The sequence below is a fragment of the Poseidonibacter ostreae genome (assembly GCF_009208075.1).
Classification (GTDB): domain Bacteria; phylum Campylobacterota; class Campylobacteria; order Campylobacterales; family Arcobacteraceae; genus Poseidonibacter; species Poseidonibacter ostreae.
Genome location: NZ_WFKJ01000004.1, coordinates 57,672 through 104,700, shown reverse-complemented (window position 1 = coordinate 104,700; position 47,029 = coordinate 57,672). Strand labels below are relative to the sequence as shown.

Sequence of the window (47,029 nt, the reverse complement as noted above, 5' to 3'; positions counted from 1 at the left end):
ATAACAGGTTATACAAGAGAAGATATATTATCAAAAAGACCATCAATTTTAAAATCAGGAAAACAAAATAAAGATTTTTATAAAAAGATGTGGAATGATATCTCTAAAAATGGACTGTGGAAAGGTGAAATCTGGAATAAAAAGAAAGATGGTACTGTTTATCCAGAATGGCTAGCAATATCTACTATTTATGATGAAAATAATAAACCTTTACAATATGTAGCAATCTTTTCAGATTTTTCTGAAATAAAAAAACATCAAATGCAACTTCAAGAGTTAGCTCATTATGATACTCTAACTAGTTTACCAAATAGATTATTACTTCATCAAGAATTGTCTTTTATGATTAAAGCAGCAAAAAGACAAAAAACAAAACTTGCTGTACTTTTTATGGATCTTGATAGATTTAAAAATATAAATGATACTTTTGGTCATGGAATAGGTGATAGTGTTTTAAAAGAGACTTCAAAACGTCTAAAACAATTAGTTAGAGCATCCGATATAGTTGCAAGAATTGTTGGAGATGAATTTGTTATAGTCCTTTATGATATTAAATCAATAAATGATATAGAACAAATATCTGAATCAATTTTAAGAGAACTTAGAAAACCATTCAAAATAGATAATAAAGAACATTTTATAAGTGGAAGTATAGGTTCAAGTGTTTATCCTGATGATTCAATAAGTATTGATTCTTTATTACAATATTCTGATATAGCTATGTATGAATCTAAAAGTTTAGGGAAAAATAGTTTTAGTCTTTTTTCAATGGATATGCTACATAAAGCTAATAGTATTTCAACTTTACACAATGATTTAAGTAAGGCTTTAGAGAATAATGAATTTTATTTAGAGTACCAACCTCAATATGAAATGATTAATAATATAATATACGGTTTTGAAGCTTTAATACGATGGAACCATCCTACATTAGGAAAATTAAGTCCTGATAAATTTATAAAATATGCAGAAGAATCTATGCTTATAATACCAATTGGTAAGTGGATTTTAGAACAAGTTATAAAAGATTGGAAGATTATAAAAGAAGCTTATCCTAATACTGTTTCAATATCTGTAAACGCTTCTCATAAACAACTTAATCAAGATTTTGTAAATCATCTTGAAAATTTAACAAAGATTCATCAAGACTTTTCTAAGATGATTAAAATAGAAATTACAGAAACATCAGCTATGAAAAATGCACTTTTAACAAAAAATATTTTAAGACAAATTAAAGACTTAGGATTTAGTATCTCTTTAGATGATTTTGGAACAGGATACTCTTCTTTAAGTGCAATAAAAACACTTAGTGTTGATGAGATAAAAATTGATAGGTCTTTTATAAAAGATGTTCCAGGTGATGAAGATGATGAGGAATTAGTAACAACTATAATTGCAATGGCAAAAGTTATGAAAAAACATGTTATTGCAGAGGGTGTTGAAAGAGAATGCAATAATATACAAGGGTATTTGATTTCTAAACCCATGACAATTGAAAGCTTAGTAAAAAACAATTGATTTTTATTACTTATATGATAAAATAATTAAATTAAAAAATATATAAATAACTTTTTAATATATTTTTACTATTAAGGGATTATTTATGAAAAAACTTATTAAAGCTTTTCTATTAGTCATTTTTATGAATCAAATATTTTTATTTGCAGAAAGTAAACTTGATATAATTAATAAAAATAATGAATTAAAAGTTTGTATATGGCCACAATATTATGGAATATCATATGTAGATCCACGTACTCAAAAGCTTGTAGGAATTGATAGCGATTTAGCTATTGAATTAGCTAAAGATTTAGGTGTTAAATTAAAACTTATAAAAAGCTCTTTTCCTACATTAATTAATGATGTAACAAGCAATAAATGTAATATCGCAATGTTTGCTATTGGTAATACCAAATCAAGACGTGCAAAAATGAGATTTACAACTCCCCATTTACAAAGTGATATTTACGCAATTACAACTAAAACTAATACAAATATTAAATCATGGGATGATATAGATAAAAAAGGTATTATTGTTGCTGTTGCAAAAGGTACATATCACGAACCTATTATGAAAAAAAAGTTAAAAAATGCAGAACTTGTTGTTATAAAAGGTTTCAAACAAAGAGAAGATGAAGTTCAGTCGGGACGTGTTGATGTATTTATGACTGATTATCCGTATAGTAAAAAAATGTTAGAAAAGACAGATTGGGCTAAATTAATTAGTCCTAAGGAAACATACCATCTTACACCTTATGCTTGGACAATGGCATATGGTGATGATAAATTTTATGAAAGAGTTGAAAAGTTTATAAGAGATATTAATCGTGATGGGCGATTATTAAAAATTGCAAAGAAAAATGCATTGGAACCAATTATAAAGGTAAAGTAGTTAAATGTTATTAAAGCTAATTAAAAAAGATATAAATCTTTTATTTATTGGTTCTCTTGTTATATTATTTTTTATTACTGCTGGAATAATAGCATCTTCTAGTATTTTAAAAGAAGAAACAATTGATAATCAATTAACAATCTCTAAATTAAAAGCAGAGTTCTTAGCAGAAGAGTTAAATCAAAGTATAAATACAATAGAAGTAGTAATAAATAATATTACATCAATAGTTAATTTAGATGATTCAAAAGTCATTATTAACAATAAATTAAGTGAGATTCTTCGTACTTTTCCACAAATTAGATCTCTTAATATCTTAGATAAAAATAGTATAACTTACAGCTCAAATAAAAGTAATATAGGATATTTAATAAATGATAATGAATTTTATCCAAAACCCTTATTTAATAATAGTATATTAAGAGTAGCATACCCTTTACTTGGTCGTGATTTTTTTACTTCTAAAAACATTTTAGATGCTCAAACTTATGAAAAACCTAAGTCCTTAATTATTCCAATTATGAAAGAAACTTATATAAAAGATAAAGAGTTTGTTATTTTAATTGCATTAAATGCAGACTATTTATTAAATACATTTAGAAAAAGAAATGAAGATAATAAGTACCAAATAGAGTTATTACGAGCAGATAGAGTTTTACTACTTTCAAATGTAAAAGAAAAGGTTTTTGGAAAAAAAGAAGAAATAAATTTTTTTATTGAAAAAGCATTAGAAAAAAATAATTATTCAGGTGTTCATTTTATTAATAATGAAAAGTTTATTAGTTCGTATTCTCTTACTAAGGATTATCCACTTCTTTTAGGTGTGCATGTAAATTATAAGAAAAGCCTTTTAAGTTGGAATCAAAAGAGTTATAAGTTTTTTGTAATATCTATTGGTATTGTAGTTGTTTCTATTCTTATCGTTCTTATTTTGTTTTTACTTTATAGAAAAGGTAAAAGTAAAGAAATTCTTGCTCATAAAAAACAATTAAATGCAAATAATAAATTTAAATTATTATTTGAAAATAGTCATTTTTTATCTGCTGTAATTAATCCTGATGGAAAAATTGATGATATTAATAAAAAAGGTTTAGAGTTTCTTGGAAAAGATATTGCTAGTTTACGTAATAAAAGTTTTTGGGATTTAGAGTGTTGGCAAAATGATGAAAAAATACGAATAAAAAAGTTACTTTCAAATTATAAATCTTTTTTAAATATAGATTATGAAGTAAGTGCTATGGATAGTGAGAAAAAATATAGAGTCTTAGAGTTTGTAATGTCAGCAATTTCTTCTAATGATAAAGGTCAACTAATTTTAGTTGGGATTGATATTACTCAAAGAAAAGAGAAGGAAAAAAAATTACAGCAAGCATATACTGTTTTTAATAATACTAAAGATGGTATTGTAATTACTGACAAATATACAAATATTATTGATGTAAATAACTCTTTTGAAAAAATCACAGCTTACTCAAAACTGGAAGTAGTGAATAAACGTATAAATCTTTTAAAATCAAATTTACATGATAAAAACTTTTATAAAAAAATGTGGAAAGATTTAAAAGTAAATGGCTTTTGGGAGGGTGAAATTATAAATTTAAAAAAAGATAGAACCTTATATACTCAATGGCTTACAATTAGTACAATTTATAGTCAAACTCATGAAGTATTAAATTATATAGGTATTTTTAGTGATATTACTGAGCGAAAAAATAAAGATAAATTATTAAAAGAAAAAGAAGCATTACTTTTCCAACAGTCAAAAATGGCATCAATGGGTGAAATGATAGAAAATATTGCACATCAATGGAGACAGCCTTTATCTGTAATTTCAACTACTGCTACAGGAATTAAAATGCAAAAAGAGTTGGGTATACTTAAAGAAAAAGATGAGTTTGAAAATTTAGATATGATTAATACATCTGCTCAATATTTATCTCAAACAATAGAAGATTTTAAAGACTTTTTAAGAACAGATAAAAAACTTGAGATGTTTAAGTTAGAAAATACTCTTAATTCTGCAATAAAACTAATTAGTTCAAAGTTTAAAAATCGTAACATCACAATAGTTATAGATAATCAAGACATAGAAATTTATGGTTTGAAAAATGAATTTGTACAAGTTATTATGAATATATTAAGTAATGCAAAAGATGCTTTAGAAAATATAGACTTAGAGAATAAATACGTGTTTATTAACTCTTTTATTGATAAAGAACATATTTTTATCCAAATAAAAGATAATGCAGGAGGAATTCCTCTTGATATTATAAATAAAATTTGTGAACCATATTTTACAACAAAACACCAAAGTAAAGGCACTGGCATAGGCCTTTATATGTCTGAAGAGATTATAAAGAACCATATGAAAGGTTCTTTACATATACGAAATGAAGAGTTTGAATATAAAAATGAAAAATATAAAGGTGCATGTTTTGAAATAAAAATACCTAAATAGAATAGTTAATAAATATGTTCATACTCATAATAAAGTTATTATTTTAATAAATAAATCTAAATATTATTTTAATTAAGATAAAATACTTTAAAATATAAATTGATGGAAAATGGCTAAGGAAAACTTTTTTAATATAAAAAATATTACTACTGCTTTATTATTGTCTTTTGCATATATCCTTCTTGGTATATTAAGTATGAATTATGCGAGTATGGTTTCAGGTATTGCAATTGCATGGCTTCCAAACTCATTACTCTTAGCATTCTTTTTACTAAAAAATAGTAAAGAGTGGAAATACTATATACCTTTTTTTATTGTTGCAGAAATAATAGCTGATTACCCATCTTTTACTTTTATTCAATCTTTACAGTTTGCTTTTATAAATATTTTTGAAACTACAGTTGCTGCATTTTTAATAAAAAAAATCACTGATTACAAGAAAAATTTCACAAATACAAAATATGTAATAGCTTTCTTTTTAATAGCTTTAAATATTATGCCCTCAATAAGTGGTATTTTAGGAGCAACTGTATATTCAACTCAAATAGTTGAAAACTCTACTTTCTTTGAGTTTTGGAGAATTTGGTATTTTGGCGATGCTGTGGGAATTTTACTTTTAACTCCTATTCTTGTTATGACTTATGAAAACTATAAAACATTTAAAAATTATTCTTTAAATATTCAAAATACTTCAACTGTAATTTTTACTATAATCTTAGCAGTGGTATTGTTTTCTTTTAATAATGATATGACTGTGTTACCAACAACACCTTTGATCTTTATTTTAATACTTTTATGGATTGTATATAAGCAAGGAATACTTCCCTCATTAATAATTTCATTGTTAATTACTATTATTGCTATATACTTTACAACAAATTCTATTGGTCCTTTTGCAATATTTTCTGAAAAAGAGACGACTATTTTTTTACAAGAGTTTATTTCTTTACTTGTAATAATTCCTCTTTTTGTTGGAATACTTCTTCGTGAGATAACTGATTCTAATAAAAAACTAATAGAATTAAATAGTAAGTTAGAAGAAAAAGTGAAAGAAAAAACTAAGTCATTAATAGAATCAAATGAAAAGTTAACTCTATTAGCATCAAAAGATCCTCTAACAAATATTTATAATAGACGTATGCTTAATGAATACATTTTACAAGAAACAGTAAAAGCTAAAAGACATAAAACTGATGTATCATTAATTTTACTAGATATTGATCACTTTAAAGATACAAATGATAAGTTTGGACATCAAGTTGGTGATGAAGTTTTAATTGAAATATCTAGTATTATTTCTAAAAATATTAGAGAATCAGATATTTTTGGAAGATGGGGTGGGGAGGAGTTTATTATTATACTTCCTCAAACTAGTATAAAAAATGCCTATGAAGTTGCTGAAAGCTTAAGAAAGAAAGTAGAAAATCACAGTTTTGAGAAAGTAGGTAAAAAGACGATTAGTTTGGGTGTTTCTATGTATAATACAAAGCAAGATATTTTAGAGTTTATAGAAAATACAGATAGAGCAATGTATAAAGCAAAATATAGTGGTAGAAATAAAGTTGAATATTTTGAATATTAATATTTTAAATAAATACTTTAGCTAACCATCTTTTTAAAAAATCATCTCGTGAATATTTAACAGCTCCTAAGTCAAACTTATATTCCATATAAGGATGTCCTAAATTCCAAAAGGCATAGTTTTCTTTTTCTAAGTATTTTGCTAAAAGCACAAGCTGTAATTTTCCATAGTTATTATACTTTTTCTCTTTTGAGCTAAAACCTGTAAGTGAAGTATATGTATCATAAATTTTATAACCAATTTCTGCAGCAATTAGCTCCTTTGTTTCTTTATCTATAATTTCTACACTCATAATTGAGAAATCAGGAAGTGAATCATCTTTTTGTTTTAGTTCAAGCAGTAATTTATGATAATCACCAATTAACCAATTTGGATTATGATACTCATCTATTTTTTCTAATACTTCTTCAAATCTTGTATTAATTTTAAAAATATAATTATCTTTTCTTATTAATTTTTCTACTTTTTTACTAATATGTAAATTTTCAAAATCTAAAAGTGCATATTCAAACTGCAGTTCAGGAAGTAAGTAAAGTTTCTCTTCATATATTGTTGTAGTAGAGATAAAACCACACCTTGCAAGATGTATATAAAACTCTTTTGAGAAGTCATCACTAAAATAGTAGTTTGTATTTTCATTTGAATAAATATCATTAAAAAGTATATTAGTATCTATAATATTTTCATAAGTTAAATAGTATATTGTATTATCAAGGCTCATAAAAAGGATTTTAGCATATATTACGTTTCATTTAATTATAATTATCAACAATTGCAAAAATGTAAGGCTTTTTTTGAACACACTAATTACAAACAATCAAACTACAAATTTTTATAATCATTTAGAAGAAGTGTTACTTAAGTGTAATAGCTTTATATTTAATGTAGCTTTTATAAACTTTTCAGGACTTCAATTACTCCTTGATACTTTAAAAACTTTAGAGCAAAAGGGTGTAAAAGGAAGAGTTCTAAGTTCTACGTATTTAAACTTTACAGAAGTAAAAGCCTTAAAGAAAATAAAAGAGTTTAAAAATATCGAAGTAAAAATTTATGATAGTAATAAAACAAATATAGGCTTTCATGCAAAGTCATATATCTTTGAACTTGATGATACTTATGAATTACTTTTAGGTTCTTCAAATATAACGGCAAGTGCTTTTAAAACAAATATTGAGTGGAATATAAAAACTATATCAAAAAAAGATGATTTGTTTTTAAATGAAGTATTAAACGAGTTTGAGTCTTTATGGAAAAATTCATACATAGTAAATAAACAGTTTTTAGAAGAGTATGAAGAGTTTAAAAAAACTTTTGAAAAAAGAGACTTTAATAGCAGTTTTAAATTAGAAAAGTTAAATACTAACTATATGCAAGAAGAGGCTCTTTTTAATTTAGAAAGTTTAAGGAAGAGTGGCGAAAATAAAGCTTTAGTAATAGCAGCAACGGGTTCAGGAAAAACATATCTTTGCGCATTTGATGTAAAAAAAGCAAGACCCAAAAGAGTACTATTTTTAGTTCATCGAGAAAATATCTTGATAAAAGCAAAGCAGAGTTTTGAAAGTATTGTTGATTCTTCTTTTACTTGTGGCTTATATACAGGAAATAAAAAAGAGTTAAATAAGAAGTATTTATTCTCTACAATCCAGACGATGAGTTTAGATTTTAAGAACTTTAAAAAAGATGAGTTTAATTATATAGTAGTTGATGAAGCACATCATATAGTTTCCCCTTCATATAAGCGTGTTCTAGAGTATTTTAAGACAAAATTCTTACTTGGCCTTACTGCAACATCAAATCGAATGGATGGAAGCTCTATTTACAAAGTATTTGATAATAATATTGCTTGTGATATTAGACTAAATGATGCTTTAGAAAATAAGCTTGTGGTACCTTTTCACTATTACGGAATTACGGATATTGAAAGTATTGATTATTCAAGTATTGATATGACAAAAATTGAAGAGCTAACAAAAGTTTTAAAAGTAAATAAAAGAGTTGAATATATAATCGAAAAGATGAACCTTTATTCACACTGTGGGTATAAAAGAAAAGTTATAGCTTTTTGTGTTTCAAAAGAGCATTGTATTTATATGAGTGAGCAGTTCAATAAAAGAGGAATAAATTCAACATATCTAATAAGTAATAATACAATAAGTCAAAGAGAAGATGCTATTAAAAATCTTGAAGATGATACAAACTGCTTAGAAGTAATATTTACAGTTGATATTTTTAATGAAGGTGTTGATATTCCTTCAATAAATACAGTTTTAATGCTTCGTCCTACTAATTCACCTATAGTATTTACGCAACAATTAGGTCGTGGCTTACGTAAACATAAAGGCAAAGAGTTTTTAACAGTTTTAGATTTTATTGGTAACCATAATAAAGCATATCTAATAGCACTTGCGCTTATTGGAAATAAAGCAATCGATAAAGAGAGTATTAAAATATCACTAAAAAACAATTTTGCAAATATGCAAAATGTATTTATCAAAATGGATGAGATTTCAAAACAAAGAATATTAGAACAAATTGACAAAGAAAACTTCAATCATTTAAAATATTTAAAAGAGCAGTATTTTGAATTTAAAGCAATTTTAGGAAATAGAAGACCTTTATTAGTTGATTACTTACAGTATGAAGATTTGATATCACCTTTAAGTTTTATAAGTGATTCAAAATCGTATATTGAGTTTTTAGCTAAGGTTGAAAAAGATGAAGAGATTAAAAGCAATTGTACAGATGAGGTCTTTATAAAAGCTATTAGATTTATTGAATACTTGCTTCCTGTAAAAAGAGTTTATGAATTTGTTGTATTAAAGTATTTATTGAATAATGATTATATTGATGAAGAAATCGCATCTTTACATTTAAAAAAATATTTAAATAAAATCAATAGCGATACGATTCTTCATAGTTTTAACTTTTTAAATCAAGATTACTTTGATAAAGCACAAGTTAAAAGATATTTAAAACTAGTTGAGTTTAAAAATACAAAATTAGTAAAATCTAAAGAGTTTGAACTTTTATTACAAAGTGATGAGTATAAAAAGTTATTTGAAGATAGTATAAATTATGGAATACTTCATTATGAAAAAGAGTTTGGAAGAGAAGATTATTCCTTACCATTTTTAAAACTATATTCAAAATACAATATGTTAAATATCGCACAGCTTTGTAATTTTAATAAAATACACTCTTCTTTTAGAGGAAGTGGATTTTTAAAATATAAAGATGATTTTTTCTTATTTATAAATCTAGAAAAAGAGAAGTTTTCAAAGTCTTCATATTATGATAATACTTTTTTATCAAAAGATACATTTACTTATCAAAGTAAACCAAGTACTTCTCAAGATAGTGTTGATGGAGTTAAGCTAATCAATAATAAAAAATTAAATGTAAAACTTCATATTTTTGTACGAAAATTTGTGCTTGTAGATAAAAAAACTCAAGGCTTTATTTATCTAGGATTAGCAAATACTATAAAATATGAAGGAAATAAACCTATATCTGTTCATTTAAAACTAGAAAAGCCTTTAGATAATAAACTTTATGAAGAGTTTACTAAGATAGTCTAAGTAAAATATAGGGAACTTTATAAGAAAACGCCATTCACAAAATAAAATCTAAGAGTATAAAAAGTACAAATAAGAACAAACAAGGTATTAAAAATTAGTGAATACATCAAAGTATAATCAAGGCTTTTATTTATAAGTAGTTTTAAAACAGAATAGGCAAAAGCAAAAAATACACCTAAAAATAAAGAACCCCAAATAAAATAGCCAATATAAAAATACTCATGTTGTAACATACAAAATGGGCATTGATGGGTTGGAAGTTGATATACATAAGTTCCAAAAAAGTATGTAACTGCATAGTAAGAAATATAAATAAACAGAATATTTACAAGAATATTTAAATATGGATTTTTTTGAATATTTACAAAAATACTTAGAAAATACAGCAGATAAAAAAGAACTAAAAGCATAGGAATATTCAGATTAAAAGGTATTTGACTTCCTGTTGAACTTGCCCCAAAAATCACAGAACAACAAAGCACGGGTTCTTGTGTAGAGATATTTGTTAAGTATAAAATATCAAGTACCGTTTCAATAATCACAAGTAGAAAAATTAAAATAAAGAAGTAAAATTTTTTCTTTGTATATGGATAAGTTTTTTCTTTTAAATCAAGAGTATTTAAAATCATCCAAATACCAATAAAAAATAGAAGTATAACTTTAAAACTTAGTAAAGGTTGACCATAATCATTTGCTCCAATAACTCCAGCTGCACACATAGCACCTGGAACTATATGCGATAAAATATCAATACTATAAGTAAAATAAGGCATTAGAAATATTTTTATTATCATTGTAAAACTAATGATTAGAATTACTAAATATGAACGTTTTTCAAGTTTATATTGCTCTTGTGTAGTTTTTGAATAATCCCAATTTTTTATAATTGAAAGTGAATAAAAAAATGAGATAGTAAGAAGTGTTAAAAGTATTATTTGAGTAAACAAAAATACGATTATTTCATTTGATAAAAGTACATTATTCACAAATACATCCATCTTTTATATTTATAGTATTATCAACAAAATCTAAGTTATCAAAAATTGGATCATGTGTTGCTATGATAATTGTTTTATTAAGCTCTTTTAACTTTTTTATGACTTCAATAAATTTTAATGAGTTTGCATTATCTAGATTGGCCGTAGGTTCATCACAAAGAATGATATCAGGATTATTTACTAACGCTCTTGCAATTGCAGTTCTTTGCTTCTCTCCTCCTGATAGGTTTGATACGGTTTCATCTTTTTTATGTTCAATATTTGCTAAGTTTAAAGCTGTTTGTACTTTTTGATTTATCTCTTTTTGAGAAAAACCTAAAGGAACTAAAGGAATTGAAATATTTTCTTCAACATTTAATTCATTAAATAGATTATAAGATTGAAAAATGAAGCCAAGATTCTTCGCACGAAATAGTGAACTATGTAAATCAGGAAGTTTTGCAATACTGTCATTATTTATAATTACATCACCAGAACTTGGTTTTGATAAAGCTCCAAGAATTGAAAGTAAAGTTGATTTCCCACTTCCACTAACACCTTTTAATATCACACAAGATGAAGTTTGAATTTGGATATTTATATCTTTTAAAGCGTGAAACTCTTTTTTTGTATTTTCATTAAATATTTTATTTAGATTATTTACTTTTATCATTTCATACTCTCACTTGGTTCAATTACTGCAATTTTCCATGTAGGAATTAAAACAGCAGAAATAAAAGGAATTACAAAAAATAAAAATAGCGTTGTAATAGTTGAAAAATCAATATTTGGTATAAAAGAGACACTATTTTCTAAGTTTTTAAAACCTAAAAAGATATTACTTAATATTGGAGCATTTAAAAAGAATACAAATATATAAGCAATAATAATACCAATTAAAAATGAAATAAATGCAATAATAAATGTTTCAAATATTTTTAATTTTATAACATCTTTTATACTCCAGCCAACAGCTCTTAAAATACCAATCTCTTTTTTATCACTTGAACTAATCATTGTATATCTTTGAAATAAAATTAGTACAAAAGTAATCATCACAATAATAAATAAAATTAAGAAAATACCACCTTTATAATTGTAAAGATTTTCATAGGCTTTTTTAATATCTGATTTTTGGATAACTCTAATATCCAAGTGCTTTAAAATAAGCTCTATTTTAATATTTGATTGTTCCAATTCATTTGGCACATTTAAAACTATATCCGTAGATTCATCTTCCCCTATATTTAAAATTTCTTTTGCAAGGGAAATATCCATGATGATTAAATCATTTGCAATTATATTCGTATCTTTTGGCAAAGCTTTAAATATAGATACTTTTTTTAGCTCTCTATTTTGTAGTTTAAAAGAGTAGTCTTCAAAGTAGTGAAACTTTTTAAATACTTCATTTACACCATTTCCAATTATCATAGAATCTTTTTCTAAAAATTCTTGAATATTTAGTATTTTTAAAAGCTCTTTTATTTTTTTATTAGTTGACTCTTCAAATAAATCAACACCTATAATAGTAAAATATTTTTGTGATGGTTCAAAAAAGTATTGTCCATAAACTCTTTGTTGAATATTTTCAATTCCATTTATATTTCTAAAATCATCAATCCAAAAATTAGGGGTATTTACTATTTTTCCTGAATTCATCTTTTGTACTACAAAGTCACTTTGGGCATCTAAAGTATTAAATACTTCTTTTTGAATAGATGAAGATATAAATAGAACGGAAGAGATTAAAAATACAATTAAAATTGATATTAAAGAGATAGCGATATGTTTTGATTTGTGTTTATAAATTAGTAAAAATAAAAAGTTCAAAAAAGTACTAGTTTTCATATACAAAATCCATATAACTTAATTTTTTTTGTTCAGGATAAATAACAGTTGAAAAATCTTTATATAATCTAATTCTTGGCTCATAAGGCGATGTAGAAAAAGAAATAGCAGGAATTTTTGTAATACTTGAAATACTCTTTGTAAATAAACTACTTTGCTTTGTGTAATTAGCATGAATAAAAATCAAAAAGAATGATATGGTAAATAATGCTAAGATTACGAATAAAAAGTTTTTACTTAAAGTAGTGATTTGAAGCTCCTGTGCCTTAATTATGTATTTTATCTTTATTAGATTAATAAAGTGTTAAATTTCTTAATTTTACTTAGAATTAACAGCATAATAATTCTATTTGAAAGTACCTAAAAATAGTACTTTTACAAGCTCTTATATTATATATATAATAAAAAGTATATAATTATATATATAACTAAGGAGAATTTTAATGCCCAATAGACTACAGATTGATGAATTAAAAGATATATTAATCGAAAGACAAAAAGTCATTTTAAATAATATAAATGGAAGTAGATTAAACATCGATCAATTAAAAGACCAAGAAATTAAAGACGATTTAGATTATGCTGAAGTAATAAGTGATTCTTTTACAGAGGGTATGATTGCAAATCATCAATTAGCTGAATTAAATCAAATAGTAGAAGCAATTAAAAAAATTGATGATGGAACATACGGAGATTGTGCAATGTGTGGTGTTACTATTCCTATTGGAAGATTGAAAGCAAAGCCATTTGCAAAGTTTTGTACAGAATGTAGAGAAGTTTATGAAAAAGAAGAAGCTAAGAAACATTAGTAATTTCTAGTTAAAACTAAATGCTATTAGATTTTTACTAATAGCATTTTTTATGATAGTTTATGGAAGTGTTATCTCTCTTGAATCAGTATAGATTTTATTTTCAATAACAATTAATCTCTCTTCATTATCAAAATCAAAATTATAAACTTTATCATTTGTAAAATCTTCATTTAATCTAATTAAAAAGCTTTGTGATTCAATTGCATATAAAGAATCTGTATATGCTAAAGCATGAATTTTTGAGTATTTAAATTTTTTACTTTCTAGCTCTTCTAGTGCTAAGTTTAATTTTACTAATCTTCCATCAATTGTAGCTAAATAAATATTTTCACCATTTGTGATAATATCTCTAATCTCATAATCTTTTGAAAGAATATTTTTTGTAGATATTGTTACAATTTTATTTGCACTTGCTGCAATTAAAGTTTGCTTATTTTGGATTACAGTTAAAAATATAATATTGTTAAATTCACTATCTAAATCTACTGATATATTTTTAACAGATTCATTTGTTTTAGATGAAACAATAATGATTTTTCCATTTAGTGTTGGGAAAAGAATTAAATTTCCCATAAAATGAGGATTTGCTATTCTTGTGTCATTTGCTAAAGATATTGTTAAATACTCTTTAAAAAGAGTTTTTTTAGTATTAATATCAAATAATTCAATTGAATTATTTGAATAAACTAATGCAAGTTTATTATCTTTAAGTGACGCAGCAACTACAATATTTTCAAGTTTAAGCTCTTCATTTCCAATTAATAATGTATCTTTATAGTTGGTAGCAAGAACTTTTCCTGTATTACTTACATTTAAAAAATTAAAGTTTTCAGGAAGTTTGAATTTAGAAATTCCATCTCTTGTAATAATAGTGCCATCTTCTAATGTAGCACCTTCTCTATTCATAGATTTTATAGAAGAAGATAGTGTAGACTCTTCTATACTTAAACTACTTTTTACATCTTCTGGTTCAAAATACTTTTTACTTCCACACCCTGTTAATATAAAAAGTGTAGTTAATAAAATTAAAAAGTGCTTCATATTATTATTCCTTTATTTTGTAAGTAAATAGTGTTCTAATAATGCAGATAATTCTGATGCTTTTGATGACTTAGGAATTAACTTAAGTGCAACTTTTGCTTCTTTATATTTTCCTTCATTAACTAAAACTAATGCTTTATTAAATATTGCAAACTCTTTAAGTAAAAAATCACTTTGCATAGATAATGAGTTTAACTTTTCAACATCATTACTTGCTAATGCTTTTTTATACTCTGATAACTCTTTTAAATATGGAACATTTGTATCAGGATAATTACCATCTTTTTTAGCTTGTAAATATAAAGCTACTTCATAAAGTTTATTATTTGTTTCTTTTAAAGTATTAAGTGCTTGTGTATCTTTTGAGTCTGTAATTACTTTATCAAAAGCTATATTTGCTGCTATTGTGTTTTTTTCATTATTATAATTATTTACACTTATTGCAATAACTGCAATTATAATAATCGAAACAAGTCCAATGATTAAAGCTTTATATCTTTTATAAAAGCTTTCAACTTTTACAACACTTTCTAGGAATTTTTCTTCACTATTTAGTTCATCTTTAACAAAATCAACATTTTCTTTCATACTCATATTTATAAACCTTTTTTAAAACTAGATGATATAGTACAAAAAAGTTTATAAAACCTTACTTTTATAAACTTTTTTGTATAATTTATCTTTATAAATTTTAAAGGTTATATACATATGAAGAAATTATTATTAACTTTATCTATTGGATTATTATTAACACACTCAGCAATTGCTGAAGAAGAAATCGAAGAAAAATCACGGTTTGAATCTCTATCAAAATTAACAAAAGTTATTGGCACAGTTGAAAAATATTATGTAGATGATATTAAGTTAGAAGAGATTGTAAATAAAGCACTTAAAGGCTTAATGCAAGAATTAGATGCACATTCAACTTTCTTAGATGCTAAGTCTTCAAAAGAAATGAGTATCCAAACAAAAGGTGAGTTTGGTGGCTTAGGAATTACTGTTGGTATGAGAGATGGTGCTTTAACAGTAATCTCTCCAATTGATGATACACCAGCTTTTAAAGCAGGCGTAAAAGCTTCAGATATTATTTTAAAAATTGATGAAAAATCAACTTTAAATATGACTTTAGATGAAGCAGTATCTTTAATGCGAGGAAAACCTAAAACAGATATTTTATTAACAGTTGTAAGAAAAGGTGAAAATAAACCCGTTAAAATCAAAATCACTAGAGATATTATTAAAATTCAATCAGTATTTTCAAAAACTTTTGAAAAAGAAGATTTATTATATTTAAGAGTTTCAAGTTTTGATAGAAAAGTAGTAGATGGTTTAGAAAAAGCTATTAAAGAAAATCCTAAAACAAAAGGTTTAGTTCTTGATTTAAGAAATAATCCAGGTGGTTTACTTTCTCAAGCTATTGGTGTAGTTGATCTTTTTGTTGATGAGGGTGTTATTGTATCTCAAAAAGGTAGAGATGAAAATGATGAAGAAAAGTTTGAAGCTAGTTCTTCAAATACAATTTCTAGATTACCAATGGTTGTTTTAATTAACGGTGGTTCAGCATCTGCATCTGAAATTGTAAGTGGAGCGCTTCAAGACCATAAAAGAGCAATCTTAATTGGCGAAAAAACTTTTGGTAAAGGTTCAGTTCAAGCAATTTTACCTATTACAAAAGATAGAAAAGAGACTATAAAACTTACAATTGCAAAGTACTACTTACCAAGTGGAAGAACTATTCAAGCAGTTGGAGTTACTCCTGATATTACAGCATATTCAGGAAAAGCAACACAAGGTGAAGAGTCTGAATTTAAAATAAAAGAAGCAGATTTAAAGAAACATCTTGAGGGTGAATTAGAAAAAGTAGATACAAAAATTAAAAAAGAACAAGAAAATAAAGAAGATAGTAAAATTATTACAAATGAAGATGTTTTAAATGATAATCAATTAAATACATCTGTAGGAATTTTAAAAAGTCTTATAATTATAAACAAATAATAGGAGAATAAATGAAAATAAGTGATATTGTTGCATTAGGTCTTTGGCCTGAATCAAAAAAAACAACATCAAAAAAAGGTATTACTGAACTTGAAGGGTTAGGATATAACCTATTTTATATTGGTAAAAATGCAGATCTTTATACTTGTCCAGGAGAAGATGCAAAAGTTTTATTAGTAAGAAGTGATAGATGTTCTGTATTTGATATTCCATTAAATCTAGAAATTGACGGGAAAGGTGTTTCTCAAACTGCAATTTCAAATAATGGTGCCCAATTTGCAAAAGAATCTGGTATTAAAACTGCTATTTTATCTGAAAAAATTGATCAAAGTTTAAGTGTAGCTCCTAGATGCCAATTAATGGAATTATGTAAACCTTTAGAAGCTGAAATTGATGGTGATGTTGTACAATTTGAATTTATTTTTAGAAACTATTTAACAGGTTCATTATTTGATGCTTGTCAAAATGGAAATGACCCTTATGGTTTAGAACTATCAAGTGATTTAAAACAGTGGCATAAATTTGAAACTCCATTATTTACACCAACAACAAAAGGTATTAAAGATGAGCCTTTAAACTCTGCACTTGTTAGAGAAAAGTTTCCAGAAATTATTTCAAGTATGGAAAAACTATTTAAAGATTTTACAGCTTTTGCAGAAGAAAATGGAATTGTAGTTGTTGATACAAAATTTGAAATTTTTATTGATGCAAATGGTCAATGGGTTTTAGGTGATGAAGTTTTAACTCCTGAAAGTTCAAGATTTATATCACTTGAAGATTTTAATAATGCAAACTATATCTCAATGGATAAACAAATCTTAAGAGATTTTGGTAAAGCTAATAACTGGAAAGAGAAATCTAAAGAGTTAAAAGCCGGAGAAAAACTAGAAGTAGACGTGCCAGATTCTATTAAAAATACGATTTTAAATGGGTATACTACTATTTTAAATAGTTTAAGTAAATAAGTTTATAAAACTTAAGTAGGATTTATATCTAAATTACCTAAAGGTGATTTTAGATATAATCGCAAAAATATAAATTGAAGGGAATAAATGAAAGCAATTGTAAATGTAGCATTAAAACAAGGCGTATTAGACGATCAAGGTAAAGCAACTCACCATGCTTTAGATACTTTAGGATTCAAAGAAGTAGTAAAAGACGTAAGAATTGGTAAACAAATTATTATTGAATTAAACTCTTCAACTGAAGCTCAAGCTAAAGAAGAAGTTGTAAAAATGTGTGAAAAACTTCTTGCTAATACTGTTATTGAAGATTACGATATCGAAATAGTAGGTTAATATGAAAGTTTCAGTATTACAATTTCCAGGAACAAATTGTGAGTATGATACACAATATGCTTTTGAACAATTAGGTGCAAACGTAGAAATTGTTTGGCACAAAGAAAAGAATATTCCAGAAGATACTGACCTTTTAGTAATTCCTGGTGGATTTTCATATGGTGATTATTTAAGATCAGGTGCAATTGCTAGATTTGCAAATATCATGGATTCAGTTCAAGAATATGCAGCTAATGGTGGTAAAATTTTAGGAATTTGTAATGGATTTCAAATTTTATTAGAAGCTGGATTATTACCTGGTGCTATGAAAAGAAACGATTCTTTACATTTTATTTCTAAATTTCACAACTTAAAAGTTGTTGATAATAATAATACATTTTTATCACTACTAAAAGAAAATGAACTTGTAAATATTCCAGTTGCTCATCATGATGGTAACTACTTTATTGATGCAAATGGTTTAAAAGAGTTAGAAGAAAATGGTCAGATTTTATTAAGATATTGTAATGAAGAGGGAAGTGAATCTAACTTAAATGGTTCTATTTCTAATATTGCAGGTATTTGTAATAAAGAAAAAAATGTATTCGGTTTAATGCCTCATCCAGAACGAGCAATGGAAGATTTACTTGGTGGTGATGATGGAGTTAGAATGCTTAAAGGTTTTTTACAATAAAGATATAGCTTTTGCTATATCTTTTTTATTAAAAAGCTTATCATGAAAAAAACATTAACTCTAATAATTTTAATAAATATTTTATTATCAATAAATTTATTTGCTGCAAAAAATTTATATGTTTCATATAAAGAAATTCCTAAACAAGTTTATAAAAATCAAAAATTTGAAGTAACTATTAAAGCCTTAGTTACAACAAAAAACTTTGATTATATTACAACATCTTTTTCAAACTCTAAAAATATAAAAGTTCTTAATCCAAATAGCAAATGGGTGAATACATCTGGTGCAAACTATGAGAATAAGTTCTTTTTTAAAGCTGATAAAGGTAGTTTTAGACTGCCTACTTTTTCCAATAAATTAGTTAAAAATGGAAATGTCATAGAAGTAAGTACTTTATCTTCTAAAAATATTGCTTATTCTGATATCGCAAAAGGTGATGAAAGATTTTCTAATATAATTGCAAAAGATTTTAAACTAAAAGCATATAAAACAAAACAGTATAATAATAAAGAGTCATTAACAATAATTGATATTGATGCTCTTAATTCTAATCTTGAAGATTTTTCTCTTTTTGATATAAAAGAACAAGGTACTTCAAAATTAATAGATAATTATCCTAATCAAAATTTGATTTATTATGTAGTTATGCCAATACATAAGAAAAAACTACAGTTTAAATATTATAATACTACAAGTAAAAGTTTTGTAACTGTAACAGTGCCTTTAATTTTACAAAATGAATTAGTTAGTACGCAAACTGATTTAAATCCAAATGATTCAAGTTTTGAGAAGTATAAAAAAATGGCAGTAGTTTTATTACTACTATTATTTGTTTTACTTTTTATTTGGAAAAGAAATAAAATATATTTAGCTATTTCAATTATATTATTGATTGTTTCTGTGATTTACTTAATGCCAAATAGAACGGGTATTGTAAAAAAAGATTCATATATTTATATACTACCAACTAAAAATTCTACAATATTTTTCAAGCTAGACAATAAAGAAAAAGTTGAAATATTAAATAGAAAAAAAGATTTTATTAAAGTTATGGGAATTGATAAAAAATTTATTGGTTGGATAAAGGAAGAGAATTTTGGCAAAAATTAGAGGAATAATACTTTTAATTCAGTTTTCAATTACTGTTGCTATTACTGTATGTGCAATGTATTTATTTAGGAACCATACTCATAAAGTTATAAAAATTTGGATGAATCTTCAGATAAAATTCTTAGGTATAAAAATACAAACTCAAGGTACTTTAGATGAGTCATGTGACTTAGTTTTAATGAATCACCAATCCTTACTTGATATTATAATTGTGGAATATCTTCATAATAGAGATTTAGCTTGGGTTGCAAAAAAAGAAATATCAGATTTATTCTTTTTTGGTCATATTATAAAAGCACCTAGAATGATCTCAATTGATAGAGAAAATAAAGCCGGGATAATACATTTATTTAAAGAAGTAAAAGATAGATTAGATAAAGGACGACCAATTGCAATGTTTCCAGAGGGTACTAGATCTGATGGAACAAAAATGCTTAAATTTAAAGCAGGTGCAAAAATGGTTGCTAATAAATACAAATTAAAAGTTCAACCAGTTTTAATTTTTAATACTAGAAATATTGTTGATTCAAAAAAACTTGAAGCAACACCTGGTCTTGTAAAAGTTATATATCTAGACCCTGTACAAGCTGACAAAACTACATCTTGGTTTGAAGACACTGAAGAAAATATGAAAACTCTTTTTGAAGAAGAGATTAAGAAGTATGACTCTTAGTTGGCAAACTATTTTAGCAATTGGAGCAGGAGGATTTCTTGGAGCAATTGCAAGAGCTTATAGTGTTCATCTATCAAATAAATATATACCTTTAGATTTTCCTATGGGAGTTCTTCTTGTAAATATAATTGGTTCTTTTATAATAGGAATATTATTTGCATACTTTGCTCATTATACTGTTTCTGATACATTTAAGGCATTTTTAACTACGGGTTTTCTTGGAGCTCTTACAACATATTCTACTTTCGCAATTGAATCTTATTTACTTTTTGGAACATCAGCATATTTAGCAATAACAAATATGGTACTAAATCTATTTGGAACAATAATAGCTGCTGGTTCTGGATATAAAATTATCAATTTTCTTTTAAAGTAAATCACAAAAAAAATTTAAGCATTAAAAAGTTATAATAAGTCCAAATTAACATAAGGATTAGTCATGGGAATGCCTGGCGGAATGGAATGGATATTAATAGCACTAGTAGTATTACTACTATTTGGAGGTAAAAAAATACCTGAATTAGCTAAAGGTCTTGGTTCTGGAATTAAAAACTTCAAAAAAGCTGTAAAAGATGATGAAGAAACTGAAGTTGCTGATAAAAAAAATGATGAAATCGAAAAAAAAGCTGAAACTGAAGCTAAAGTAGAAGACAAAAACGAAACTAAAACAGTTTAAGAGTAGATATTGCAAAATTTAGTAAAAGAATATATAGAAAATATATTAGAAACAAGTGTTGTACTTGAGAAGCCAAAAGATATCTCTTTTGGTCATTATGCAACTCCAGTTGCATTTTCACTTGCAAAAGAGTTAAGAAAATCTCCAATGATAATAGCAGATGAGTTAGCATCAAAATTTGATGATTCATCAATGTTTGAAAAAGTTGAAGCTGTAAAAGGTTTTATAAACTTTAAATTATCAAATGATTTCTTACAGTCTTTAGTTGATAATGCATTAAGCAATGAAAATACTTTTGCAAAAGAAACAAAAAAAGATAAAAAAATTCTTTTAGAATATGTTTCAGCAAATCCAACTGGTCCTTTACATATTGGTCATGCTCGTGGAGCAATACAAGGTGATACAATTGCACGTGTTGGAAGACACTTAGGTTTTGATATTACTACTGAGTATTATATAAACGATGCTGGTTCTCAAATGGATATGTTAGGTCTTTCTATTTGTTTGGCTGCTCAAGAGTTTATTTATGAACTTGATGTTGAATATCCAGAAACTTACTACAGAGGTGATTATCTTACTGATATTGCTAAAGTAGTAATTGAAAAGTTTGGAAAAGACGTAATCTTTGATGAGGCTAAACATAAAGAGATAGCTTTCTTTGCAAAAGATTTAGTTATGGATATAATTGTTAGTGATTTAAAAGATTTAGGTATTGAATTTAATACATTTGTTTCTGAGAAATCTCTTTATCCTTTATGGGAAGAGACTAAAAAAGTTTTAGAAAACAATGATTCTCTTTACACAAAAGATGAAAAAGTTTGGATTCGTTCAACTAATATTGGTGATGATGTTGATAGAGTTGTTGTAAGAGATAATGGAATTCCTACTTATTTAGCTGGAGATATTATTTATCATAAAAATAAGTATGATAGAGGCTTTGATGAATATATTAACATTTGGGGAGCAGATCACCATGGTTATATTAAAAGAGTTAAAGCAGCAATTGAGTTTTTAGGTAATGATTCAAAAAAACTTGAAGTACTTTTATCTCAAATGGTTTCACTTTTAAAAGGTGGTGAACCATATAAAATGAGTAAGCGTGCTGGAAATGTGATTTTAATGTCTGACATTACAAACGATATTGGTTCAGATGCCTTAAGATTTGTATTTTTAACTAAAAAAAGTGATACACATTTAGAGTTTGATTTAGATAGATTAACTAATCAAGATAGCTCAAACCCAATTTTTTATATTAACTATGCGCATGCTAGAATTAATCAAGTATTTAAAAAAGCAGAATTAACTTTTGATGATATTAAAGATGAAAGTTTTGAAAATTTAAATCAAGATGGATTAAATTTAATTTATGAATCTTTATTATTAGGTTCAGTTTTAAATGAAGCTTTTGCAAAAAGAGAAATGCAAAAAATTACAGAATATTTAACTTCATTAGCAGCTTCTATTCATAAGTTTTACAATGATTATAAAGTTGTAGGAAGTGCTGAACAAAATATGTACCTAAAAGCTCTTAGTATGTCTGCAATGAGTATTAGAGTTGGTTTGGATTTATTAGGAATTAAAGCTAAGGATAAAATGTAATGAAATGGTTTATAATTATTTTAACAATTGCAATTGCTATTGCTATTTATACTGATAATATGGGTGGTGCTAAAGATGCAGCTGGTAATTATAATAAAATCATGCGACAAGGGCAATAGAATTTAAATTCTATGCTCTAGCGTCTAATTGAGATAAAAAATCCTCTAAAGAGTATTTCTTTCTATAATCTTCACTCATTAAGTGAATAAACATATCTCCTAAATCAATAACAGTCCAGTTATCATCTTCATTTACTCTTAAGAATTCTTCACCAAGTGGTTTTAACTCTTCTTTTAAGTAGTTTAATAATGCAAAACCGTGTTTTGAGTTTAAAGTAGTTGCAATCACAACATAATCAACAATATAATCTTTTGATGTTAAATCAATAACATCAATATTTTCTGCTTTTTTTTCATTTAAAAGCGTTTTAATAGTTTCTAATCTATTCAAGAATTAACCTTTTTCTTTTCTTTGAAGATTTATTATATCTTCTTTTATTTGTATAGGTATAAAATCTAAATCAATTTCATCTCTTAACATTGTAGAACTGATATTTATATCAATTTTTAAGTTTTTAAACTGAACAAAATCATTGTTCGTAAAACCTTCTCTTGAAGCAACAACAAATTGAACTAAAGTTTTTAATTCATCAATTGAATCCCATTTATTTAAATCTTTTACATTATCTGCACCAATAATTAAATAAATTTTTGATGGCTTATATAAATTTTTTAAATATTTGATAGTTTCAATAGAATAAACGGCTCTATTTTGTTTTATTTCATAATCACTAATATCAACTTTTAGATTATTTAAAAATACTTTTTTTAAAAGTTTTTCACGTACTTTTGGTTCTAAATGAAAGCTATTTTTAAAAGGATTTAAATATGTAGGAACTACAACTAATTTATCAATATCAAGCTCTTTTATTGCCTCATTTACAATTGCTTCATGAGCTATGTGAACGGGGTCAAAACTACCACCAAATACTGCAAGTTGCACTTAATTCATACCTTTATTATATACTTAAATAATATTATAGCAATTTTTCGATAAAATATCTACAATTACAATTTATACAAGGGAAAAATATGGCTATTAAAGTTGCAATTAATGGATTAGGAAGAATTGGTAGATGTGTGGCACGAATAGTTGCTAACAGAGAGGATGTTGAATTAGTAGCTGTTAACGCTAGTGGTAGTGAAGAGATGATTCAATATAACCTTAGATACGATACTGTTCATGGAAATAGACAAGATATCAAAGTAGAAGATGGATATGTTTATATTGGAAATGATAAAGCTAAGCTTTTAAGTGAAAGAGATCCTGCTAAATTAGAATTTGCTGCTTTAGGTGCTGAAGTTGTTTTAGAATGTACGGGTGCATTTTTAACAATGGATTCAGTTCAATCTTATATTGATAGTGGAGTTAAAAAGGTTGTTATGTCTGCGCCTGCTAAAGATGATACTCCAACTTTCGTAATGGGTGCTAATGAAAAAACTTATGCTGGTCAAGCTATTGTTTCAAATGCATCTTGTACTACAAATGGTTTAGCGCCAGTTGCAAAACTTTTAGATGATGAGTATGGAATTGAAAAAGGTTTAATGACTACAATTCACTCATATACTTCATCTCAACCAATTTTAGACGCAAAAGATAAAAAAGATCCAAGAAAAGGTAGAGCAGGAGCTACAAATTTAATTCCTGCATCAACAGGAGCTGCTAAAGCTATTGGTAAAGTAATGCCACACTTAAATGGAAAATTAAATGGTCAAGCAATTAGAGTACCAACTCCAAATGTTTCTTTAGTTGACTTAACAGTTACTCTTAAAAAAGATGCAAGTTTAGAAGAGATTCAAGCTGCATTTACAAGTGCATCAACTGGTTACTTAAAAGGTATTTTAGGTATTGATACTGAAGGTAGAGTTAGTTCTGATTTTAATGGTGAAGAGTTATCAACAGTTGTTCCTTTAGATACTATTCAAGTTATTGAAGGAAACATGGTTAAAGTTCTTGCATGGTATGACAATGAATGGGGTTACTCTTCAAGACTTGTTGATATGGGTGTACACGTAGCTACTAACTAGAGATTAAAATAAAGGCAATAAATGAAATTACAAGAACTTAAAAATATTGATATAGCAGGGAAAAGAGTATTTATTAGATGTGACTTTAATGTTCCAATGGATGAATACAATAATATTACAGATGACAGAAGAATTAGATCTGCACTTAACACAATCAGATATTGTGTTGATAATGACTGTTCAATTATCTTAGCATCTCATTTTGGTAGACCTAAGAAGAAATTTGATCCTGACTTTTCATTAAAACCAGTTGCAAAAAGATTACATACTCTTTTAAAACAAGAGATTAAAATGGCAGAGCATATTGTAAGAGAAGAAACAATTGAAATTGCTAAAAATCTTAAGCCGGGTGAAATTTTACTTTTAGAAAACCTTAGATATAACGATGGTGAAAAGAATAATGACCCTGAATTTGCGGCAAAATTAGCTTCTATGGCTGATGTTTTTGTTAATGATGCTTTTGGAGTATCTCATAGAGCACATGCATCTGTTGAAGGTATTGCAAAACATTTTGATGTAAATTCAAAAGCAGCTGGGTTCTTACTTGCTAAAGAGATTAAATTTTTCCATCATATCGTTCATGAGCCAAAACGTCCGTTTGTTTCAATTGTTGGTGGTTCAAAAGTTTCAGGAAAATTAGAAGCACTTTATAATCTTGTACCAAAAGTTGATAAAATCATTATTGGTGGAGGAATGGCATTTACATTCCTTAAAGCCTTAGGTCATGAAGTAGGAAATTCATTAGTTGAAGAAGATTTAATTCCTGAAGCTATTAGAATTATGGATGAAGCAAAAAAATTAGGTGTTAAATTATATTTACCTGTTGATGTAGTTGCAGCAGAAGCATTTGATGCAGAAGCAATTGCAAAGCATGTTACAGTTCAAGAGATTCCTAAAAACTGGATGGGCCTTGATATTGGACCTGCAAGTGCTCAATTGTTTTCACTTGCATTAAGAGATGCAAATACAATTTTATGGAATGGCCCAATGGGTGTTTATGAAATGGATAAATTTGCAAAAGGAAGTACAAAAGTTTCTCACGCAGTTGCAAGTTCATTTGCTACAACTGTTGTTGGTGGTGGAGATACTGCTGACTTAGTTAGAGTAACTGGTGATGAAGATGAAATGACATTTATTTCTACTGGTGGTGGAGCTTCTTTAGAGTTAATTGAAGGAAAAATCTTACCAGGTGTTAAAGCACTTGTAATAGAGGAAGATTAATGTCAATTATTGCTTCAAACTTTAAAACAAACCATACAAGAAAATCTACTGCTTCTTTTGTAAAAGAAGTGAATGATTTTTTAGTATCAGAAGAGATTTCTAATGATGTATATATTTTCCCAACATCAACATCATTAGACTCATTTGATACAGTTTCAAATTTCAATATAGGAGCTCAAAATGCATATGCAACGCAAAAGGGTTCTTTTACAGGTGAAATTGGAACAGAACAACTAGAAGAGTTTGAAATTAAAACAATTTTAATAGGTCACAGTGAAAGAAGACATATTTTAGGTGAATCTCAAGAAGAAATAGCAAAAAAATTCTCTTTTTATAGTAATCTTGGATACAAAATAATCTATTGTATTGGAGAGCCTTTAGAAGTAAAAGAACAAGGAATTGAACAAACTTTAGAGTATGTTTATGAACAATTTGTTGGAATTGATACAAATTATGAAAATCTTATTCTAGCTTATGAACCTGTTTGGGCAATAGGTACTGGTGTAACTGCAACTAATGATGATATTACTTCTGTTCACTCTGCTATTAAATCTAAAATAAATAAACCACTTTTATATGGTGGATCTGTTAAAGTTGCAAATGTTAGAGATATTTGTGCTTTACCTGGAGTTGATGGAGCCTTAATTGGAACTGCTTCATGGATTTTAGAAGATTTTAAACAAATTATTAAAAATACAAAGGACTTATAGATGTTTATGAAGGGTAAAAAAGGTGTAATTCTTGGAGTTGCAAATAACAAATCAATAGCTTATGGAATTGCAAAAGCATGTGCTGCACAAGGTGCAGAGATAGCATTTACTTATTTAAATGATTCTTTAAAGAAAAGAGTTGAACCAATTGCTGCAGAGTTTGGAAGTTCTGATAAAGTTTATGCATGTGATGTTTCAAATCCTGCAGAAATTGTAGCACTTAGAGAATCATTAGAAAAAGATATGGGTCAAATTGATTTTATTGTTCACTCAATTGCTTTTGCACCAAAATCTGGATTATCTGGAAGATTCTATGATATTTCAAAAGAAGCTTTTGATATTGCAATGGATGTTTCTGTTTATTCACTAATTGAAGTTACAAGAGAATTAAAACCATTATTATCAAATAACTCATCTATTTTAACTCTTACTTATTATGGTGGAGCAAAATATATTCCAAATTATAATCTTATGGGTGTTGCAAAAGCAGCATTAGAAATGACTACAAAATATATGGCAGAAGATTTAGGAAAAGATGGAATTAGAGTAAATGCTATTTCAGCAGGTCCTATTAAAACTTTAGCTGCTGCTGGAATTGGTGAGTTTAGATTTATGCTTAAATGGAATGAAGCACATGCTCCAATGAAAAAGAATGTAACAATTGATGAAGTTGGAAATTCAGGAATGTATTTATTATCTGACTTAAGTAGTGCAGTTACAGGTGAGATTCACTATGTTGATGGTGGGTTCAATATTATGGGTATGCCAGCAGTTTCTTTTGATGAAGATGGTAAACAAACTATTGCTTGGGACGGTAACAAATAGTCATTAAGCGTAAGCTTTTGACTAATACCTGCGTTGAAAAAAGAAAATTAGACACTCACATACTTTATGTATGCTCCTGCCTAATTTTCTTTTTCTGCCTTGGTCTAAGACAAAATCTCACGCTTTCTAAACTACTTAAAATAGGTAAAAACAACTAAAAAGACGAAGTTTTAATTTTAGATTTTTTGAATTTTAAATTAAAATTTTAATGAATAAGAAAATAGGAAAATTATAAAAATGAATATAGATTTTAAAGAATTAGCAAACAAATATAAAACACCATACTATGTATACGATTTTGACCATATTACAGGACAATATGAAGAGTTAAAAGGTGCATTTAAAGCAAGAAAATCAATTTTAGCATATGCTGTAAAAGCAAACTCAAATCTTTCTGTTATTAAACATTTAGCAAGCTTAGGAGCGGGAGCTGATTGTGTATCAATTGGTGAAGTTAAACGTGCTTTAAAAGTAGGAATTGCTCCTTATAAAATCATCTTTTCTGGTGTTGGAAAAATTGATTCTGAGATTAAAGAAGCTCTAGGTCTTGGTATTTTAATGATAAATGTTGAAAGTGCTGCTGAGCTTGATAGAGTTGAATCAATTGCTAAAGAATTAGATGTAATTGCAAGAATTTCAATTAGAGTTAATCCTAATATTGACCCTCAAACTCATCCATATATTTCAACTGGTTTACATGAGAATAAATTTGGAGTTGATATTGATACTGCAAAAAGAATGTATATTCAGTGTAAAAACTCTGATAATTTAGAACCAACTGGAATCCATTGTCATATTGGTTCACAATTAACACAATTAGAACCAATTAAAGAGTCTGTAAAAATTGTATCTGATTTAGTAAGAAACCTTGCTGCTATAAAAATTGAACTTTCATTTTTTGATGTTGGTGGTGGTTTAGGTATTGTTTATGATGATGAAAAACTAATTGATACAAATGAGTATGCACAAGCTATTTTAGAGTGTTTATTTGGTTTAGATATTACAATCGTTTGTGAGCCAGGAAGATTTTTAGTTGGAAACTCTGGAGTATTTGTATCTAAAGTACTTTATGAAAAAGTAAATGGAAATAAAAGATTTGTTATTGTTGATGGAGCTATGAATGATTTAATTAGACCAGCTTTATATGATGCATATCATAAAGTTGAAGTACTAAATGATAATGAAGAATTAAGTGATTGTAATTTAGTAGGTCCAGTATGTGAAAGTGGAGATTTCTTTGCTAAAAACATTAATTTACCTCAAACAAAACATAATGATTTAGTTGCAATTTATTCTGCAGGGGCTTATTGTTTTACAATGGCATCAAATTATAATACGAGAAATAAAGTAGCAGAAATTGCAGTAGAAAATGGACAAGATAGACTTATTAGAAGAAGAGAAACTTTTGAAGATTTAATTGCACATGAAGAAGAATTTTTAAAATAATTAAGTAATAGCAAAAAAGGGTACTTATGAGTGAAGCAGGATTATTAGAATTAAGAAATAAACTTGATAATATAGATAACGAATTATTAAAACTAATTAATGAACGAATGGAAGTTGTTCATCAAGTAGGAGTTTTAAAAGCCCATAGTGGTGGAGCAATTTATAGACCTGAACGTGAAAAAGCAATTATAGATAGATTAGAATCTTTAAATGAAGGAAAACTAAATAGAGCTGCTATTGAAGCACTTTTTTTAGAAATATTTGCAATCTCTAGAAATCTTGAACTTCCAGAGAATGTAGCTTATTTAGGACCTGAGGGTTCTTTTACTCATCAAGCAGCAGAAGGTAGATTTGGTGCAATGAGTTCTTATGTATCAATCTCTTCTATAAAAGGAATTTTTAGAGAAGTGGATACTAAAAAAGCAAGATTTGGTGTTGTTCCTATTGAAAATTCATCAAATGGAATAGTTACAGATACTATTAACTGTTTAAATAAGTATAACTTAAAAATTATTGCAGAAGTTGTACTTGATATTCATCATACACTAGCTTCAACTTGCGATAAAGTAGAAGATATAAAAAGAATTTATTCAAAAGATATTGCTTTTGAACAATGTAGAAAATTTTTAGCTAATTTTGGTTTAGATGAAGTTGAACAAATACCAATTGAATCAACAACTAAAGCTGCAAAAATTGCTATAAATGAACCAGGAAGTGCAGCAATTTGTCCTCATGTTGGAGCAAAGCTAAATAATCTTCCAATTCTTTTTGAAAATATTGAAGATAAAGATAATAATAGAACAAGGTTCTTTATAATTAGTGACTTTGAAAATGGACAAAGTGGAAATGATAAAACATCAATTTTAGTGAAGCTTTCAGATAAACAAGGAGCATTAGTTGATTTTTTAATTGATTTTAAAAATGCTGGTGTTAACTTTACTAAAATTAAATCACATATTGCTGAGGGAAATTCAATATTCTTTATTGATTTTGATGGGCATAAAGATGATGATGGAATAAAAGAGATATTAGATAAACATAAAGATTCTATAAAAATCTTAGGATCATATGTAAAAGAAATACACGATATTTAATAGTAATATAATTAGGAATATATAAATGAATTTTAATAAAGTATTAGACAATGTAACTATTTATGAAGCTGGAAAACCAATTGAATTGGTTGTACGTGAGTATGGAATTGACCCAAAAAATATTATAAAACTTGCATCAAATGAAAACCCATATGGTACATCTCCCAAAGTAACTTCAAAGATTAAAGAAATTGCTGGAAATATGTTTGTATATCCAGATGATTCAATGTATGAATTAAAAGAAGCCTTAGCAAATAAGTTTGAAGTTGATGAATCAAATATTATTGTAGGTTCGGGAAGTGACCAAATCCTAGAGTTTTGTGTACATGCAAAATGCGATAGTAATTCTAAAATTTTAATGAGTAAAACTACATTTGCAATGTATGAAATTTATGGAAAACAAACTGGTTCAAAAATCATAAAAACAAAAGATGATGAGCATAATTTAGAACAATTCTCAAATCTTTACAAAGAACATGGTGCTGATATAATTTTTTTATGTTTACCTAATAATCCTTTAGGTGAATGCTTAGATAAAGATGATGTTTATGCATTTTTAGAAACTATTGATAAAGATACTTTGGTTGTAGTTGATGGTGCTTATCAAGAATATGCATCTTTTAAAGATGAAAAAAAGAAAATTAATGCAAAAGAGTTAATCTCTACATTTCCAAACTGTATTTATTTAGGAACATTTTCTAAAGCATATGCATTAGGTGGAATGAGAGTTGGGTATGGAATAGCAAATGAAGATATTATAAAAACATTATATAAACTTCGTGCACCTTTTAATATCACTACTTTAACATTAGCAGCAGCTATTGAAGCTTTAAAAGATGAAGAGTTTGTTACTTCTTGTATTGCTAAAAACTTTGAAGAAATGAAAAGATATGAAGATTATGCTCAAAAGAAAGGCTTTGATTATATTGATTCATATACAAACTTTATAACATTAAAGTTTGGTGATTTATTCTCTTCAAAAGAAGTGGCTCAAAACTTACTTGAACAGGGTGTAATTGTACGAGATTTAACAGGTTATGGTGTTAATGCTATAAGAATTACAATTGGTTCAAATGAGCAAAATACAAAAGTGTTTAAAGTACTAGACGAAGTATTAGAAAAGTTAAAATAGACTTTGGGAGAAATTATGAATATAAAAGATAAATCACTCGAAGAATTAGAAACTGTATCTCAAGATATTAGAGATAGAATTATTGATGTAGTATCTAGAAAAGGTGGTCATTTTTCCTCTACTTTAGGTGCTGTTGAATTAACTGTTGGAATGCATAAAGTTTTTGATGCATACAGTGATCCTTTTATATTTGATGTTTCTCACCAATGTTATCCTCACAAGTTATTAACAGGACGTTGGGAAGAGTTTGAAACAATTAGACAGTTTGGTGGATTAAGTGGTTTTACAAAACCAAATGAATCTGATGCTGACTATTTTATAGCAGGGCATAGTTCAACTTCTATTTCTTTAGCTGTGGGTGCAGCAAAATCGATTAAACTAAAGCAAGAAGATAGAGTACCAGTTGTTATGATTGGTGATGGTTCTATGACCGCTGGAATGGTTTATGAAGCTTTAAATGAATTAGGGGATTTAAAACTTCCTGTTGTAATTATTTTAAATGATAATGAAATGTCAATTGCAAAACCAATTGGAGCAATTTCAAAACATCTTTCAAAACTACTTGCAGGAAAAACTTATCAAGGTTTTAAAGATAGAGTTAATACTTTTATTAAAAATAATATGCCAGAGGGTACTACTTATATCGCTAAAAGAATGGAAGAAGCTATGAAGCTTATTACTCCAGGTATTTTATTTGAAGAGATGGGTATTGATTATATTGGACCTATTGATGGACATAATCTAGAAGAAGTAATTGATACTTTAGAATTAGCAAAGGGTATGAAAAAACCTGTAATTGTTCATGCAAGAACAGTAAAAGGAAAAGGCTACGAAATTGCAGAAGGTCAACATGAGCATTGGCATGGTGTTGGTCCTTTTAATGTTGAAGATGGAGCTTTTATAAAAAAAGCTGCACCAAAAGCTGCAACAGCTGTATTTGCTGAAGCTTTATGTGCTTTAGCATGTAAGCATGAAAATATTGTAGGTGTTACTGCTGCAATGCCAAGTGGTACTGGAATAAATAAATTAATGGATAAGTTTCCTGAACGGTTTTGGGATGTAGCAATTGCAGAACAACATGCAGTTACTTCAATGGCAGCAATGGCAAAAGAAGGTTTTAAACCATATATTACTATTTATTCTACTTTTCTTCAACGTGGTTTTGACCAAATTATTCATGATGTATGTTTAATGGATTTACCTGTAGTTTTTGCAATTGATAGAGCAGGAACTGTAGGAAATGATGGCGAAACTCATCAAGGTGCTTTTGATATTTCATATTTAAGGTTTATTCCTAATATGATTGTTTTTGCACCAAGAGATAATGCAACTTTAGAAGAGGGTTTATCTTTTGCTTATACTTTAACATCTCCTAGTGCTATTAGGTATCCAAGAGGTGCCTTTATGGAAGTTGACTTTCCTATTGTTCCTTTTGAGCTTGGAAAAGCTCAAATACTAAAAGAGGGTAAAAGCAAGAAGCTGTTTATTGGTTATGGAGCAGGAGTAGGACGTGCTTGTGAAACTGAAAAACTACATGATGAAGATATAGCTATTGTAGATTTAAGATTTGTTAAACCAATAGATAGTGAGTGTTTAAAAGATTTAGCTACTAGATATGATGAGTGGTATGTTTTCTCTGATTCACAAAAACAAGGTGGAGTTGGAAGTGCTATTTTAGAGTTTTTAAATGAAGAAAATATAAATATAAAATTAACATCTTTTGAGTATGAAGATAGTTTTATAGAGCATGGAGATACTAAACTAGTTGAACAGAGTTTAAGTTTAGCCCCAGAAGATTTAGTAAAGAGAATAAAATAAAAATGAATGATAAATTAAGTGAACTTCTACAAAATAATACAAAAGAAGAGATTTTAGACTACTTTACTAGTGCTTTAGAAAAAAGTGATGAAGCGCCATTTTGGAAAGAAAAAATTGTACCTTTTGTAGATGCGATATTGTCTGTTTTATTAGCTTTAAAAAAACAAAATATTTTATTTACACCAGAGGGTGAGATAAAAGAAGCTTTGGATTCTGAGCTATTTTATAAGTGGACAGATTTAATCTCTTTACGAACTCTTGCCTTTACTTTAGAATTAAGTAATGCACAAAATAAATTATTAAGAACTTCATATAAAGATGTTGCATATGAAAAAGTAGATTTAGAAGTTTTAGGTAAATATCTTAGTTCATATAAAGTAGATTTAACAGAAGAAGACCACCTTGATTTTCCAGTAGGAAACTATAACTTACATATTGGAATGGTAACTATTATAAAATCTTTATTTTAAAAGAGCACTTTGCTCTTTTAAAACAGTTTAGAAGTTTAGCTTTTGAAGCTTATCATATCCATAAACATCACTATAAAATGATAGATTACCATTATTAACTTGCACTGTTTGGTATGTTAAATGAATAGGTAATTGTTTGTTTAATCTAATTGTATCAGTTCTTTGACTATCGTAAATACCTCTAACTTTCTTATAAGAGTATTTTGTATAATTTTCTGATAAATACTTCATCAAACTAACAGGATGTTCTAATCTAATACATCCATGGCTTGTAAATCTTATTTTTTCTCTATTTGATTTAAATCTCCATGTCCCAATTGTATCGTGCATATAAACTGCATAATCATTTGGAAAAATAAACTTCATTCTACCCATTCCATTTGTTCTTGATGGTAGTTGAATAAACTTATATGGAATATATTTAACATTTTTCTTTAAATATTTTTTCCATTTTACATCATTCCATTTTATTTTTTTAGAATCAAGTCTATAGTTTTTTCTAATAACTATATTTTTCTTTCTTAAATAGTTTTTATCTTTTAAAGCTTTTGGAATAATAGAACTTTTTGCAATAGAATCAGGAATATTCCAAGTAGGATTTACTATAAAATAAGCTAATTTACTTGAAAGTATAGGTGTTTGTGCATCTTTTGCTCCTACAACTGTTCCAAAAGTTTTTGTTTTTTTGCCATCTTCGTAAAATGCAAAATTATATGATGGAACATTTAATTGAATAAAATTATCATTATTTGAATACTTTAAAAGTTTAAGTCTTTCAATATTTAATCTTAGTTTATTATATTTTGATTCAGATAACTTGTCTTTGTCAAGTTTACTTATAAGTGCAAAAAATTGCGGGTGCTTTGGTGTATAAGTTTCTAAAATACTTTTAACACTTTTTGTATTTGATGTATATTTTTCTAATAGTTTTTCTTTATTGACATCTACATTATATACTTCATAATCTTGATTCATATCTCTATATTTTCTTTGTTTTAATTTCTTTTTAAAAGCATTTTGATCGATACAAGAGTTACTTAAATTATTTGTATATTCATAAAATAAATCTTTTAATAAATCAACTTTTTCTTGGCTATCATTCATATCTTTTATAGATAAATACTTCTCTTTACTTGAACATAAAGATGCATATTTGTCATTTTTTAATATTTCTAAAAACTCTTTTGAATTTGAATCTAATGTAAATTGATTTACTACTTTTTCAACTATTGGAGTTATCTCTTTTTCTTTTTCAATTACTGTATTTTGAATAAGAACTTCTTTATTTTCAATCATTTGAGAATTGTTTTCTACATAAGGTTTAGAACAACCAACAAAGATAGTAGAAGATAAAACAGCAGTATATATAATATTTGATATTTTCATTTTTTTCCTATTTTTATAATGTTTGATATTATTACATAAAAGCTTTTAATTTCTCGACACAAAGACCCATAGCTGTGCTTTCATAGCCTTTTACTTCTTTAATATATGGTTTACAAAATCCTTCAACCATAATAGCACCAGCTTTTCCAAAACATACACCTGATTTAATATATTCATTTATATCATTTTCTTCAAATTTATTAAATATATATGTAGTAATTGATATGTCAATAATCTCTTTGTCTTTTGATTTATAAATCATACAAGTAATTACAGAAGTTTCACTTCCACTTTGAAGTTCAAGCATATTTCTTGCATCATTTTCATCTTTTGCTTTTCTTAAAAGTAAACCTTTTGTTGTAACAACACTATCAGCAACTAGTAATGGCATATCTTTAATACCATACTTTTTATAAAGCTCATTAAATTTTCCTTTTGTTGCTTCATAACAAAAAGATTTAGGATTCGTTGTTTTTATAGAATCTTCATCAAAATCTCCACCATTTTGAATAAACTCTATATTTGCATTATTTAGTAATAAAGCTCTTGTTTGTGAATTCGAACCAAGTCTTATCAAGATAACCCTTTTTTATTTGAATTATACTCAATTTGTATATAATACTATTTTAATAAATAATATAAAATATAAATATAACTTAGGATTTAAAATATGAATATAGTAGTAGTTGGAGCTGGTGGAATTGGAGCTTATTATGGAATGATTTTACATGATGTTGGATGTAATATTACTTTTGTAGCAAGAGGAGAAAATTTAGCATATTTAAAAGAGAATAAGTTAAAAATGACACATCCAAATTATATAATTGAAGATAAAATAAATACATTAAGTATAGAAGAACTAATAGCTTTAAACCCAGAAAATTTTGATGCAGTTATTATTGCTACAAAAGCTATGAGTACAAAAAGCATTTCAGAATCTCTAGCTTCTTGGATAAAAAAATCATCTTCATCTTTAAAAGTTCCATATTACATTTCATTACAAAATGGTGTAGAAAATGAAGATGTAATGTGTGAGTATTATCCAAAAGATTTTGTAATAGGAGGACTAACTAGACTTATAGTTTCACATACTGTTAAATTAGGTCATGTTCACTGTTCTGGTGAAGTTCAAACTCTTCTTGGAGCTTTAAAGCATACAGAAGAAAATAAAAGTTTTTTAGAAAAGTTCAAAAATATATTGGATAAAACACAAACAACAACAATTATTTGTGAAGATATAAAACTAGAACTTTGGAATAAGCTTATTATTAATAATGGTGTAAATGCAATATGTGCACTTATCCAAGAAGAGTCTGGACCACTTTTAAAAAATGAAAAAACAGCAAAATTAATATATGGTCTTATGAGTGAAGCAGCAAGAGCTTCAAATGCAGTAGGAGTAAACCTAACTCAAGATGATGCAAAAAAAATGTATGAGTTAATGAAAACATTTCAATCTGTAAAACCCTCAATGTGGGTTGATACTCAAAATAATAGAGATTTAGAACTTGATGAGATTTGTGGAGTTGTTATAAAAAACTGTGAAAAATTAGGAGTTGATGCTCCATATACAAGAACAATAGCTACTATTTTAGAGTATACATATAATAAAAAAAGAACTAATCTTCTTAAAAGTAAATAGATGAAATATTATGTGTTTTTAACACTTACTGTTCTTTTTTGGTCTGGGAACTTTGTCTTTGGAAGATTGATATCTACTGATGTAGAACCTTTACAACTTGCTTTTTTTAGGTGGTTTTTTGTTGCATTGATTTTATTACCTTATTTGATATATAGATTTAAGCATATTATGAATGTCTTAAAAAAAGAGTACTTTATTATTATCCTTTTTTCTATTTTAGGTATTTCTGCATTTAATACACTTTTATATTATGGGTTGCAAACTACAACTGCAACTAATGCTTTATTAATTAACTCAAGTATTCCAATAATGATAATTGTATTATCAGCAGTCATTTTAAAAACACGAATTACAAAACTACAAAGTGTTGGAATTATTCTTTCAACTTTAGGAGTTTTTTTCCTAATATTAAAAGGTGAATTAAAAAACTTTATTACCTTAGAGTTTACCAGTGGAGATTTATGGATTCTACTTGCTTGTGTTACTTGGGCTTTGTATACTGTAATACTAAAGTATAAGCCAAAAGAGTTAAATGCCTTTGATTTTTTAAGTATTACAACTTTTATTGGAATAGTAGTACTAGCTTTTGTGTTCTTTTCTTTTGGCTACAGTTTTGAATTAAGCTTTTTAGAAAAAGATGAGGTTTTATACTCATTTATTTATATGGTGATTTTCCCTTCACTTCTTTCATTTTACTTTTGGAATATGTCTATAGTTGAAGTAGGGGCAAATAAAGCTGGACAATTTACACATCTAATGCCAATCTTTGGAGCAATTTTAGCTTATATCTTTTTGGGTGAGAGATTAGAACTTTATCATTTAGTGGGTATTTTATTTATAGCAGTTGGTATTTATCTATCAATTTTTCTAAAAAAGGCATAATTATTTATGAATAAAGGTACAAGTTTTGCGGGAATATTAATATTTCTTTCTTTTTTATCTACAATTTATTCTTACTTTTTTAATATAGAATTATTGATATATTCAGGTGCCATAGCTTGGGTCTCACTTATGATTTTATTCTCATCAATAAAGAAAAAAAAGATGTTATTGATTCTTTTTTCTTTAAGTTTTATAGCTTTTTTCATATCTTATATAAATGGTTTTAATATAAATATAATTAAAGTTTTTACTGTAAATCAGTACTTACTAACTCTTTTAATAGGAGTTGGATTTTTAAGACTTATTGCAATTCCTAAAAAAGATAAACAAAACAAACTTCCAATTGGAAAGGTCTCTTTTTTTAAAACTTATTTAGGTGTTCATTTATTTGGCTCTGTAATAAATCTTTCATCTTTGATTTTAGTAGCTGATAAGTTTTATAAAAAAGCACCTTTAACAAATGCTCAGATAATTCTTCTAACAAGAGCTTTTGCTTCAGATGCATATTGGTCTCCATTTTTTGTAGCTTTTGCTGCTGCTATTACTTATGCTCCTAATTTGTCTACATCTATAATTTTAGTAAATGGAATCTTTTTAGCCTTAGTAGCTTTTTTAATTTCATATCTTGAAGTGCTTAAAAACAAAGAGTTAAATATTGATGATTTTAGAGGTTATCCTCTCTCTTTTGATACTCTTTATTTGCCAATTTGTTTAGCATTTTTTGTACTTCTTACAAATCATTATTATCCTGAGATTAAAGTAATAATATTAGTCTCTTCTTTTGCTGTACTTTTAACTTTACTTGTCTTGCCAATAAAAAAAGGTTTAAAAAAAGCAAAAGAGAAATTATCTTGGCATATAAAAGAAGAGCTTCCAAATATGAAAATGGAAATGTCACTTTTCTTAGTTGCTGGAATGTTTGGTATTTCAATTAGTTCAATACTAATAGGACTTGATTTATCTTTACCTTTTGAAAAGTTTGATTGGTTTATTGCTTCAATTCTTTTAGCTATTTTTATTATTCTAGCTTTTGTAGGAATTCATCCAATTATTACAATTGCGATTATTGGAGATTTTTTATCAAGCGTTAATCATACCTTACTAGCAGTTACATTTTTAATGGCCTGGTCAACTACAGTTTCAACGTCTCCTTTTAGTGGCTTAAACTTAACAATTGTTGCAAGATATAAAGTCGAGGGGAAAAGAATATTTAAATTAAATATTTTATATGCATTAAAAATGTACATAGTTTGTGTTTTATGTCTATTTCTTTTATCAAATTTTCTTCAATTGTAATAAAATCATACAATTATCATATCACTAATGTATAATTTTCTCATAAAAGAGGTATGTGCAAACTCATTTGTATCCTTTCTGCTTCCTAAATTATAAATTTTTTGCATTTACCCTTTTTTTTAGTTACAATTAGCACATCTTACAAAAAGTGACTACTTTATGAATCTATTTTTAATATTATTATCAAAAATTTCACCTTTATATTTAAATATTATACTTGGATATATATTAACAAAATATCTAAAAGTTAGAAGAGATTATGTTGCTTTTATTCTTATTTATATTTTAGGTCCAGTTGTAATATTCTTTGCAACCTTATCAATTAATATTAACTTTCAATTACTTTTTTTACCCTTATTTGTCTTTATTTTTGGTTCAAGTATTGCTTTTTTCATATTATATAAATACAAAAATGAATGGAAAGATGCAAGTATAAATACCTTGGCTTTTACTTGTGGAACTGGAAATACAGGCTATTTTGGAATTCCTCTTGCAATGATATTATTATCTCCTGAAAATGCTAATATGTTTATTTTTGCTACTTTAGCATCTTTACTTTATGAAAATACGACAGGTTTTTATGTAACAGCAAAAGGCTCTTTTACAGCACGTCAATCAATTATTAAAATTATAAAACTACCCTTACTTTATGCTTTTATTGCAGGTCTTACTTTAAATGTAATAGGAGTTGATATTCCATCTTTTGTAGTACCATACTTTGAAGTTATAAAATGGGTATTTGGAATACTTGGAATGATGATGCTTGGTATGGGAATGAAAGGTTTTAATTTAGAAGAAGATATGGATAAAAAATATATAAAGATTGCATATTTCTTTAAGTTTATTTTTTGGCCAGCATCAATACTTTTAATTATATTTATGGATAAGAGTTTCTTTGGATTATTAAATCAAGATATTTATGATGTTTTATTTTTATTCTCAATTGTACCACTTGCAGGAAATACAATAACACTAGCAGTTTTGCTAAATGCAAAACCACAAAAAGCATCTTTTACAGTATTGCTAAGTAATTTAATTTCAATAATTTATATACCAATTATGCTATTTTTATATGGTGGAGTTTAGAAGAAATTAGTCTATAATTCTTCTAGATGTCCAGTAAGCTTTTTTATAAAAGGGTTTATCTACTTTAGAAAACTTTACACCTTTAATTGAAGCGTGCATAAAGTCACCATTTCCCATATAAACTCCAACATGTCTATCAACTTTTCCAGTTTTAAAGAATATTAAATCACCTAATTCAAGATCAGATTTAGCTACTTTTTTCCCTACTTTTACTTGTGTTCTAGTACTTCTAGGAATTTTGATATCAAATTTCTCTTTATAAATTCTTTGTGTAAAAGCTGAACAATCAATACCTTTTTTAGAGTTTCCTCCAAACCTATATTTTACATGTTTCCACTCATTATAAAAATCCATAAATTGCTTATTCATATCTATAGGATCATTTTTTACTTCTTTTTCTTCTAGTAGTTTTTTATACTCTTCTGGCGTTATTATAGGTTCATATGAAACTACAGGCTCTTTTTTCTCTATTAAAGGATTAGTATTATTTACTTCTGTATCAGTGATATTTTTATATAAAGTATTTTCTACAAAAACATCAGGTTTATTTTGACAACCCATTAAAAATAGAAATAATGGTAGTGCTAAATAAGATTTTTTAATCATTTTTTAATCCTTTTTATAATTATTATATTATTCATTATAGCGTTTATTTACTTAATCAAGAATCCTTTGAGATTTCCAATAGTGCTTGTTAAAGTAGACATTATCAAGCCTTGAGATAGTTACTCCTTTTTTACTAGAGGCATGCATAAACTTTCCATTTTCTGTATATATGCCTACATGGCGCGAATTTTTTCCTGTTTTAAAAAACACTAAATCCCCTGATTTTAATTGTGATTTTCTAATATTTTTACCCTTCTTTGATTGTTGAAGTGTAGTTCTTGGTATATTAATATTAAGTGTTTGCTTATATGCTTTTTGAATAAAAGCTGAGCAGTCAATACCTCTTTTAGAGTTTCCTCCAAACTTGTATTTTACTCCTCTCCATTCTTTATAGAACTTAGCAAAGTTTTTATTAATACTATTTTCTTCTTTTTGATTTTTTAAAATTGTATTTTGTAAGGAAGCACTAGGATAGTTTAAGTCAGTATTATTTGCTATGTTATTCTTCGACGAACAAGCTATAAAAAAAAAGGCTGATATTATAAGTAATAGTATATTTTTAATCATCTAGATATGATAATTAAAAAATAATTTTATGTCAAGTTCTATTTTTATGATGATATAATAAGAAAAAGATTTTTATTAAGGATATGAAATGCTTAAATCTATTTATTTAGTTTTTATTGTTTTGTTTTTTACTTCATGTAGTTCTTCAAAACTTACTAGTATAAATAATTATCTTGATATATCAAAGCAAAATAAGCAGTATACAAGTGATAGTTGTGCTTTTGATTCTTATATAATAAGTAGAGCAAATAGTGAATATGGAGATATTTTTATAGAACATTTTTCTTTAAATTCAAATTGTGAATGGAATGGTTTTCAAAGATCATATTTTGATAACTTATTTAAAGAAAAAACTGCAATAAAAACAATGGTAGCACTAGAAAGAATAGATTTCCCATCATATGAGTTTTCTACTTATTTAATAAATGATAAATATATACTAAATTTAATATATGAATATGCAGCTAATAAAAACACTTTTATACTTGATTATAAAGGAGAACTTTTTAGTGAAATGATTAAAAAGTTTGATAAAAACTATAAAAATAAATATTTAGAATATCAAAGATTTTCATCAAGATATAATAGTAGTTTAGTAAATCAAAATATAATTAAAAACTATTTTAATGAAGAGATAGAACCTTTAGATTAGAAAATAAATAGATTATTTAAATATACAATTTATGCACAATCTTTGCTAATAATATCTACAGTAGTTAATTTAAAAAGGAGCCAAGATGCTAAAAAGTATATTTTTATTGTTTATATGCATAATACTTTTTTCAGGATGCCATAGATATCATCATAATGTAAGAACAGTAATAAGTCCTGCAATAATTTTCAAACCATTTCACTTTAAAAGTAGATACCATCATGATTATAGAGGAAATTATAAAAGTTATTCAAATAGACACAGAGGTCACTAAGGTTTAGATATTTAGATATAATCTTTCAATGAAAAAGATTAATTTATTTATAGTTATATATTCTATTATTATCATTTTATCGGTTATGTATGCAACACAACCTTTACAACCTTTACTTGCAGAAAAATTTAATATTTCAATTATTAAAGCCTCGCAATTTACAGCAATAATTATGCTTTTTTTAGCAATATCACCTATTATTTATGGATATATTCTAGAAAAAGTATGTGCTAAAAAAATGCTTTTGCTTGCAACATTTACTTTACTTATAACAAATATATTTCTAGGGTTTTCAACAACATATGAAAGTTTTCTTTTTTTTAGAGTTTGTGAAGCCATTGTAACCCCTGCAATTTTAACAGCACTTATGTCAATCTTAGCAAATATTGATAAAGAAAATATCAAATTTAATATGTCAATATATGTGGCTTCTACAGTTTTTGGAGGTCTTTTAGGAAGACTTTTCTCCGGTTTCATTGCTACAAACTTTTCTTATGAATATGTTTTTTATTCTTTAAGTTTTGCACTATTTATCTCACTATTTTTAATTCAAAAGTTATCATATGAAGGTGAAGCAAATATTGTAAAACCAAAGCTAAAAGATATAAGTAATATTTTAAAAGATAAGCGTTTTGCATTAGTTTATTTTTTAATGTTTTGTATGTTTTATGTTTTTGCAGGTGTTTTAAATGTCTTACCTTTTAGAGTAAAAGATATCTCTTTAGATGTTACAGAGTTTCAAATAAGCTTATTATATTTAGGATATGGAATGGGAATACTTGTCTCTTTATCTTCAAAAAGAATAATAAACTTTTTTAAAAGTGAACATAATACTATTGTTTATGCCTTACTTCTCTTTACTTTTGTTAGTTTCTTTCTTTTAACAACAAATCTTATATTTTTATTTATTATGCTTTTTTTATTTTGTATTGGAATGTTTACAATTCATACAGTAAGTACTGGCTTAGCTAACTCAATGAAAGCTTCACAAAAAGCATTGACTTCAGGAATGTATCTTAGTTTTTATTATTTTGGAGGAGCAACGGGTTCTTTTATACCCTCAATTATATATGAAAAATATGGTTGGGATGTGATGATTTATAGTTTTATATTTGTCTTAACTCTAATGGTATTTGTAGTATTTAAATCAAAAAGTCTATTTTTAAAAGAGGTCTAGTTTAAATTAGACCTCTTTTTTAAAATCCTCTTAATGTTATACCTAAGTAAATAGCTATAATTCCTAAGATAATATTTAATGGAATGTAATATTTAGCAATTGGGGCTAAATTATTTTTAGCAGCTAAAAAATCACCTTCTATAAATGCTTTTTCTGCTTTGTTTCTTTTAATATAGATAATTATAAAAACTACAGTCATAACAGTCCATATAGCTTCTTTAGCTATTACAAAACTATATAAAGGTGTTCCTTTAAATCCTAAAGCTATTATCATGATAACAGCTGTTATAAGTAAGATTAAAATTGCTGGAATTACCATATTAAAAAATCTTTTTAAGTTTTCTAATGTTCGCTCAATTTTTATTTTTGGTTCTGCAATATTTTGAATTGAGTAATGAACTGCAAATCTAATTGCAATCATTCCTCCAACCCATAATACAGCTGAGATTACGTGTAAAAAAACTATTAGCGATGAAAAATTGTTAAATAATTCAGTCATTATTAGATATTCGCTTTAGCATATGTTAAAGCTTCTGTTTTTGCTTCTTTTATTTTACTTACGTCTTTTCCACCAGCTTGTGCAAAGTCAGGACGTCCACCGCCACCACCACCAACAATTGGTGCAATAGTTTTTATCCAATCACCAGCTTTGATATTTGTATTTTTACTACCAGCCACAAGCATAACTTTGTCACCTTTTGCTTGAAGTAATAGTACTGCAAGTTTATCATTTGCATTTTTTAAATCATCAACGATTTTTTTAATATCACCATTTTCAACAATATCAACAACAACTTTAACATCATCAATCATTTCTTCATATACAGGAGCTGCTGTTTGACTTTGTGCAACTTCAACTTCTTTTTTAAGCTCTTTTACTTGCTCTTTTAATTTCTTAATTCCAGCAATTGCATCTTTGTTTTTAATCTCAGCTTGTACTTCTTGATATTTTTTAATAATAGAGTTTGTGTATTCAATAGCAGCTAATCCACAAACTGCTTCAATTCTACGAACACCAGCACTTACTCCTGATTCTTTTGTTATATAAATTGAACCAATATCATGAGTATTTTTTACGTGTGTTCCTCCACAAAATTCTACAGAAACATCTCCAAAGCTTACAACTCTAACACTAGAACCATATTTTTCGCCAAACATAGCAATTGCGCCTTTGTTTTTAGCTTCTTTAATAGGTAGCTCTTCAACATCTCCAGAGATTCCTCTTGCAATCATTGAGTTAACTAAATCTTCTACTTCTTTGATTTGTGCTTCTGTCATAGCTTTTGGATATGTAAAGTCAAATCTTAATTTTGAAGTGTCATTTAAAGAACCAGCTTGTGCTACAGTATCACCTAAAACCATTTTAAGCGCACTTTGTAAAAGGTGAGTTGCACTATGATGTTTCTCTATTTCTTTTCTGTTTACTACAAGAGCTTGAACTTTTTCACCTTTTTTAAGAGTTGAATTTTCTATTTTTACTTTTGAAAGGTTTATATCATAGAATTTTGAAGTCTCTTCAACAATTGCAATATGCTCTTCATCTTCTAAAGCTCCCGTATCTCCACTTTGTCCACCAGATGTTGCATAAAATGGAGTTTTATCTAACATAACCCATCCAATTTGTCCAGCATTTAAAACTTCAACTTCTTGGAATTTTTCATCTAATAAAGCTACAATTACAGAGTTTTCAAATGTTTTTTCATATCCAACAAAAGTATTTTTACCATACTTTTCTAAAAGTGTTTTAAAATCACCCTCAGTAGCAGCATCTCCACTACCTTTCCAAGCAGCTTTTGCTTTTGTTTTTTGCTCTAACATTAACTCATCAAATTTAGCATTATCAACTTTTAGATTTTTATCTCTTAACATATCTTCTGTTAAGTCTAAAGGAAATCCATAAGTATCATAAAGTTTAAAAGCAATAGCACCACTAAATACATCAGTTGTTTTTGCTAACTCTTCATTAAAAATACTCATACCTAAGTCAATAGTCTTAAAGAATCTTTCTTCTTCAAGTGTTAATTGCTCTTTAATATAGTCAGCTTGGCTTTTTAAATCAGTATAATGTGAACCTAAAATTTCTACTAAAGTATCATATACTTTTGCTAAAAATGGTTTTCTAAACCCTAATAAGTATCCATGTCGTACTGCACGTCTTAAAATTCTTCTAGAAACGTAAGGTCTTCCTTCATTTCCAAATAAAATTCCTTGAGATAACATAAATGATGTTGCTCTTAAGTGATCTGCAATTACTCTGTATGAACCAATTGTTTCCTTATTTGCAGTTTTTCCAGCTAACTCTTCAATTTTTTTGATAATTGGTTGGAAGTTTGATGAATCAAAATTATTTAAAACACCTTCTTTAATAGCAATAACTCTCTCTAAACCCATTCCTGTATCAATTGATGGTTTAGGAAGTGGAACTAGTGTTCCATCTTTTTGTCTATCATATTGCATAAATACTAAGTTCCAGATTTCTAGGAATCTATCACCCTCTCCACCTAAACAATCTTCTTCTGAATTAAAGTCCTCTTCACCTTGGTCATAGAATATTTCACTACAAGGACCACAAGCTCCTGTATCTCCCATAGACCAGAAATTGTCTTTATCTCCAAATCTTTTGATTCTTGAAGCATCAATGTGCTCTTGCCATAGTTCATAAGCTTCATCATCACTTTCATGAATTGTTACCCATAATTTATCAATAGGAAGTTCAAGGTTAACAGTTATAAATTCCCAAGCATAAGCAATTGCATCTTTTTTAAAGTAATCACCAAAAGAGAAGTTTCCTAGCATTTCAAATAGTGTATGATGACGTGCTGTATATCCAACATTTTCTAAATCATTATGTTTTCCACCAGCTCTTATACATAATTGACAAGAAGTTGCTTTTGGATTTTCAGGTTTTGGAATTGCTCCTGTAAATATATCTTTAAATTGAACCATACCAGCGTTTGTAAACATAAGTGTTGGGTCATCAGGAACTAATGGCATTGATGAAACAATGTCATGTCCTTTGTTTTTAAAAAACTCTAAGTACTCTTTTCTAATATCCATGTGAATTATCCGTGTTAAATTTTAAAATATATTATCAAAAAATTGATTTATAAAAGATTAGTAAACTTAAGAATAATAAATAAAACTTATTTTAAGTTATGTGGAGTTATAATAAGTGAGTTTAATTTATATTTTTTTTAAATAAACGGAAATAAAATTTAATAACAAAAGGAAATAAAATGAGTAAATATACAGAACTAACTCCAGCAAACTTTGAAGAAATCACTAACAGTGGTGTATCTATGGTTGACTTTTGGGCTCCATGGTGTGGACCTTGTAGAATGATAGCTCCTGTAATTGAAGAATTAGCAGAAGAGTTTGAAGGAAAAGCAAACATTTGTAAAGTAAATACAGATGAAGAACAAGACTTAGCAGTAAAATATGGAATCAGATCTATTCCAACTATCATTTTCATGAAAGATGGTGAAGTTGTTGATCAAATGGTTGGTGCTTCTTCAAAACAAGCATTTACTGACAAAATTAACTCATTAATGTAATAAATACTATCAATTATTTAAAAAAGGTAAGACTTTTATAGTCTTACCTTTTTTTATGCCAAAAATCTTTAATCTTAGCTCTAAAGTCATATTAAAGTCATCTTTCTTCTTTATCATTTCAATATAAATAAATTGAATAAAAAGATAAGGAGTTTATCATGACACTAAGTAACAATATGAAAATGGCACTACCAATTATAATAGCTATTGTAGTTGCTGTTTTACCAACGCCTGAGGGCTTAAGTGTAAATGCACACTATTTCTTCGCAGTATTTTTAGGAGTAATCGTAGGATTGATTTTAGAACCAATTCCTGCAGCATTAATTGGTTTAACAGGGGTTTCTTTTGCAGCTGTTTTTGGTCTTGTAGGTGAAACTGCAAAAGCTAGT

General features: G+C 26.8%; 48 protein-coding genes (1 of these 48 running past the window's edge). 33 read left to right on the top strand and 15 right to left on the bottom strand.

Annotated elements, in window-relative coordinates:
- The 4 genes from GBG18_RS02670 to GBG18_RS02655 form a co-directional block, all read left to right on the top strand.
- On the top strand, positions 1-1,518 hold a 1,518-nt coding region (locus GBG18_RS02670), incomplete at its 5' end, for a putative bifunctional diguanylate cyclase/phosphodiesterase (RefSeq protein ID WP_152188150.1).
- Positions 1,519-1,603: 85 nt separating this feature from the next.
- Entirely contained in the window at positions 1,604-2,392 is a 789-nt protein-coding gene (locus tag GBG18_RS02665; protein ID WP_152188149.1) for a substrate-binding periplasmic protein, read from the top strand.
- 4 nt (positions 2,393-2,396) lie between these two features.
- On the top strand, positions 2,397-4,850 hold the full coding sequence (locus GBG18_RS02660) for a PAS domain-containing sensor histidine kinase (protein WP_152188147.1): 2,454 nt from the start codon (positions 2,397-2,399) through the stop codon (positions 4,848-4,850).
- 109 nt (positions 4,851-4,959) lie between these two features.
- Positions 4,960-6,432 (top strand): sensor domain-containing diguanylate cyclase, encoded by a 1,473-nt coding sequence (locus tag GBG18_RS02655; protein WP_152188146.1) that lies wholly within the window; start codon positions 4,960-4,962, stop codon positions 6,430-6,432.
- Positions 6,433-6,436: 4 nt separating this feature from the next.
- Here GBG18_RS02655 and GBG18_RS02650 read toward each other — a convergent pair whose 3' ends face one another.
- Positions 6,437-7,153, bottom strand: coding sequence for a GNAT family protein (locus tag GBG18_RS02650; protein WP_152188144.1), 717 nt, complete (start codon positions 7,151-7,153; stop codon positions 6,437-6,439).
- A gap of 73 nt (positions 7,154-7,226) precedes the next feature.
- Between GBG18_RS02650 and GBG18_RS02645 the strand changes: the two genes are divergently transcribed.
- Positions 7,227-10,010, top strand: coding sequence for a DEAD/DEAH box helicase (locus tag GBG18_RS02645; protein WP_152188142.1), 2,784 nt, complete (start codon positions 7,227-7,229; stop codon positions 10,008-10,010).
- A 17-nt stretch (positions 10,011-10,027) separates the two neighbouring features.
- On the opposite strand, the gene GBG18_RS02640 is transcribed toward GBG18_RS02645, so the two are convergent.
- From GBG18_RS02640 to GBG18_RS02625, 4 genes are read right to left on the bottom strand one after another with little or no spacing between them, the layout of a single operon-like run.
- The gene (locus GBG18_RS02640) at positions 10,028-10,996 is read right to left on the bottom strand and encodes a hypothetical protein (protein WP_152188140.1); all 969 of its coding nucleotides are present in this window, start codon (positions 10,994-10,996) and stop codon (positions 10,028-10,030) included.
- Positions 10,989-11,660, bottom strand: coding sequence for an ABC transporter ATP-binding protein (locus GBG18_RS02635; protein ID WP_152188138.1), 672 nt, complete (start codon positions 11,658-11,660; stop codon positions 10,989-10,991). Before GBG18_RS02635 ends, GBG18_RS02640 begins: the two co-directional genes overlap by 8 nt.
- Positions 11,657-12,835, bottom strand: coding sequence for an ABC transporter permease (locus GBG18_RS02630; protein ID WP_152188136.1), 1,179 nt, complete (start codon positions 12,833-12,835; stop codon positions 11,657-11,659). The genes GBG18_RS02635 and GBG18_RS02630 overlap by 4 nt, the downstream gene beginning before the upstream one ends.
- Positions 12,825-13,022: a hypothetical protein gene (locus GBG18_RS02625; protein ID WP_152188134.1), complete on the bottom strand. Its 198-nt coding sequence runs from the start codon at positions 13,020-13,022 to the stop codon at positions 12,825-12,827. The genes GBG18_RS02630 and GBG18_RS02625 overlap by 11 nt, the downstream gene beginning before the upstream one ends.
- Before the next feature lie 256 nt (positions 13,023-13,278).
- Here GBG18_RS02625 and dksA point away from each other — a divergent pair, with 256 nt between their 5' ends.
- Positions 13,279-13,644 (top strand): RNA polymerase-binding protein DksA, encoded by a 366-nt coding sequence (dksA, locus tag GBG18_RS02620; protein WP_152188132.1) that lies wholly within the window; start codon positions 13,279-13,281, stop codon positions 13,642-13,644.
- Positions 13,645-13,704: 60 nt separating this feature from the next.
- Here dksA and GBG18_RS02615 read toward each other — a convergent pair whose 3' ends face one another.
- Together GBG18_RS02615 and GBG18_RS02610 are read right to left on the bottom strand one after the other, a co-directional pair.
- Positions 13,705-14,688 carry a hypothetical protein gene (locus GBG18_RS02615; RefSeq protein ID WP_152188131.1) on the bottom strand — a complete coding sequence of 328 codons (984 nt, stop codon included), beginning with the start codon at positions 14,686-14,688 and terminating at the stop codon, positions 13,705-13,707.
- Positions 14,689-14,700: 12 nt separating this feature from the next.
- Positions 14,701-15,282: a hypothetical protein gene (locus tag GBG18_RS02610; protein ID WP_152188129.1), complete on the bottom strand. Its 582-nt coding sequence runs from the start codon at positions 15,280-15,282 to the stop codon at positions 14,701-14,703.
- Positions 15,283-15,396: 114 nt separating this feature from the next.
- On the opposite strand from GBG18_RS02610, the gene GBG18_RS02605 reads away from it, so the two are divergent.
- The 9 genes from GBG18_RS02605 (at position 15,397) to argS (ending at position 22,715) form a co-directional block, all read left to right on the top strand.
- Positions 15,397-16,683, top strand: coding sequence for a S41 family peptidase (locus GBG18_RS02605; RefSeq protein WP_152188127.1), 1,287 nt, complete (start codon positions 15,397-15,399; stop codon positions 16,681-16,683).
- An 11-nt stretch (positions 16,684-16,694) separates the two neighbouring features.
- Positions 16,695-17,648 carry a phosphoribosylaminoimidazolesuccinocarboxamide synthase gene (locus GBG18_RS02600; RefSeq protein ID WP_152188125.1) on the top strand — a complete coding sequence of 318 codons (954 nt, stop codon included), beginning with the start codon at positions 16,695-16,697 and terminating at the stop codon, positions 17,646-17,648.
- Between the two features lie 87 nt (positions 17,649-17,735).
- Positions 17,736-17,981 carry a phosphoribosylformylglycinamidine synthase subunit PurS gene (gene purS / locus GBG18_RS02595; RefSeq protein ID WP_152188124.1) on the top strand — a complete coding sequence of 82 codons (246 nt, stop codon included), beginning with the start codon at positions 17,736-17,738 and terminating at the stop codon, positions 17,979-17,981.
- A gap of 1 nt (position 17,982) precedes the next feature.
- Positions 17,983-18,654, top strand: coding sequence for a phosphoribosylformylglycinamidine synthase I (gene purQ, locus GBG18_RS02590; protein ID WP_152188122.1), 672 nt, complete (start codon positions 17,983-17,985; stop codon positions 18,652-18,654).
- Between the two features lie 42 nt (positions 18,655-18,696).
- Entirely contained in the window at positions 18,697-19,767 is a 1,071-nt protein-coding gene (locus GBG18_RS02585; RefSeq protein ID WP_152188120.1) for a hypothetical protein, read from the top strand.
- On the top strand, positions 19,754-20,440 hold the full coding sequence (locus GBG18_RS02580; RefSeq protein WP_152188118.1) for a lysophospholipid acyltransferase family protein: 687 nt from the start codon (positions 19,754-19,756) through the stop codon (positions 20,438-20,440). Before GBG18_RS02585 ends, GBG18_RS02580 begins: the two co-directional genes overlap by 14 nt.
- The gene (locus GBG18_RS02575) at positions 20,430-20,816 is read left to right on the top strand and encodes a fluoride efflux transporter FluC (RefSeq protein WP_152188117.1); all 387 of its coding nucleotides are present in this window, start codon (positions 20,430-20,432) and stop codon (positions 20,814-20,816) included. Before GBG18_RS02580 ends, GBG18_RS02575 begins: the two co-directional genes overlap by 11 nt.
- A gap of 63 nt (positions 20,817-20,879) precedes the next feature.
- On the top strand, positions 20,880-21,116 hold the full coding sequence (locus GBG18_RS02570) for a Sec-independent protein translocase subunit TatA/TatB (RefSeq protein ID WP_152188115.1): 237 nt from the start codon (positions 20,880-20,882) through the stop codon (positions 21,114-21,116).
- A 9-nt stretch (positions 21,117-21,125) separates the two neighbouring features.
- Entirely contained in the window at positions 21,126-22,715 is a 1,590-nt protein-coding gene (gene argS, locus GBG18_RS02565) for an arginine--tRNA ligase (protein ID WP_152188113.1), read from the top strand.
- Between the two features lie 129 nt (positions 22,716-22,844).
- Here the strand turns inward: argS and rsfS are convergent, their stop codons facing one another.
- Positions 22,845-23,165: a ribosome silencing factor gene (gene rsfS / locus GBG18_RS02560; RefSeq protein WP_152188111.1), complete on the bottom strand. Its 321-nt coding sequence runs from the start codon at positions 23,163-23,165 to the stop codon at positions 22,845-22,847.
- A gap of 3 nt (positions 23,166-23,168) precedes the next feature.
- Positions 23,169-23,717 (bottom strand): nicotinate (nicotinamide) nucleotide adenylyltransferase, encoded by a 549-nt coding sequence (gene nadD, locus GBG18_RS02555; protein WP_152188109.1) that lies wholly within the window; start codon positions 23,715-23,717, stop codon positions 23,169-23,171.
- An 89-nt stretch (positions 23,718-23,806) separates the two neighbouring features.
- Between nadD and gap the strand changes: the two genes are divergently transcribed.
- The 9 genes from gap to GBG18_RS02510 all read left to right on the top strand — a co-directional run bounded on the left by gap (position 23,807) and on the right by GBG18_RS02510 (position 33,518).
- Positions 23,807-24,802: a type I glyceraldehyde-3-phosphate dehydrogenase gene (gap, locus tag GBG18_RS02550; RefSeq protein WP_152188107.1), complete on the top strand. Its 996-nt coding sequence runs from the start codon at positions 23,807-23,809 to the stop codon at positions 24,800-24,802.
- Positions 24,803-24,823: 21 nt separating this feature from the next.
- On the top strand, positions 24,824-26,023 hold the full coding sequence (locus tag GBG18_RS02545) for a phosphoglycerate kinase (RefSeq protein ID WP_152188105.1): 1,200 nt from the start codon (positions 24,824-24,826) through the stop codon (positions 26,021-26,023).
- Positions 26,023-26,733 carry a triose-phosphate isomerase gene (locus GBG18_RS02540; RefSeq protein ID WP_152188103.1) on the top strand — a complete coding sequence of 237 codons (711 nt, stop codon included), beginning with the start codon at positions 26,023-26,025 and terminating at the stop codon, positions 26,731-26,733. The genes GBG18_RS02545 and GBG18_RS02540 overlap by 1 nt, the downstream gene beginning before the upstream one ends.
- Positions 26,734-27,558: an enoyl-ACP reductase FabI gene (gene fabI, locus GBG18_RS02535; RefSeq protein ID WP_152188101.1), complete on the top strand. Its 825-nt coding sequence runs from the start codon at positions 26,734-26,736 to the stop codon at positions 27,556-27,558.
- A gap of 237 nt (positions 27,559-27,795) precedes the next feature.
- Positions 27,796-29,004 carry a diaminopimelate decarboxylase gene (gene lysA / locus GBG18_RS02530; RefSeq protein WP_152188099.1) on the top strand — a complete coding sequence of 403 codons (1,209 nt, stop codon included), beginning with the start codon at positions 27,796-27,798 and terminating at the stop codon, positions 29,002-29,004.
- 26 nt (positions 29,005-29,030) lie between these two features.
- Positions 29,031-30,098, top strand: coding sequence for a chorismate mutase (gene pheA, locus GBG18_RS02525; RefSeq protein ID WP_152188097.1), 1,068 nt, complete (start codon positions 29,031-29,033; stop codon positions 30,096-30,098).
- A 25-nt stretch (positions 30,099-30,123) separates the two neighbouring features.
- Entirely contained in the window at positions 30,124-31,230 is a 1,107-nt protein-coding gene (hisC, locus tag GBG18_RS02520) for a histidinol-phosphate transaminase (RefSeq protein WP_152188095.1), read from the top strand.
- A 15-nt stretch (positions 31,231-31,245) separates the two neighbouring features.
- Positions 31,246-33,048 (top strand): 1-deoxy-D-xylulose-5-phosphate synthase, encoded by a 1,803-nt coding sequence (gene dxs, locus GBG18_RS02515; RefSeq protein ID WP_152188094.1) that lies wholly within the window; start codon positions 31,246-31,248, stop codon positions 33,046-33,048.
- Positions 33,049-33,050: 2 nt separating this feature from the next.
- On the top strand, positions 33,051-33,518 hold the full coding sequence (locus GBG18_RS02510; protein WP_152188092.1) for a hypothetical protein: 468 nt from the start codon (positions 33,051-33,053) through the stop codon (positions 33,516-33,518).
- 27 nt (positions 33,519-33,545) lie between these two features.
- On the opposite strand, the gene GBG18_RS02505 is transcribed toward GBG18_RS02510, so the two are convergent.
- Complete coding sequence (locus GBG18_RS02505) at positions 33,546-34,904, bottom strand: L,D-transpeptidase family protein (RefSeq protein WP_152188090.1); 1,359 nt, start codon at positions 34,902-34,904, stop codon at positions 33,546-33,548.
- Between the two features lie 31 nt (positions 34,905-34,935).
- Complete coding sequence (gene maf, locus GBG18_RS02500) at positions 34,936-35,481, bottom strand: septum formation inhibitor Maf (protein ID WP_152188088.1); 546 nt, start codon at positions 35,479-35,481, stop codon at positions 34,936-34,938.
- Between the two features lie 93 nt (positions 35,482-35,574).
- On the opposite strand from maf, the gene GBG18_RS02495 reads away from it, so the two are divergent.
- From GBG18_RS02495 to GBG18_RS02480, 4 genes are all read left to right on the top strand, one after another.
- Positions 35,575-36,546: a ketopantoate reductase family protein gene (locus GBG18_RS02495; protein WP_152188087.1), complete on the top strand. Its 972-nt coding sequence runs from the start codon at positions 35,575-35,577 to the stop codon at positions 36,544-36,546.
- Positions 36,547-37,428, top strand: a complete 882-nt coding sequence (locus GBG18_RS02490; protein ID WP_152188085.1) for a DMT family transporter — start codon at positions 36,547-36,549, stop codon at positions 37,426-37,428.
- A 6-nt stretch (positions 37,429-37,434) separates the two neighbouring features.
- Complete coding sequence (locus tag GBG18_RS02485) at positions 37,435-38,724, top strand: tellurium resistance protein TerC (RefSeq protein ID WP_152188083.1); 1,290 nt, start codon at positions 37,435-37,437, stop codon at positions 38,722-38,724.
- Between the two features lie 159 nt (positions 38,725-38,883).
- Positions 38,884-39,810 (top strand): AEC family transporter, encoded by a 927-nt coding sequence (locus tag GBG18_RS02480; RefSeq protein ID WP_152188081.1) that lies wholly within the window; start codon positions 38,884-38,886, stop codon positions 39,808-39,810.
- Positions 39,811-39,816: 6 nt separating this feature from the next.
- Here GBG18_RS02480 and GBG18_RS02475 read toward each other — a convergent pair whose 3' ends face one another.
- Both GBG18_RS02475 and GBG18_RS02470 read right to left on the bottom strand, forming a co-directional pair.
- Positions 39,817-40,416 carry an NlpC/P60 family protein gene (locus GBG18_RS02475; protein ID WP_152188080.1) on the bottom strand — a complete coding sequence of 200 codons (600 nt, stop codon included), beginning with the start codon at positions 40,414-40,416 and terminating at the stop codon, positions 39,817-39,819.
- 51 nt (positions 40,417-40,467) lie between these two features.
- A complete protein-coding gene (locus GBG18_RS02470) occupies positions 40,468-40,983 on the bottom strand; it encodes an NlpC/P60 family protein (RefSeq protein WP_152188078.1) in 516 nt (171 codons plus the stop codon).
- An 88-nt stretch (positions 40,984-41,071) separates the two neighbouring features.
- Here GBG18_RS02470 and GBG18_RS02465 point away from each other — a divergent pair, with 88 nt between their 5' ends.
- From GBG18_RS02465 to GBG18_RS02455, 3 genes are all read left to right on the top strand, one after another.
- Entirely contained in the window at positions 41,072-41,635 is a 564-nt protein-coding gene (locus GBG18_RS02465; RefSeq protein WP_152188076.1) for a hypothetical protein, read from the top strand.
- Between the two features lie 85 nt (positions 41,636-41,720).
- Complete coding sequence (locus tag GBG18_RS02460; RefSeq protein ID WP_152188075.1) at positions 41,721-41,909, top strand: hypothetical protein; 189 nt, start codon at positions 41,721-41,723, stop codon at positions 41,907-41,909.
- A 28-nt stretch (positions 41,910-41,937) separates the two neighbouring features.
- Positions 41,938-43,086, top strand: coding sequence for an MFS transporter (locus GBG18_RS02455; RefSeq protein ID WP_152188073.1), 1,149 nt, complete (start codon positions 41,938-41,940; stop codon positions 43,084-43,086).
- Positions 43,087-43,105: 19 nt separating this feature from the next.
- Here the strand turns inward: GBG18_RS02455 and GBG18_RS02450 are convergent, their stop codons facing one another.
- Together GBG18_RS02450 and alaS are read right to left on the bottom strand one after the other, a co-directional pair.
- A complete protein-coding gene (locus GBG18_RS02450) occupies positions 43,106-43,585 on the bottom strand; it encodes a hypothetical protein (protein ID WP_152188071.1) in 480 nt (159 codons plus the stop codon).
- A 2-nt stretch (positions 43,586-43,587) separates the two neighbouring features.
- Positions 43,588-46,143, bottom strand: coding sequence for an alanine--tRNA ligase (gene alaS / locus GBG18_RS02445; protein WP_152188069.1), 2,556 nt, complete (start codon positions 46,141-46,143; stop codon positions 43,588-43,590).
- Between the two features lie 179 nt (positions 46,144-46,322).
- Here alaS and trxA point away from each other — a divergent pair, with 179 nt between their 5' ends.
- Both trxA and GBG18_RS02435 read left to right on the top strand, forming a co-directional pair.
- A complete protein-coding gene (gene trxA, locus GBG18_RS02440; protein ID WP_152188067.1) occupies positions 46,323-46,640 on the top strand; it encodes a thioredoxin in 318 nt (105 codons plus the stop codon).
- Positions 46,641-46,798: 158 nt separating this feature from the next.
- Positions 46,799-47,029: the 5' end (the start) of a DASS family sodium-coupled anion symporter gene (locus GBG18_RS02435; protein WP_152188065.1), read on the top strand. The gene runs 1,182 nt beyond the window's last position; the window shows 231 of its 1,413 coding nt (coding positions 1-231); its start codon is at positions 46,799-46,801; the stop codon falls past the right edge of the window.

Coding starts and splice junctions, on each gene's coding strand:
- GBG18_RS02665 (WP_152188149.1), top strand. CDS start 1,604: ATGAAAAAACTTATTAAAGCTTTTCTATTAGTCATTTTTATGAATCAA.
- GBG18_RS02660 (WP_152188147.1), top strand. CDS start 2,397: ATGTTATTAAAGCTAATTAAAAAAGATATAAATCTTTTATTTATTGGT.
- GBG18_RS02655 (WP_152188146.1), top strand. CDS start 4,960: ATGGCTAAGGAAAACTTTTTTAATATAAAAAATATTACTACTGCTTTA.
- GBG18_RS02650 (WP_152188144.1), bottom strand. CDS start 7,153: ATGAGCCTTGATAATACAATATACTATTTAACTTATGAAAATATTATA.
- GBG18_RS02635 (WP_152188138.1), bottom strand. CDS start 11,660: ATGATAAAAGTAAATAATCTAAATAAAATATTTAATGAAAATACAAAA.
- GBG18_RS02630 (WP_152188136.1), bottom strand. CDS start 12,835: ATGAAAACTAGTACTTTTTTGAACTTTTTATTTTTACTAATTTATAAA.
- dksA (WP_152188132.1), top strand. CDS start 13,279: ATGCCCAATAGACTACAGATTGATGAATTAAAAGATATATTAATCGAA.
- GBG18_RS02615 (WP_152188131.1), bottom strand. CDS start 14,688: ATGAAGCACTTTTTAATTTTATTAACTACACTTTTTATATTAACAGGG.
- GBG18_RS02610 (WP_152188129.1), bottom strand. CDS start 15,282: ATGAGTATGAAAGAAAATGTTGATTTTGTTAAAGATGAACTAAATAGT.
- GBG18_RS02605 (WP_152188127.1), top strand. CDS start 15,397: ATGAAGAAATTATTATTAACTTTATCTATTGGATTATTATTAACACAC.
- GBG18_RS02600 (WP_152188125.1), top strand. CDS start 16,695: ATGAAAATAAGTGATATTGTTGCATTAGGTCTTTGGCCTGAATCAAAA.
- purS (WP_152188124.1), top strand. CDS start 17,736: ATGAAAGCAATTGTAAATGTAGCATTAAAACAAGGCGTATTAGACGAT.
- purQ (WP_152188122.1), top strand. CDS start 17,983: ATGAAAGTTTCAGTATTACAATTTCCAGGAACAAATTGTGAGTATGAT.
- GBG18_RS02585 (WP_152188120.1), top strand. CDS start 18,697: ATGAAAAAAACATTAACTCTAATAATTTTAATAAATATTTTATTATCA.
- GBG18_RS02575 (WP_152188117.1), top strand. CDS start 20,430: ATGACTCTTAGTTGGCAAACTATTTTAGCAATTGGAGCAGGAGGATTT.
- GBG18_RS02570 (WP_152188115.1), top strand. CDS start 20,880: ATGGGAATGCCTGGCGGAATGGAATGGATATTAATAGCACTAGTAGTA.
- gap (WP_152188107.1), top strand. CDS start 23,807: ATGGCTATTAAAGTTGCAATTAATGGATTAGGAAGAATTGGTAGATGT.
- GBG18_RS02545 (WP_152188105.1), top strand. CDS start 24,824: ATGAAATTACAAGAACTTAAAAATATTGATATAGCAGGGAAAAGAGTA.
- GBG18_RS02540 (WP_152188103.1), top strand. CDS start 26,023: ATGTCAATTATTGCTTCAAACTTTAAAACAAACCATACAAGAAAATCT.
- fabI (WP_152188101.1), top strand. CDS start 26,734: ATGTTTATGAAGGGTAAAAAAGGTGTAATTCTTGGAGTTGCAAATAAC.
- lysA (WP_152188099.1), top strand. CDS start 27,796: ATGAATATAGATTTTAAAGAATTAGCAAACAAATATAAAACACCATAC.
- pheA (WP_152188097.1), top strand. CDS start 29,031: ATGAGTGAAGCAGGATTATTAGAATTAAGAAATAAACTTGATAATATA.
- hisC (WP_152188095.1), top strand. CDS start 30,124: ATGAATTTTAATAAAGTATTAGACAATGTAACTATTTATGAAGCTGGA.
- dxs (WP_152188094.1), top strand. CDS start 31,246: ATGAATATAAAAGATAAATCACTCGAAGAATTAGAAACTGTATCTCAA.
- GBG18_RS02510 (WP_152188092.1), top strand. CDS start 33,051: ATGAATGATAAATTAAGTGAACTTCTACAAAATAATACAAAAGAAGAG.
- GBG18_RS02505 (WP_152188090.1), bottom strand. CDS start 34,904: ATGAAAATATCAAATATTATATATACTGCTGTTTTATCTTCTACTATC.
- GBG18_RS02495 (WP_152188087.1), top strand. CDS start 35,575: ATGAATATAGTAGTAGTTGGAGCTGGTGGAATTGGAGCTTATTATGGA.
- GBG18_RS02490 (WP_152188085.1), top strand. CDS start 36,547: ATGAAATATTATGTGTTTTTAACACTTACTGTTCTTTTTTGGTCTGGG.
- GBG18_RS02485 (WP_152188083.1), top strand. CDS start 37,435: ATGAATAAAGGTACAAGTTTTGCGGGAATATTAATATTTCTTTCTTTT.
- GBG18_RS02480 (WP_152188081.1), top strand. CDS start 38,884: ATGAATCTATTTTTAATATTATTATCAAAAATTTCACCTTTATATTTA.
- GBG18_RS02475 (WP_152188080.1), bottom strand. CDS start 40,416: ATGATTAAAAAATCTTATTTAGCACTACCATTATTTCTATTTTTAATG.
- GBG18_RS02470 (WP_152188078.1), bottom strand. CDS start 40,983: ATGATTAAAAATATACTATTACTTATAATATCAGCCTTTTTTTTTATA.
- GBG18_RS02465 (WP_152188076.1), top strand. CDS start 41,072: ATGCTTAAATCTATTTATTTAGTTTTTATTGTTTTGTTTTTTACTTCA.
- GBG18_RS02460 (WP_152188075.1), top strand. CDS start 41,721: ATGCTAAAAAGTATATTTTTATTGTTTATATGCATAATACTTTTTTCA.
- GBG18_RS02455 (WP_152188073.1), top strand. CDS start 41,938: ATGAAAAAGATTAATTTATTTATAGTTATATATTCTATTATTATCATT.
- GBG18_RS02450 (WP_152188071.1), bottom strand. CDS start 43,585: ATGACTGAATTATTTAACAATTTTTCATCGCTAATAGTTTTTTTACAC.
- alaS (WP_152188069.1), bottom strand. CDS start 46,143: ATGGATATTAGAAAAGAGTACTTAGAGTTTTTTAAAAACAAAGGACAT.
- trxA (WP_152188067.1), top strand. CDS start 46,323: ATGAGTAAATATACAGAACTAACTCCAGCAAACTTTGAAGAAATCACT.